The organism is Pseudomonas sp. NPDC078700 (assembly GCF_044542375.1).
Taxonomy (GTDB): domain Bacteria; phylum Pseudomonadota; class Gammaproteobacteria; order Pseudomonadales; family Pseudomonadaceae; genus Aquipseudomonas.
In genome coordinates this window covers 228,043-285,713 of the sequence record NZ_JBITUI010000005.1, presented here as the reverse complement: position 1 = coordinate 285,713, position 57,671 = coordinate 228,043, and the positions used below count along the sequence as shown (strand labels likewise).

Genomic DNA, 57,671 nt, shown 5'->3' with positions numbered 1-57,671 from the left:
AAACTGGTCGCGGAACAACTTACCTACGTTGATACCATTGATGATCATATTACGCATCATCCATGCATCGCCTTTATTGACCATGGTATAGGCCAAAGGATAAATAGTGCCCTTACCGTCCTTGATTTCCATGTTCACAGTGGCGCGCTCCGGATCCTGCTTTCCACTCTGCGGCAGTACACGGATGTCCTGATTGTCATACTCAAGCAAAGCATTGCCATAGAACTGCATCAGGCTTTGCTTGAAATTGGACTGAAATCGCTCCATTTGCGCCGGGGTCGCCTGGCGCGAATAACGCACGGTCATCACCCCGCGTGAAATCCCATCGACGTCTACCACTGGCCCAAGAATAGTATCCAGAGCGGTATAGAACGCATTTGGATCGCTGCGATACTGCTCTTTATTGGCTTTGAGGTCATCAAGCAGCGTGGTTGTCGTTTGCTGGACCACTTCATTAGCGGTCGGCGCGGCAATGGCGATCAGTGGCAGTGTCGCCAGTAAAACGACCAGGCTGTTTCGAAGTAATTTGATCATTATCCGCTCCCGTTTACTTGGAATCGTCTTTATTGACTGAGTTAAGTAAAAACTTACCTATCAAGTCTTCCAGTACCAGCGATGACTGAGTGTCATGGATAGTGCCGCCATCCTTTAACACCTCTTCTTCGCCACCCACACTGATACCGATATACTTTTCACCGAGCAGACCGGCCGTCAAAATTGAGGCCGTGGAGTCTTCCGGTAAATTATCGACCTTCTTGTCGACAGACATGGTGACACGCCCGGTATAGCTATCGCGGTCCAGATCAATTGCCACGACCTTGCCAATACTGACGCCAGCCATGGTCACCTTGGAACGTACGGTTAGACCCGCAATGTTGTCAAAGTGCGCATAAATCTTATAGGTATCGTCATTGCTACCCATTGTCAGACCGCTGACGCGCAGAGCCAGTAGCATCAATGCCAGCAATCCGGCCAGCAGGAACAGGCCGACACCAACTTCCAGTGTGCGGTTTTGCATCAGAAATCTCCAAACATCAAAGCAGTCAGAATAAAGTCCAAGCCCAATACAGCCAGAGAGGCATAGACCACTGTTCGGGTAGTAGCCTGACTGATGCCTTCCGAGGTCGGTTCACAGTCATAGCCCTGAAACACGGCAATCCAGGTCACAACAAAGCCAAAAACGATGCTTTTAATCACACCATTAAGCACGTCATCGGTGAAGGACACGCTGTTTTGCATGTTCGACCAGAACGAGCCTTCATAGACGCCGAGCCAGTCAATCGCGACCATCGCTCCACCCCAGATACCGACCACGCTGAAAATCATCGCCAGCAATGGCATCGAGATAAAGCCAGCCCACAATCGTGGTGCAACAATATGTTTGAGCGGGTCTACCCCGATCATCGCCAGGCTTGAAAGCTGTTCGGTGGATTTCATATTGCCAATTTCTGCCGTCAAGGCTGAACCAGCACGTCCTGCAAACAACAACGCAGCAACCACCGGCCCCAACTCGCGCAGCAGGGTCAGGGCAACCATTTGCCCAACGGCCTGCTCCGAGCCATAGCTGGACAGAATATTGAAACCTTGCAGCGACAAGACCATGCCAATAAACAGGCCAGATACCACAATAATTGCCAGAGACATGACCCCGACAGAATGCAGCTGCTTAACCAGTAAATGGAATGAATTGCCAGAGGTGCCACGCCCTAACAGCGCACGTAGCAGGAATATTAATGAGCGCCCCAAGGTTGCGACCACATCAATACCGGCGCGCCCTAACAACGCGACCCGTTCAATTGGCGTTCTTTTGCGCATCAGCGCGCCCCCAGTAAATCGTCGCGGTAACTTTCCGCCGGAAAGTGAAACGGCACCGGTCCATCTGCCGCGCCGCGCATAAACTGCTGTATGCGCGGGCTCTGCGACTTCATCAATTCATCAGGCGTACCCTGACCCAGCACACGGGTATCGCCCACCACATAAATGTAATCCGCAATACTCGCGGTTTCTGCCAAATCATGGGAAACCACAATACTGGTAATACCCAAGGCATCATTGAGCAGACGAATCAAACGCACCAAAACCCCCATCGCAATAGGGTCTTGGCCAACAAAAGGCTCGTCGTAAATCAAAATCTGAGGATCCAGAGCGATGGCTCGTGCCAAAGCTACACGGCGCTTCATCCCTCCAGACAGCTCATCGGGCATCAACTCGATTGCACCGCGCAGCCCCACGGCCTGCAACTTCATCAGCACAATATCGCGAATCATTTCTTCTGGAAGCTTGGTGTGCACACGCAATGGAAAAGCCACGTTCTCGAATACATCGAGATCCGTAAACAGGGCACCGCTTTGAAACAGCACACCCATTTGTTTACGCATGTCGAACAATTCACTGCGCGACAGTGTCGGCAGGTCAACCCCATTGACCCGCACTTCCCCAGCAGAAGGCCTTAGTTCAGCGGCAATCAGCCTTAACAGGGTCGTCTTGCCGCTTCCGGAAGGCCCCATGATGCCAATTACCTTGCCGCGCGGAATACACACGTCGATATTTTTGAAAATATCTCGATCACCGCGCTTAAAACTGACGTTTTTAAGCTCAACCGCATAATGACTTTCGGCGCCCATCTAAACTCCTTACCAACAGCCTCCCTTGATAGACGCTCGGTTTCAAAATGAAGACACCGCGCCAATCCTCAGGGCCGAATTAGCGCAGCATCATACCACCGACCCAGAAGCGCTCCCAATATTAGCGAAGACGAAAACCACACAGACGCATAACAACTTAGAAAAGGCGGCGCAATTCTAAGATGAGCTGGCCACGCTTTCGGGCTATAATCGCTGGCTTTTACAGAGCATGGCCTGACCGACCGACATGAACCAGTCAAACGATCTGATCAAATCTGCAGAGCGCACCATTCGCCTTGAATTGCAAGCGGTTGAAGAACTGCTGCCACGAATTGATGACAACTTTGTCCGCGCTTGCGAACTGATCCTTTCGAGCAAAGGCCGAGTAGTGGTTGTCGGCATGGGCAAATCCGGTCATGTCGGCAATAAAATTGCCGCGACCTTGGCCAGCACTGGCACCACAGCTTTTTTTGTACATCCGGCTGAAGCCAGCCATGGCGACATGGGCATGATCACCCGCGACGACGTTGTACTGGCGCTCTCCAATTCAGGCTCGACGGCTGAGATTGTCACCTTGCTGCCACTGATCAAACGCCTGGGCATCAAGCTGATCAGCATGACTGGCAACCCGGAGTCAGTTCTGGCCAAAGCGGCCGAAGTCAATCTCGATGCCAGCGTATCGAAAGAAGCCTGCCCGCTTAATCTGGCGCCCACGTCATCGACCACGGCATCATTGGTGCTCGGCGACGCACTGGCGATCGCATTACTCGAAGCACGCGGCTTTACCGCCGAAGACTTTGCCTTTTCACATCCCGGCGGCGCACTGGGCCGGCGTCTACTATTGAAAGTAGAAAACGTCATGCACACTGGTGATGGCCTACCCACAGTCATATCAGGCACCTCGCTTCGCGAAGCGTTACTGGTTATGACCCAAAAAGGCCTCGGCATGACCGTTGTAACAGATTGCAACGGTTTACTCGCCGGAATCTTCACAGATGGCGACCTGCGCAGAACTCTGGACCGGGAAATTGATCTACGCCTTGCAACCATTGACCAAGTCATGACCGCTCACGGCAAAACCGCACGCGCCGAAATGCTCGCGGCTGAAGCGCTGAAGATCATGGAAGACCATAAAATCAGCGCCCTGGTGGTAGTTGATGAAAACGACCGTCCAGTGGGCGCACTAAACATGCATGACCTGTTGCGCGCCGGAGTAATGTAATGACACCTGAATTCAAAGCGCGTGCCTGCGCAATCAAACTGGCAATTTTCGACGTTGACGGCGTACTCACTGACGGCAAGCTATATTTCCTAGTCGATGGCAGTGAATTTAAAACATTTAACACCCTCGATGGCCAGGGCATCAAAATGTTGATCAACTCAGGTGTGCGCACAGCTATTATTACCGGACGCAAGACGCCGGTGGTTGAACGCCGGGCACAAAACCTGGGGATCCAGCACCTATATCAGGGGCGCGAAGACAAACTGGCAGTGCTCGACGAACTGCTTGGTGAACTCGGCCTAAACTATGAACACGTTGCCTACCTGGGTGATGACTTGCCGGATCTGCCGGTTATTCGTCGAGTAGGCTTGGGCATGGCTGTTGCCAGTGCAGACCCTTTTGTCAGGGAACACGCGTTCGCAGTGACCCAGGCTAAAGGCGGTGAAGGCGCCGCTCGTGAGTTCTGCGAGCAGATCATGCTCGCCCAAGGCACCCTTGAAGCTGCTCAAGCAGCCTACCTGTAGACCTGCAAACTATGCGCAAACCATTAAACATTTTGCTCCTCCTGCTTGGCGTGCTGCTAGTCGCCGCAGCGGGCTACTGGAACATCAACCCGGACAGCTTTGCGGACAAACCCGCCAAGACCACTGCGCAAAACACAATCGACTTCTATGTGGTCAACTCTAAAACCGTGCAATATCAGCCTGACGGTACATTGCATTACGAGATGACTGCCGACAAAGTCGAGCATGCCAAAGCCTCGGATATCTCCTACCTCACCCAGCCAGACCTGCTGCTGTACCGTGAAGGAGAGTTGCCATGGCATGTCCAAAGCGAGAAAGGCGAAGTTTCACCTGGCGGTAAAGAGGTCGAGCTGATTGATAAAGTTCGCGTTGAGCGCACCGATGCAAAAGGTCGCCCAACCTTGCTTACGACCAGTCGTCTTACGGTAATTCCCGATAAGGAATATGCGCAGACCCAGCAAGCCGTTAGAATTGAAGCGGCCAACGGGGTGACCACGGCGCAAGGAATGAAAGCGTATTTAAATGACAGCCGGATGCTCCTGCTGTCCAACGTAAGAGGCCAGCATGAGGTTCGTTAAAACCCTCCCCCTTCTACTCAGCTTAGGTGCATCGCTAGGAAGCGTTAATGCCTGGGCTTTGCCAACTGATCGCGATCAACCGATCCGCGTACAGGCCGACAGTGCCGAGCTTGACGACAAGCAAGGCGTGGCAGTGTACCGCGGTGATGTCGTGATCACCCAAGGCACCATGAAAATCACCGGCGACACTGTCACCATTACGCAGAACGCCAAAGGCGAAGTCGATGTCTTTACCTCCGTCGGACGCCCTGCGTATTACGAACAGAAGCCTGCAGTCGACAAAGAGATCGTCAAAGCCTACGGCCTGACCATTCAGTACTTTTCCGCCAACGAGCGCATTGTGCTGATTGACCAAGCCAAAGTCATCCAAGAGGGTAATACCTTCGAGGGCGAAAAAATTGTCTACGATACGCAGCGCCAAATCGTCAATGCTGGCCGCGCAAATGGCACCAAGGTGACCACGCCGCGCCCGCGTATCGATATGGTGATTCAGCCGAAGAACAAACCCACCCAAGGGCAGTAATTAATGGCTACATTGAAAGCCCAACACCTGGCTAAAAGCTACAAAAGCCGCCAGGTTGTCCGTGACGTTAGCCTAAGCATAGACAGCGGCCAAATCGTCGGCCTGCTTGGCCCTAACGGTGCAGGTAAAACCACCTGCTTCTACATGATTGTGGGCTTAGTCCAGGCTGACCAGGGTCGGATCCTGATTGATGACCTCGATGTCAGCCACCAGCCAATGCATGGCCGTGCCCGTGCAGGCATTGGCTACCTGCCGCAAGAAGCTTCCATTTTTCGCAAGCTCAGCGTGGCCGATAACATCATGGCAATTCTTGAGACGCGTAAAGAGCTGGACCGTGCAGGCCGCGAGGCTGAATTGGAGAGCCTGCTTGAGGAATTCCATATTCACCACATTCGTGACAACCTGGGCATGAGCCTTTCTGGCGGCGAGCGGCGTCGCGTTGAAATCGCGCGCGCCTTGGCCACTGCACCAAAATTTATCTTACTTGATGAACCATTTGCCGGTGTCGACCCGATTTCGGTCGGCGACATTAAGCAAATCATTCACCACTTAAAAGCCAAAGGTATCGGCGTATTGATTACCGACCACAATGTGCGCGAAACACTGGATATTTGCGAAACAGCCTATATCGTCAGTGACGGCCAGCTCATTGCAGAAGGTGATTCAGAAGCCATTCTGGCTAACCAGACAGTTAAAGAAGTCTACTTGGGTCATGAATTCCGCCTTTAAATGGGGTTTTTCTCGCCCAATTAGCGTCAACAGCTAGGCAAAGCACTGCGATTCAGGCATATAATTTGCTTCCTTGAGGCGCCTTATCAGGTGCCCTGTAGTGGATTGCGCAGAGACGCCGGTAAATAAGGTCTGCAATGAAACCATCGCTAGTCCTGAAGATGGGCCAGCAGCTGACGATGACTCCTCAGCTGCAACAAGCCATTCGCTTACTCCAACTGTCGACCTTGGATCTTCAACAAGAAATCCAGGAGGCACTGGAGTCAAACCCAATGCTTGAACGCCAAGAAGATGGCGAAGACTTCGATAATTCGGACCCTATGGCCGACGGCGCAGAAACTGCGCCTGTCGAGCAGCCGGTTCAACAAGACACCTACGAAGAAAGCAGCAACCACCAAGATGCTCCACAAACTGTGGACAACCTGGACGACGGCGAGTGGAATGAACGCATTCCCAATGAGCTGCCTATCGATACTGCCTGGGAAGACGTCTACCAAACCAGTGCCAGCAGCTTGCCGAGCAGCAGCAATGACGACGACGAGTGGGATTTCACCACCCGCACCTCTACCGGTGAGAGCCTGCAGAGCCATATGCTCTGGCAGCTCAACCTGTCGCCAATGTCCGACAAAGATCGCTTGATTGCAGTCACCCTGATCGACTGCATCAACCCCCAAGGCTACCTCGAAGAAACCCTCGAAGAGATTCTCGAAGCCTTTGATCCAGAATTGGATATCGAGCTTGACGAGATTGAGGCCGTCCTGCACCGCATCCAGCAGTTTGAGCCGTCAGGCATTGCTGCCCGCGACTTGCGCGAATGCCTGACCTTACAGCTACGCCAACTGTCCGCCAAGACGCCTTGGCTGGCAGAAGCACAGCGCCTGGCTAATGATTACCTGGATCTGCTTGGCAATCGGGATTACAGCCAACTGATGCGCCGCATGAAGCTCAAGGAAGACGAGCTGCGTCAGGTTATCGAACTGATCCAGAGCCTTAACCCACGCCCAGGCTCGCAGATTGAATCAAGCGAGCCTGAATACGTGGTGCCCGACGTCATCGTGCGCAAGCACAACGAGCGCTGGCTGGTTGAGCTCAACCAAGAGGCTATGCCTCGGCTGCGGGTCAATGCCCAATATGCAGGTTTTGTGCGCCGTGCTGACTCCAGCGCTGACAACACCTTTATGCGCAATCAGTTGCAAGAAGCCCGCTGGTTTATCAAAAGCCTGCAGAGCCGTAACGAAACCTTGATGAAAGTCGCGACCCAGATTGTCGAGCATCAGCGCGGCTTTCTTGATTACGGTGACGAAGCGATGAAGCCGCTGGTACTACACGATATCGCCGAGGCAGTTGGCATGCACGAGTCGACCATCTCGCGCGTTACCACACAAAAATTCATGCATACCCCGCGCGGCATTTACGAGTTGAAATACTTCTTCTCAAGCCATGTCAGCACTTCCGAAGGCGGAGAATGCTCGTCTACAGCGATCCGCGCGATCATCAAAAAACTGGTTGCAGCGGAAAATGCAAAAAAGCCGTTGAGTGACAGCAAGATCGCTGGTTTACTGGAGGAACAAGGCATTCAGGTAGCTCGCCGCACAGTTGCTAAATACCGTGAATCCCTCGGTATCGCGCCTTCAAGTGAACGCAAGCGATTGATGTAACAGCTGATGAACAGGAAAATCGTCTCACCCAGTATCGAACTGGCCCACGCCTCGCTAAAAGCAGCCATACTGCTCTTATCCAGAGTGTGAAATTGCCAGACTCGCTGACTGAGAGCTTTTCGCGCCACAGTGTTCCGGCGGCAAGCAAAACAGCTTGTCTCTTACACACGGCAACAAGGAGAATGCGGTATGCAAGTCAACATCAGTGGACACCAGCTAGATGTGACCGACGCCCTGCGTGACTACATCGACGAAAAATTCAGTCGACTAGAACGCCACTTCGACAAGATTACGAATGTGCAAGTCATTATGGAGGTCGAGAAGCTCAAACAGAAAATCGAAGCCACCTTACACATTGCGGGCGGCGAAATAGTCGCCAATGCCGAACACGATGATATGTATGCAGCAATCGATTTACTGACTGACAAACTCGACAGACAACTTATCAAGCACAAGGAAAAGCAGCTCGACCGTCAACAGGGTGCAATGGCCCGTTGATATCGCCCAACTCCTATGATCCGACTTGAAAATATCCTGACCCCCGGCCGTTCCTTGGTGAACGTGCCGGGCGGCAGCAAAAAACGTGTTCTCGAACAGATTGCCAACTTGGTTGCGCGCGAACTGCCCGACCTCGATGGACAAGACATTTTCGAAAGCCTGATTGCCCGCGAGAAACTCGGGTCCACCGGTTTTGGTAATGGCATCGCCATTCCACACTGCCGCCTGCCCGCTTGCAATGCGCCAATCAGTGCATTGCTCAGGCTTGACTCCGCTGTAGATTTCGACGCGATCGATGGCGCACCGGTAGATTTGCTATTCGTCCTGCTGGTTCCTGAAGCCGCCACGGATGAACACCTGGAACTGCTTCGTCAAATCGCGAGCATGCTTGATCGCAGCGATGTACGTGAACGATTGCGCCAGGCCCAAAGCAATGACGCCCTGTATCAAGTTGTTGTCGATATCCAGAACAACAGCTAAATGGCAGAGAACTCCCATGCGCTTGATTATTGTCAGCGGTCGCTCAGGATCAGGTAAAAGTACGGCCCTTGCTGTTCTCGAGGACAACGGCTTTTACTGCATTGATAACCTGCCAGCCAGCTTGCTGCCGCAACTCGCTGAGCGAGCGCTTCAGCAGCAAGATTCAGTTCGCCCCAATGTCGCGGTGTCAATTGACGCTCGTAACCTGCCAAGCGATCTGAATATGTTCCCAGAGCTGCTTGAACAAGTGCGTGCACGCAATGTTCAGTGCGATCTACTGTACCTGGATGCAAACGAAGAAACCTTGCTCAAGCGTTTCTCGGAAACCCGCAGGCGTCATCCACTGACTAACGACAATCGTTCGTTAGCAGAAGCCATTACCGATGAAGCGCTGCTGCTTGAGCCAATCATCGATCTGGCCGACCTAAAGATCGACACCACCCACCTGAATCTCTACCAGCTGCGCGATACCCTCGCTCTGCGCCTGTTGAACAAGCCAGATCCGGGCACAGCATTTCTGGTTGAGTCCTTTGGCTTTAAGCGTGGCATGCCAGTTGATGCCGACGTGGTATTTGATGTGCGCTGCCTGCCGAACCCCTACTGGCGGCCTGAGTTGCGCGACTTTTCAGGCCTCGAAAAGCCGGTTTCAGACTACCTGGACAGTCAGCCGGATGTTCAAGAGATGTATCAGGACATCCATGACTATCTGAGTAAGTGGTTGCCACGTTTTGCGGCCAGCAATCGCGCCTATGTCACTATCGCAATTGGCTGCACAGGCGGGCATCATCGCTCGGTGTATATTGCCAATCGTTTGGGCAAAGCACTCAAAACGCAGCTCAAAAACGTCCAGACTCGCCACCGCGACCTCAGTTAAGGAATCGCCGCGATGCCCGCCTGCGAAGTAATCATCATTAACAAGCTCGGTTTGCATGCACGGGCTGCCGCTAAATTTGTCGGTGTAGCCAGCCAATACCCGTGCTCCATTAAAGTAGGCCGCACATCAGAAAGTCTGGTCGATGGCAAAAGCATCATGTCGGTCATGATGCTCGCCGCCGGCAAAGGCACCTCAATTCACCTGTTCACCGATGGCGATCAAGATGAGCAGGCGCTCGAAGCAATCCTGGAGTTGATCAACAACTTCTTCGACGAAGGCGAGTAAGACACCGAGGCGGGTGGACAACCTGAATTGTCCACCGACATCCCTCTTAACTGCCTGCAACAGTCATGCGTTCGATCAATACAGAACCGGTGCGGATGCTGCTACGCAGCTCAAGATCATTACCTACCGCAACAATTTGCTTGAACATGTCACGCATATTGCCAGCAATGGTCACCTCTTGGACCGGGAACTGGATTTCGCCATTTTCAACCCAATAGCCGCCCGCCCCCCGCGAGTAATCGCCAGTGACCATATTCAGGCCATGGCCCATCAACTCAGTGACCAGCAGGCCACGGCCCATGCGTTTGATCAATGCTTGCTGATCTTCATCACCATGGGTAACAAACAGGTTATGCACACCCCCTGCATTGGCGGTACTTGGCATGCCCAACTTGCGCCCTGAGTAGGTACCCAGCACATAGGACAGCAACTCGCCGTTCTCAACAAAGGATTTGGCATACGTGGCCAAACCATCGCCATCGAATGAAGCGCTGGCCATAGCCCGCGGAATATGCGGACGCTCATCCAAACTCAGCCACTCAGGGAACAGCTGTTGGCCGATAGTGCCCTCCAGAAATGAAGACTTACGGTAGATACTGCCGCCTGAAATAGCCCCGAGGAAGCTGCTGAACAACCCCGTTGCCAACTCAGCCGCAAACAATACCGGCACTTCACAGGTGGGCACCGGGCGCGCACCAAGTCGACTCACCGAGCGCATGGCTGCACGTACGCCAATGTCTTCTGGGCTGGCCAGCAGCTCACCCTGGCGGTTAACGTCATACCAATAATCACGCTGCATAAGCCCGCCTTCTTCGGCGATCATCACACAACTCAAACTGTGTCGGGTGCTGGCATAACCGCCGACGAAGCCATTGCTGTTGCCATAGACCCGGCAACCTTGATGCGTGCTCAGGGAGGTACCATCGGCATTTTTTATCCGCTTATCCGCCTCAAATGCCGCGTTCTCACAACGTAAAGCATGCTCAATTGATTGCTCTGGGGTTATCGACCAAGCGTGGTAGAGATCCAAATCAGGCAGATCACGCGCCATCAGTGCGGCGTCGGCAAGGCCAGCGCTTTCGTCTTCCGAAGCATGTTTGGCAATGGCCAAGGCAGCTGCCACTGTTTCGCGAATGGCTGCATCACCGGTCGCAGAGGTGCTTGCAGAGCCTTTACGCTGACCGAGGTACAAGGTGATGCCGAAACCTTGATCACGATTGAACTCGACCGTTTCAACCTCGCGTTGGCGCACTGTAGTCGATAAGCCTTGCTCAACAGAGACCGCAACCTCACAGGCACTGGCACCCTGTTTTTTGGCTTCAGCGATAATCTGCTCCACTTGCGCCTGTAACTGCGGCACCGCTTGTGGACCGACGGCTTCTACTGAACTCATATTCACTCCTGAAATTATTTTCGCTGTGAGCAGCACCCTGTCGGGCCTAACCGCTTACAACGAAGAACTAACTGCTATCATGACGGGGTTTTCCACTGGATCGCCCCCATGTCTGAATACTTTGACGACTCCTCCGCAGAGAAAAGCAAAACCCAGGTCAAACGCGAGCTGCATGCTTTGCAAGATCTCGGTCAACGTCTGGCTGCTCTAAAGCCGGACCTGCTAAACAAATTGCCACTCACCGAAGAGCTGCGTACTGCGCTGGCTGAAGCGCCCAAACACACCGCTAATTCGGCAAAAAAACGTCACACCCAATTCATCGGCCGGTTGATGCGTGATCAGGACACTGACGCGATTCTGACCCTGCTTGATCAACTTGACGCCTCAACCCGTCAATACAACGAACGCTTTCACGCCCTTGAGCGTTGGCGCGACCGTTTACTCAATGGCACCGATGAAACCCTTGAAAGCTTTGTCGGCGAATACCCTGAAGCTGACCGCCAACACCTGCGCCAGTTAATCCGCCAAGGCCAACACGAAACCGCGCAAAACAAAGCACCAGCGGCATCTCGTAAAATCTTCAAATACATCCGTGAGCTAGACGAAAGTAAACGCGGCCTGCGTTAACCTCGCGAAAGCCACTGCGCAGGACCTTCCTGCACATAGAAACTGCAAAGACAGCTCAGTTACTCATGAGCCGGGTCTTTGCAGTTTTTTGCATTAGCCGCCAGTCCCCCCCACGGTGATTGCATCGATTTTCAAGGTTGGCTGGCCTACGCCAACGGGAACCGACTGACCGTCTTTGCCGCAAGTACCCACGCCACTGTCCAGAGCCAAATCATTACCGACCATAGAGACCCTGCTCATGGCTTCAGGGCCGTTGCCGATCAGGGTTGCACCTTTGACTGGCGCAGTAATTTTGCCGTCTTCGATCAAATAGGCTTCGCTGGTAGAGAAAACAAACTTGCCACTGGTGATATCGACTTGCCCACCACCTAGGTTGGCGCAGTAAATACCCTTCTTCACCGAACGAATAATTTCTTCTGGATCACTCTCACCCGCTAGCATGTATGTGTTGGTCATGCGTGGCATGGGCAAATGCGCGTAGGACTCACGACGACCATTACCGGTAGGCCGAACACCCATCAAGCGCGCATTAAGCTTGTCTTGCATGTAGCCCTTGAGCACGCCATTTTCGATCAGGGTCGTGCACTGCGTCGGGGTACCTTCATCGTCCATGCTCAGCGAGCCACGTCGCTCGGCGATGGTGCCGTCATCGACAATGGTGCAAAGACTCGACGCCACTTTCTCGCCCATGCGGCCACTGTAGGCGGAGCTGCCTTTACGGTTGAAATCACCTTCCAGACCATGACCAACGGCTTCATGCAGCAACACGCCTGACCAGCCAGCCCCCATAACCACCGGCATACTGCCAGCCGGTGCCGGAATGGCCTCAAGGTTGACCAGCGCCTGGCGCAAGGCCTCACGGGCATAACCCATGGCGCGATCTTCATTGAGGAAGTAGCGATAATCCGTACGACCGCCACCGCCATGGCCACCACGTTCGCGGCGACCATTTTGCTCAACAATAACGCTCACATTAAAACGCACCAACGGGCGGATATCGGCGCCGAGCCCACCATCGGTTGCAGCGACCATCACCCGATCCCACACCCCGGCCAAGCTAACAGTAACCTGCTTGATCCTCGAATCGAGTGCACGCGTTGCCTGGTCAACCTGCTTGAGCAGCTCAACCTTTTCGGCACGATCAATCACATCGAGTGGGTTATTCGGTGCATACAACGCCGTAATAGCGGGGCTACTAAAGGCACGTACACAGCCATTTTGCCCGGCACGCGCGATCGAGCGAGCCGCCAGAGCGGCTTGACTCAAGGCCTCAGCGGTTATTGCATTGCTGTAGGCAAAGCCGGTTTTCTCACCGGACTGGGCGCGCACACCAACACCTTGATCAAGGTTGAAGCTGCCCTCTTTGACGATGCCATCTTCAAGCACCCAGGTCTCAGACACTTGGCTTTGGAAATACAGATCCGCTGCATCAATACCAGGCCCTGCTAATTCGCCTAGAATGCTAGGTAAACTATCGATAGTCAGGCCGCCTGGGCTCAACAGGTGATCGCTCACCGACATCAACATCTCGCTCATAACTACTCCAAACCTGGCAGCCGCAGTTCGGCCGCTGCAAAAAATCGTTTATGCCGCATCACCGGCATACGTTGGCGAATTGAGGCCTGCTCGGCCGCATCTCGGGCCGCAACCAGAGCGCCCTCGCCTTGTACCTGGCTTATGCAAATGCGCCCCCAGGGATCAACAATTGCTGAGTGGCCATGGGTCTCACGAGGACCGGGATGAACACCACCCTGGGCTGCCGCAAGAACGTAACACTGCGTCTCAATCGCACGCGCCCGAATCAGCACCTGCCAATGCGCGGCCCCGGTCACGGCGGTAAACGCAGACGGGGCGCTGATTAACTCTGCACCGGCATCGCGCAAGGCGCTATACAACTCAGGAAACCGCAGATCGTAGCAAACGGTCAAACCCAGTCGCCCAACAGGCGTATCTGCGACTACAACTTGAACGCCGAATTCATAGTCATCCGACTCACGGTAGCGGCCGCGGCTGTCGGCCACATCGACATCAAACAAATGCAATTTGTCATACCGCGCAACGCGCTCGCCATCGGCATCAATCAATAACGAGCAGGCATTTGGCTTAGCATTTGGCTGCCCCTCGGCCGGTAATGGAATTGTACCGGCGACTATCCATAACTTGAGGTCACGGGCAGCCTGTTTCAACCATGGCAGTATCGGTCCTTGCCCCATTGCCTCATCACGACCGATCTGGCGGTAGTCACGACGCCCCATCGCGGCAAAGTTTTCAGGCAGGACAGCAAGTCGGGCACCTTGCTCGGCGGCACGTTCAAGAAGCCTGCGTGCCTGTTGCAGGTTAGTCAGAACATCATCCTGACTAACCATTTGAATAACTGAGAGGCTCATGAACTCTCCACGGCGATAAACCTGTCTCTGGCTAGTCTACGCCTCTGACCGCAACCTGACAGGCTACTCACTTGGGTTTTTCAAAGGGCTTATCAAAGTCGATATCGGGAGACTGGATCGGCCCTTTGACGTCGTACTGAACACTGGCAAAGCGGGCGATATGGTCGCCAAGCAATTTATCCACCACAAAGAGCGCGCCGCCAATTGCTGGAGCACCCACAATCAGCGCTGCGATTGGCAGGTTGTTAGTCACTGGCAGGGTGACCAGTAATTTAGCATCGATCGTTTGATCGACCATATTCAGCGTGCCATTGAGCTCCAGATCACTTGAAGGGCCTTTAAGGGTAATGGGCCTTGCGGTGACATAAACACCATTGGTCGCACGCAGATTGCCTTTGACCCGGTCATAACTCAAACCTTCACCCAACAAATCGGAGAAGTCCAAGCGCAATCGCCGACCAATTGAGTTGAAATTGAGCAAACCGAATACCCGCAACGCCGATGCCGAGCCTTTTGCTTCAACGAATTGCCCCTTGCGCAATGAGGCGTCCATGTTGCCACTGAATCTCGCCAAACTGATGTTGAGTGGCGACCCTGGCCAGGTTCCATCAACGTCCAGGCGGAAATGTTCACTGGTTGCAGTCGGGGCGAAACCCCAAGCCTGCAAAACATCCTTCAGGTCCTTACCTTCAAAGCGACCTTTGTACCAACTATTGGAAAGACCTGCAGCGCCTTCCCAGCCAGCAGTACCGGTGACTTTTAAGCCTGCAAGATTGATATTCAAATCACTGAACTGAACCCCATTGCCAACCGGGCGAGCCTTCAAGGACGAAGCCCCCAATGACTGCTCCCCAAGCTTCACATCGGCCACTTTCAGGTCAATTGAAGGAATCTTATGCGGATCAACATCGGCTAAAGCATCAGTTTTTTCAGCAGGTGTTACTGCGGTTTGCTCAGGCTTGGGCAAGTGAATATAGGCGAGATCCGCGCTAATGGGCCGAGATGAATTATCTGGGAAAACGACGTTACCCTTGGTTAACGAGCTGTCCACCGACAATGCCCATGCCGGGCCAGAGCGCCTTACACCCAGAGTAACGTCATTAACGGTTTCACCAAAGCCTACAAAGCGCCCGATGTTGAGTTGCGCATCGTTGAAAGCCCGCAGCGCGGTGCCACTTTCGGATGAGCTTGTGTAGGGTTTCACAGCCTTTTGCCAAGCGGCCATGTCCAACTCGGCTACCGACCCGCGCAGCCGATAGCCCTTCTGTGCGGGCAACTGCGCCATCCCACCACCTAAACGCAGCTCACCTCGGCCTTGAAGAATATTTTCCGCCGGGGCAACGCCATTGAAGCTCAACAAATTGGCGTAGCGCACCTTGAAGCTATGTGAGTTGCCACCCAGTCCCATTTCAAACGTCGCGCTGCGTTGCTCATTGGTGGTCTTGCCAAATGGCGCGGGCAGATCAATCGCCAGGCCTTTGAGCTCAGAATCAATTTTAAGATTGGTTTGTGCACCATCAATTTTAAGCCGCATGCTGTAGGGCAAATTGCCCTTGGCAGGTATCGGTTGAGTCACCGCCAGCCATTGGGTCAGCTCCTGCAGCGGGATTTGCCCCTGAGCTTCAATCACACTGGTGGCTCGGCCATCCACCCTTTGTGCAATGGCCTTACCTTTCGCTTTATGGCCCAGCAACTGCGCCTCGATATTCGGCGCACTCAAGCCTTTAGCCGTGTCATAACGAAACGCCCCAGAGACATGGCTGAGGTCCAGCTTGGGATTGGCAATTTTAACCTCGGCGTTTTCCGCAGTGAAGTCGACAATCACCTGTGGAGGCGTGCCTTTGTGCAGTGGAATATCCAAATCCAGCGCGCCGGTTAAATCGCCTTTGCCCTGCCAACCGGCGAATATTTCCGCGGTGCCAATCGGTGCTTCCTTGAGCACTTTCAGGGCGTCGACAGCATTGCTTTCCAGATCAGCAGTCAGCAGCAGGTGTGGCTGTGTATCCGGCTGCTCAAGAGGAATGGTTACATTTACGTTCTTCGCCGTGCTGTTGAGTATCTGACCTTCGGGCACGCGGATACGCACTTGGTCGTCTTCAATCAGCACTTCACCACGGGCATTTTTCAGTTCTGGCCAGCCCGGTTGATAAGCAAGCTCAGCGTCATGCACCGCAAAGTACAAACTAATACTGTGCGAAGCCTTGCTAGAACCTTTGTTGAGCGAGCCTTGAAACTGGAAATAGCCTTGATCAACAGCACCTGCCTTGATCGAGGTTTTCAACCAGTCCGCCAATTCCGGACTGAACTCAGGCACCTTGGTCGGCAAATATTTTTCTGTGAAACGTGCATCGCCATGGGTGATACCAACGCGCAGGTCCATGTAGTCCTCGACCTCAGGATCACCCGTGAGGCGAATCAGGAAGTCTCCAGCCGCTTGTCCCTCATCACCTGTTGCCTGTACATAAGGTGCACGCAGCGTCAGCCCTTGTTCGTTGATTCGCCAATCAACCTGACCGCGAGCCGTGTGGTACAGCCAGGCCTTGGGAAACAGGGTGGCCAAGTCAAGCGAGAACTCTTTGGCATCAAGCAAAATGGTGCCTGAACCTAAGTCTCCGGTGACGCTACCGGTAATATTTTCAATCCCAGGCACATGATCGTAGGCAGAAAAACTGATGCCATCGGTATTGGTTGCAAACTGAACTCGCTTGTCACCCTCGGCCTGGGGGTGAAAGCGCAACGTTGCGTTTGTCAGGGCCCCACGCGGGTTAAGGGTCGTAATGGCTGCCATAACTTTGTCTGTCATAGGCCCCAGTGCCTGCACAAAAGGCAGCCACGGTGCGACCTCTAAACGATCAACACTTAAGGCCCAAAACTCATCTGAATTAGCCTGCTTAGCATGCTGACGAAGCGTCGCATTCATCGGCCCAATTTGCTGTTCACCGTGGCGCGCACTGAAGTTGGACAGCTGTGCGCGCAAGCCATCAGCATCGCGTTCAAAGTAACTGTTGAGGACCACATCTGTGAGACTCACCGGCTTACGCTCAGCGTAGTGGCCTTCAAGTTTAGGGATTTTGATTTGGCTCGCGGCGTGCTGCAGCGTCCTGTCAGCCCAAGACAACCAGAACTGTCCACCCAACTGAAGGTGATCCACAGACCACTCTTGCGTTAAACCTTGAGGCAACCAACTCGCCCAATCGGTTTCAGGCAGTTGCAGGTAAATCTGTGCCTGCAGGTCACGCCATTTCTTGACGTTCATCTGCGTACGCACCTGTAGCGCCAGGGGCTTACCATCTGGAAGCTGCAAGCGACCATCAAGGCGTTGATGCCCACCCCCAAAGCCCAAGGTCATGTTCACATAACGCAGGGTATGAGCGGGTTGATTGAAGGCTTCCAGCGTCACCTGACTGTTGAGCAGTGAAAGGTGACGCACCATTTTCAGCTGTTCAAGCAGCTTATCGATATCCAGTGCAGCGTTATCTTGGCGTTTAGGTAGCCCCTCAACCCGCCACTCACCGGTTTCACCTTCAGCCACACTGAGTTGCAAACCATCGATCGCCAACAACTTAGCACGTGGCTGCATGGCCATTGCGCTGGCGACCAAATCAGGAATCAGGCGGATTTGATCAAGGCGTACAGCATCTGCGCCATCGCCGAGGGTCACATCATGCGCGACCAGAATGGGTGCCAGGCCGTGCCAACTGCCCTCAAGCGAACCAATAGACACGGGCATGCCCAAGGCGGCCTGCGCTTGGTCTTCGGCCTGTATCCGGTACTCAGCCACCATTGGGGTGATCAGCCGACCCAGACTGACCAGCAACGCCATAATGATTAACACCAGCGCGCAGAGGCCTAAGCTCCAGCGCAGAACCCTTGCTAGCCAGCTGCCTGAATGTGCCAACTAACTCAAACCTGTGTGGCAGATAGGCAGGTCACAACAGCACCACATCGTATTGCTCCTGAGAGTACATGGTCTCTACTTGGAACTTGATGGTGCGGCCGATAAAGGCTTCCAGATCTGCTACGTTGCCCGACTCTTCGTCGAGCAGACGGTCTACCACTTTTTGATTGGCCAACACCCTGTATCCCTCTGGCTGATAGGCTCTTGCTTCACGCAATATTTCCCGAAAAATCTCATAACACGTGGTTTCCGGGGTTTTTAACTTGCCGCGTCCCTGACAACAAGCGCAAGGCTCACAGAGCACTTGCTCAAGGCTCTCGCGCGTACGTTTGCGGGTCATTTGCACCAGACCCAGCTCGGTAATACCAATGATATTGGTCTTTGCGTGATCGCGCTCTAATTGTTTTTCCAGCGTACGCAGCACTTGACGCTGATGCTCTTCATCTTCCATGTCGATAAAGTCGATGATGATAATGCCGCCAAGGTTACGCAAACGCAGCTGCCGGGCGATTGCCGTGGCTGCTTCAAGATTAGTCTTAAATATAGTTTCTTCGAGCGTGCGATGACCGACAAAAGCGCCAGTATTCACATCAATGGTGCTCATCGCCTCAGCCGGATCAACCACCAGATAACCACCTGATTTCAGGGGCACCTTACGATCAAGGGCTTTTTGGATCTCATCTTCCACACCGTAGAGATCAAAAATCGGCCGCTCACCTGGATAGTGCTCGAGGCGATCGGAGATTTCCGGCATCAACTCGCTAACGAAATGAGTGATCTTCTGGAAGGTTTCACGCGAATCTATGCGGATCTTTTCAGTACGCGGGCTGACCAGATCGCGCAATGTGCGCAAGGCCAGGCTGAGGTCCTCATAGATCACCGATGGCGATGACGCGGACTTCATCTGCCCAGCGATTTGCCCCCACAACCGGCGCACATAACGGATATCGACCAAAATCTCATCTGCGCCCGCACCCTCCGCAGCGGTGCGCAAGATGAAGCCACCCGCCTCTTCACTGCCTTCTGCGCCAACACAATCAGCAACCACTTGCTTAAGGCGCTCACGCTCGGCTTCGTCTTCGATCTTTAATGAGATACCGACATGGCTGGTCTTGGGCATGTAGACCAGATAGCGCGACGGCAACGACAGCTGAGTCGTCAGCCGAGCGCCCTTACTGGCGATGGGGTCTTTGGTGACCTGCACCACAAGACTCTGGCCTTCATGCACCAATGCACTGATGCTTTCGACCGCAGCCCCTTCGCGGCTGGAAATTTCTGAGGCATGAATAAAGGCCGCGCGCTCCAGGCCAATATCAACAAAGGCAGCCTGCATGCCTGGCAACACGCGAACCACTTTACCTTTGTAGATGTTGCCAACAATCCCGCGACGCTGGGTGCGCTCGACATGGACCTCTTGCAACACACCGTTTTCGACGACTGCCACGCGCGATTCCATCGGCGTGATATTGATCAGGATTTCTTCACTCATGCGTCCATCTCTTCTGAGATGAAGCTGCAAACTCGGGGAGCGCGCTCACCCGTGACCTACAACTTCCTTAAGTGTGGACTGGCAACGACTGCCAGCACGGAATTGCAAAATCTGCGAGTAACTCAGCTGTTTCGCACAGTGGCAAACCCACAACTGCCGAATAGCTGCCCTGCAATTGACTGACGAACACTGCCGCCAAGCCCTGAATACCGTAACTACCGGCTTTATCCTGAGGCTCACCGCTGGCCCAGTATGCCTGTGCTTCGGCATCTGAAATGGATCTAAAGGTTACCTGACTTGTCACCACCACGGCTCTGACTTTATCGCGAGCCACCAACGCAACTGCCGTCAAAACCTGATGTTCTCGTCCTGACAGCGCCTTCAAGGTTGCCAGCGCCTCATTCCGATCAGCAGGTTTACCGAGGATTGCGCCATCAAGCACTACAGCCGTATCCGAGCCCAGTACAACGGCGTCGGCCGATGATTCAAGCTGATCAAACACCGTCTGCGCCTTTGCCAAGGCCAGACGCTCTACATAATGCTCTGGCTGCTCATCCGGCAATGCAATTTCATCTATCGGGCTGATTTGCGTGATAAAGGGCACGCCGATCTGGGTGAGCAATTCACGCCGACGCGACGAACCTGAAGCCAGGTACAACGTGGCCATACAAATTCTCCCTGCCGGATAGTGGTCTCAGGACGAGCCTGCTTAATTGACGCCTAGGCGCTGTTGAATGCTACGCAGAATAACGCTGACCCACGGCCATAGCAGCACACTAACGACGGCGGGAAGGATAAACGTAAGGGTTGGCGGACGGCTGCCAGTTAAGGCGTTGAGCCAGAGCTGAACCAACTGAGCCAAACCAAATACAACCATCAGCACCAGGCACTGCTGCCACATTGGAAACATCCGCAAACGCTGATGCAGGCTCAGCACCAAAAAGGTGATCAGGCTAAGAATCAGCGCATTCTGGCCAAGCAAAGAGCCGTTCAGCACATCCGCCAACAGCCCGAATGCCCATGCGGTTGCCATGCCAACGCGGTGCGGCAGGGCCAATACCCAGTAAGTCAGAAACAGTGCGAGCCAGAGCGGCCGGCCAATCTCCATAAAAGCTGGCAGGCTCGAAACACTGAGCAGCAAGGCGAACATCAAGCTCAGCCAAACCACCCAGGTATTGCGTGCACGAACACCGCTCATTGTTGCGCCCCTTGCTCTGGTTGGGCTGGCGTAGGTGTTGCCGGAGTTGCCGGAGTTGCTGGGCTAGCAGCAGGCGCGTCGGCTTCTTGGTCAGCTTGCGTAGCGCGCGATCCTGGCTCCTTCGACTGACGGTCTTCGGCCTCCTGAGCCTCAGCAGATTCAGTTGCCCGCTGCTCCGGGGAACGTGGATCGGTAAACACCAGCAACATATAACGACTACGGTTGAGGTTCGCAGTCGGAATAGCCCTGACAATCGCAAACGGCTGTCCCGAGTCATGGATCACCTGCGACACCGTTGCCACCGGATAACCCGCCGGGAAACGCTGACCCAAACCAGAACTCACCAACAGGTCGCCTTCTTTGATGTCAGCTGTATCGGCGACATGACGCAACTCAAGGCGTTCCGGGTTGCCGGTGCCGCTGGCAATCGCCCGCAGACCATTGCGATTTACTTGAACCGGAATGCTGTGATTGGTATCGGTAAGCAGTAGCACACGCGCCGAGTACGGCATGACTTCAACCACTTGCCCCATCAGACCACGCGCATCCAGCACAGGCTGACCGATCACGACTCCATCTTTCGAGCCTTTATCGATCAGAATGCGGTGGGTGAATGGATTAGGGTCAATGCCGATCAGCTCGGTCGCCAGGACATCATCATCAACCAACGCCGCCGAGTTGAGCAGCTCGCGCAAGCGCACGTTCTGTTCAGTCAGGGCAGCCAGTTTTTGCAGGCGGCGCTGCATCAGCAGGCGTTCGGTCTTAAGCTTTTCGTTCTCGGCAACGAGCTCAGTGCGGGAGCTCAGCTCCTGGGTGGTGTTTTCCCACAGCGTCACAGGCAAGCTGCCCAGCCAATAAACAGGCTCAACGATTACACCTAACTGACTGCGAAAAGGCTTTAGAACCTCAAAACGCGCATCTACCACCATCAAGGCAGCCGAAAGCACAGCCAGCACCAACAGGCGCACACCGAGCGAAGGTCCTTTGGCAAATAGCGGTTTAATAGGCGGGTCCTCGTGGCGTCAGATATTAACAAAAAGCTGCAAGTGGACCTGAGGCCCGCCTTGCAGCTCTTGTCTAAAACGGAAGGCTTACTCCGTGGACAGCAAGTCCATGGTGTGACGATCCATCATATCTAACGCTTTACCGCCGCCACGCGCAACACAGGTGAGTGGATCTTCGGCAACAATCACCGGCAGGCCAGTTTCCTGAGCGAGTAATTTGTCGAGATCACGCAGCAGCGCGCCACCACCGGTCAGCACCAAGCCACGCTCAGCGATGTCCGATGCCAGTTCTGGCGGTGACTGCTCCAACGCACTCTTAACCGCCTGAACGATAGTCGCCAGCGACTCTTGCAGCGCCTCAAGCACTTCGTTGGAATTCAGGGTGAAGCTACGTGGCACACCTTCAGCCAGGTTGCGACCACGCACATCGACTTCGCGAACTTCGCCACCGGCATACGCGGTGCCGATTTCTTGCTTGATGCGCTCAGCGGTCGATTCACCGATCAGGCTACCGTAGTTGCGACGCACGTAAGTGATGATCGCTTCGTCGAAACGGTCGCCACCGACACGTACAGATTCAGCGTAAACCACACCGTTCAACGAGATCAGGGCGATTTCAGTGGTACCACCACCGATATCGACGACCATCGAACCGCGCGCCTCTTCAACAGGCAAGCCTGCACCGATCGCAGCCGCCATTGGCTCTTCAATCAGAAACACTTCACGGGCACCGGCACCAATGGCCGATTCGCGGATGGCACGACGCTCAACTTGAGTCGACTTGCACGGCACGCAGATCAATACCCGTGGGCTTGGCTGCAAAAAGCTGTTTTCGTGAACCTTGTTGATGAAGTACTGCAGCATCTTTTCACAGACACTGAAGTCGGCGATAACGCCGTCTTTCATCGGCCGAATGGCAGCAATGTTGCCCGGCGTACGACCGAGCATGCGCTTGGCCTCAGTACCGACAGCAACGACGCTCTTCTGGTTACCGTGGGTACGGATAGCGACAACGGACGGCTCATTGAGAACAATTCCGCGCTCGCGAACATAAATAAGGGTATTGGCAGTGCCCAGGTCAATTGAAAGATCGCTGGAAAACATGCCACGCAGTTTTTTGAACATGGGATATAGGACCCTAGGAAACGCGTGGGTAAAAAAAGTGCGGCAAACTCTAACAATGGAAGGGATTTTGAGCAAGGCACCAATGTGTTAGATTGCCTGTTTTTCCGGGCTTACAGCCTACCATCGCGGCCTTAGACCGTCGGCGGGCCAAATACGTTCCCTGCATATGCCATGCATGAAGACTCAATCACACTTTCAGGCTGCCTATTATAAGGCGGCTTAACACAGGGGAATCCAATGGCGCTCGAACGCACAGAAGTGGAAAAAATCGCCCATTTGGCCCGATTAGGCCTGAATGACAGCGAAATCCCACAAACAACCGAAACCCTCAACAATATCCTCGGTTTAATTGACCACATGCAGTCGGTCGATACCAATGGCATCGAACCTTTGGCTCACCCGCTTGAGGCCACCCAACGCCTGCGAGCCGACGAAGTGACAGAAACTAATCATCGCGACGACTACCAAGCAATCGCCCCGGCCGTTGAAAGTGGCCTTTACCTTGTCCCCAAAGTTATCGAGTAACCAGTATGCATCCACTGACTCTGGCCGAGATCGCCCGCGGACTCGCCGACAAAACATTCTCATCCGAAGAGCTGACGAGCACGCTATTGGCGCGCATCGCGCAACTCGACCCGCAAATCAATAGCTTTATCAGCGTCACCGAAGAGCTCGCCCTGCAGCAAGCTAAAGCCGCCGATGCACGCCGCGCTGCTGGCGAGACCGGCGCGTTGCTCGGTGCACCGATCGGCCATAAAGATTTGTTTTGCACCCTCGACATTCGCACCAGTTGCGGCTCAAAGATGCTCGACAACTTTAAAGCGCCCTATAACGCAACAGTGGTTGAAAAGCTGGCAACAGCTGGCACCGTGACCCTGGGCAAGCTGAACATGGACGAATTCGCAATGGGCTCGGCCAACGAGTCCAGCCATTACGGCGCAGTGAAAAACCCGTGGAACCTTGAACGCGTCCCCGGCGGCTCGTCTGGCGGCTCAGCGGCAGCGGTTGCTGCACGCCTGCTGCCAGCCGCAACCGGCACCGACACTGGTGGCTCGATCCGCCAACCGGCGGCGCTGACCAACCTCACCGGAATCAAGCCGACCTATGGTCGCGTCTCGCGCTGGGGCATGATTGCCTATGCCTCCAGCCTCGATCAGGGTGGCCCACTGGCCCGCACCGCTGAAGATTGCGCACTGATGCTGCAAGCCATGGCCGGCTTTGACCCGAAAGACTCGACCAGTGTCGATCAACCGGTAGATGATTACCTCGCAGCGCTGAGCAAGCCGCTGGCAGGTTTGCGCATTGGCTTACCCAAAGAGTATTTCAGTGCGGGCCTCGACAGCCGCATCGCCGATGCCGTAATGGCCGTGGTTGAGCAGCTCAAAGCCCTTGGCGCCACGGTAAAAGATATCAGCCTGCCGAACACGCAGAACGCCATTGCGGCTTACTACGTTATCGCCCCGGCCGAGGCATCATCCAACCTGTCACGCTTTGATGGCGTGCGCTTTGGCTACCGCTGCGAAAACCCGGTCAACCTTGAAGACCTCTACAAGCGCTCGCGCGGTGAAGGGTTTGGCGCAGAAGTTAAGCGTCGCATCATGGTCGGTGCCTATGCATTGTCAGCCGGTTATTACGACGCGTACTACATCAAGGCCCAGCAGATCCGCCGCCTGATCAAGAACGACTTCGTCACTGCCTTCAATGATGTTGATGTAATTCTCGGCCCAACCACGCCAAACCCGGCCTGGAAGCTTGGCGAGAAGAGCAACGACCCAGTCGCCGCTTACCTTGAAGACATCTACACCATCACCGCCAACCTTGCGGGCATTCCTGGCTTGTCGATGCCAGCGGGCTTCGTCGAGGGTTTGCCGGTCGGCGTGCAACTGTTGGCGCCGTACTTCCAGGAAGGTCGCCTGCTCAACGTGGCGCACCAATATCAACAAGTCACTGATTGGCACACTCGCGTGCCAGCCGGATTTTAAGGATCACTCAGATGCAATGGGAAACCGTGATCGGGCTGGAAATTCACGCACAGCTCGCAACTCAGTCGAAAATCTTCTCGGCCAGCGCCACCACATTTGGTGCCAAACCAAACACCCAAGCCAGCTTGGTTGATCTGGGCATGCCTGGCACTTTGCCGGTCCTCAATGCTGAGGCCGTGCGCATGGCCTGCATGTTTGGCCTGGCGATTGATGCGCATATCGCCCCGCGCAATATTTTCGCCCGTAAAAACTACTTCTATCCAGACCTGCCAAAGGGCTACCAGACCAGCCAGATGGACGACCCAATCGTCGGCATCGGCCACCTGGATATCACCCTGGAAGACGGCACCGTAAAGCGTATTGGCATCACCCGCGCACACCTTGAGGAAGACGCCGGCAAAAGCTTGCACGAAGACTTCCAAGGCATGAGCGGTATTGACCTGAACCGCGCCGGCACGCCGCTGCTGGAAATCGTCTCCGAGCCGGATATTCGTAGCGCCAAAGAAGCCGTCGCCTACGTCAAGGCGATTCATGCTCTGGTGCGCTACCTGGGCATTTGCGATGGCAACATGGCTGAAGGCTCGCTGCGCTGCGACTGCAACGTGTCGGTTCGCCCAAAAGGCCAAGCTGAATACGGCACCCGCGCCGAGATCAAGAACGTCAACTCGTTCCGCTTTATCGAAAAAGCCATCAACCATGAAGTCCAGCGCCAGATCGAACTAATCGAAGATGGCGGCAAAGTGGTTCAGGAAACCCGCCTCTACGACCCGAACAAAGATCAGACGCGCTCCATGCGCAGCAAAGAGGAAGCCAACGACTACCGTTACTTCCCCTGCCCTGATCTGCTGCCGGTGGTGATTGAACCGAGCTTCCTTGAACAACTGCGCGGTACGCTACCTGAATTGCCGGTGCAAAAACGCGAGCGTTTTGAAGCTCAGTTTGGCTTATCCACTTACGATGCCAGCGTGTTGGCAGCCAGCCGCGAAATGGCTGACTACTTTGAAGCGGTTGAGAAAACCTGTGGCGACGCCAAACTTGCCGCTAACTGGGTAATGGGCGAACTGTCCAGCCTGCTCAACAAGGACAACCTTGACATCGACCAATCGCCAGTGAGCGCCGAGCAATTGGGCGGCATGATTGTGCGCATCAAAGACAACACCATCTCCGGCAAAATTGCCAAGATGGTCTTTGAAGCCATGGCTGCTGGCGAAGGCTCTGCCGATCAGGTCATTGAAGCCAAAGGCCTCAAGCAAGTCACGGACAGCGGTGCCATCGAGTCGATGCTTGATGAGATGCTAGCGGCTAACGCTGAGCAGGTTGAACAATACCGCGCAGCGGAAGAAGCCAAACGCGGCAAGATGTTCGGCTTCTTCGTCGGCCAGGCCATGAAAGCCTCAAAAGGCAAGGCCAACCCGCAGCAAGTGAACGAACTGCTCAAGAAGAAGCTCGAAGGCTAATAAGCCATGGTATTTGCCACCCTACTGAGATGCTTTGGTAGGGTGGCAAATGCGCTTGAACCCAGACGTTGCCGCTAAGGATAGGCGCTCATTGATTCGATGCTGATGGACCGGCTGTATTTGTCATGCCCCCTCAAACAGTATCGGAGTCAGTATGTTGCAACGTTCGCTATTAATGCTCGGACTCATTGCCCTACTGGCTGGTTGCGCCAGCAACACCATAACCAGACCCATCACCAAAGCCCCCGCGCCTAAAACGGATACAGACGCGACTTATAGCGCGACGGGTGACGCGTCCTATTACGCAGCCCAACATCAAGGGCAGAAAACAGCCAGCGGCGAACGCTTCGATCAGAACAGCCTGACCGCCGCACATCGCAGCCTGCCATTTGGCAGTCGCGTACAGGTCACCAACTTAAGTAACAACAAAACCGTGGTGGTACGCATCAACGATCGCGGCCCCTTTACGGGTGGGCGAATCATTGACCTGTCGCGCAAAGCTGCCGAACAACTCGACATGCTCAATGACGGTGTTACCAAGGTGCGCATCAAGCTGCTCCCTTAGGAGCCGGTAAAGACTGGTAACCAATAGCCCCAAATTATTCCTAGCGCCGAATCTGCGTCTGGCTAAACTAGCCGCATCTTTCTGGAGCCCCGTATGACGTTACTGACATTTGTTTATCTGATCGCTGGCCTGGTTTTACTGGTTGCCGGTGCCGAAGTCTTGGTGCGTGGCGCCGCCAAACTGGCAGCGCAATTCGGCATTCCGCCGCTGGTAATCGGTCTCACTGTCGTTGCCTTCGGCACCAGCGCGCCAGAAACCGCAGTCAGCGTTCAATCAGCTATGAATGGCAGCGGTGACTTGGCCATTGGCAACGTGGTCGGCAGCAATATTGCCAACGTATTATTGGTGCTTGGCGCCACGGCCCTGGTTGCCCCACTGATCGTCTCACGCCAGCTAATCCGTATGGATGTGCCACTTATGATCGGTGCCAGTCTATTGGCTTTTGGCCTTGCCTATGACGGCAATCTAAGCCGCATTGACGGTGCAATTCTATTCAGCTGTATCGTTGTTTATACGATTTTTCTGGTGCGCAGCAGCCGCAAGCAAGGTGCTGATGAAGCAGGTGATGAATTCGCCGACGAGTTTGGCCTGGACAAGCCTGCCAAACCCAACGCCTGGATAATCAACCTGCTGCTGATCGTGATCGGCCTAGTGCTGCTGGTTGGCGGTTCACACTTTTTGGTCGAGGGTGCTGTGACACTGGCGCGCGCACTGGGCTTGTCGGAACTGGTCATCGGCCTGACAGTGATTGCTGTCGGCACGTCCCTGCCAGAGCTTGCGACCTCGCTACTGGCCGCGTTCAAAGGCGAGCGCGACATTGCCGTGGGCAACATCGTCGGCAGCAACTTATTTAACCTGCTCAGCGTGCTGGGCTTGGCCGCACTGGTCGCACCCAACCCTATTTCGGTTTCACCCAATGCATTGGCGTTCGACTTCCCGGTGATGATCGCAGTGGCCGTGGCTTGTCTGCCGATATTTTTCACCGGCTACAAGATCAGCCGTTGGGAAGGTTTGCTGTTCTTGGCCTACTACGGCGCCTACACCCTGTACCTGGTGCTATTTGCAACCGGACGTCCCATTGTCGAGACCTTTGGCCACGCCATGATCGGCTATGTTATTCCACTGACAGTGGTTACTTTGCTCGTCATTACTGTGCGCAGTTGGCAGAAACAACGTTTGACTTAAGAGGCAACTGAACATGAGCACAAAACCTTTGGACGGCGAACAAGTGCGTCGCGAAGTGATGGGCGATGCCTATGTCGACCGCGCACTGGGCAATGCAACGGCGTTCACCCAGCCCTTGCAAGACTACGTCAATGAACACGCTTGGGGCGGTGTATGGAACCGTGAGGGTCTGGAGCGCAAAACCCGTAGCCTGATTACCTTGGCTGCCCTCACCGCATTGAAATGCCCGCAGGAACTTAAAGGCCACGTACGCGGCGCGCTGAATAACGGCTGTACTGTCGAAGAAATCCGCGAAACGCTTCTGCACTGTGCGGCTTACGCCGGGGCTCCGGCCGCCATCGATGCTTTCCGTGCCGCGCAAGAGATCATTGATGAGCATCAGCAAAAAAGCTGAAGCCTGCGCAGCCCACAACACCAAACGATCCAACAGCCGGGCTGAGTGCCCGGCTCTAAATCACTGAATCGCGAAGTTCAAGCGGTTAAATCCAGCCAAGCATTTTCAGCACCAGCAAGCCGAGGTTGATTGATACCACTGCGCCTATGGTGGTGATCACAACAATAGCAGCGGCCAACTCATGGTTAGCATTTATGGCCCGGGCCATAACATAGCTGGATGCTGCCGTCGGACAACCAAAATAGAGAAACAGCACGGCCAGATCAGCATCGCGATAACCGCATAACCAGGCGCTCACTGTAGCCAATATAGGTAGCCAGACCAACTTCATCAGGCTTGAACCGATGGCAACATCACTGCTTTGACGCATGGAGGCTAAAGACAGTGTCCCGCCGATACAGATAAGCGCTAAAGGCAACGACATATGGGCAAAGTATTCAGCCGAAGACAACAACCATTGCGGTAGTTGGATTTGCCAATAAGCAAATGGCACTGCTGAGACAACACCAATAATCAGCGGATTAGTCAGAATATTTTTGCACAGTGTCCAGGGGTCAGTCTTGGCGCCAGGGCTATAGATGGCCAGCACCAGCACCGAAAGAATGTTGTAGCAAAAGATCACCACGCCGGCGAGCACACTGCCCACCGCCAAGCCATAATCACCATACATGCTGGTGGCCAAGGCCAAACCAACGATACCGTTATTGCCGCGAAATGCACCTTGGGTGTAGATACCGCGTTCGATCTCTGGACAACGAAAAATCGCCCAGCCCCAAGCCACAAAAAAGCTAATCACCGTGGCCAGCACAAAGAAAATAATCAGACCGGGTTTAAAGGCCTGAGACATATCCGCGTTAACGATACCGAGAAATAACAAGGTAGGCATGGTGCCGCGAAACACCAAGGCGGATGCGGTACCAATGAAATCATCGTCAATCCAGCGCAGTCGTTTAAGCACCACGCCAAGAAATAGCATGGCAAACACCGGCGCGGTGATGCTGATGGTTTGTAGAACGATTTCGAACACAGCAGCCTCTGATCAATTCAGGGATCTAGGGACGTATTGATCCATAAGTCCGTAGCCTACTAACAATCATAGCAAGCTTGGAATTGAAAAGGCTGAGCCATACTGTCGTGGGGGGCGATGCTTTTATCGGCCACCATTAGCTGCTACAAACATTCCAGCGTTTTCGACACCTTGGTGGACAAGCTTCGCTTTGCTCCCGCCAAAAAAGGCGGGATGCCGGTTAACGCCGCACGGGGCGCTTTTGCAATTTACGCTGCAAGGTTCGCCGGTGCATGCCTAGAGCGCGAGCAGTCGCGGATATATTCCCTTCATGCTCAGCCAGTACACGCTGAATATGCTCCCACTGCAGGCGATCTACCGACATTGGGTTTTCTGGAACCAAGGTCTCGAGGTCGGCGTGTTGTGTGAGCAACGCCGCCAACACGTCGTCGGCATCCGCAGGCTTGCACAGATAATTGCAAGCACCGCGCTTGATTGCCTCTACAGCGGTGGCAATGCTCGAATAACCGGTGAGAAGCACCACACGCATTTCCGGGTCGAGCTCCAGCAATTTAGGCAGCAAGACCAAGCCCGAGTCGCCGTCCATTTTCAAATCAACAACTGCGTACTCTGGCAAATCCTGCTCAGCAAGGAGCAAGCCTTCTTCAGCTGAACCCGCAGTGGAAACGCGCAGGCCACGTCGGCTCATTGCCCGCGCCATAACCCGGGTAAAGGTTGGATCATCATCAACCAGCAGCAAATGCGGTTGTTCGTCACCTTCAAATAACGCTTCTTCAGACATGTTTATCTCCTGGGGCCTGTCAGGTCGCGTTTACGCATGGCCATAAGCGCGCGGCAGTTTCAGTTCGGTGAGCGTGCCACCCTCTTCATGGTTATACAGTTTAACCGTACCACCCGCGCGCGTAACGCTGGCCTGACTTAAAAACAGCCCAAGACCAAAGCCTTTGCCTTTGGTGGTAAAGAACGGTCGGCCTAACTGCTCGGCAATCGCCAGCGGGACACCTGCACCGAAGTCGCGGATGGTTAGATACAGCCACTGGTGGTCCCAATCAAGGCGGATATCCAACTTGTCGGGGTAGGCATCAGCGGCGTTATTCAACAGGTTAAGCAGCGCTTGAGTGAGATCCGCCGGTGGCATCAAACGCGGCGGCGTACCCCGGCCTAGGCACTGATACCGATAGCTCGCTTCCGGACGCATCAGGTGCCATCGATTGAGGGTGACCTCAAGCCATTCAACACTCGATTGCTCGACAATCGCTTGCCGACGATCCGCCTCAGCGGCACGCACCAACTGTTGCAAGGTGTCCTTGCACAGTTTCACTTGCTCTTGCAGCACCGCCAGGTCTTCTTGCAGTAATGGCTCCGGATGCTCACGGCGCAACTCTTTGATCAACACACTCATGGTTGCCAAAGGCGTACCCAACTCATGTGCAGCCCCGGCAGCCTGAGTCGCAACGGCTAGCAGTTGTTGATCTCGCAAGTTCTCTTCACGGCGCTCTGCACGCTGTTGATCCTGACCGCGAAGCTCTTCGGCCATTTTTGCAACGAAGAAGGTAATCAAACCTGCTGCCATGGCGAAGCTCAGCCACATGCCATAAACCAGCAGGCTCTCGCGCTGTTCCAGCGGCACCGCAATTGAGTGGGACCAAACCAGCAGCACGCTGTAACCGGTTAATGCCAACCCCGATAATGTCACGGTGTACAGCCATGGCAAGGTAGCCGCCGCAATGGTCAAGGGCACTAAATAATAAGACACGAACGGGTTACTCGACCCGCCCGAGTAGAACAGCAGCACACTGTGGATGATCAAGTCGAAACTGAGTTGCAGAGCATACTCCTGCTCAGTCACAGGCCAAGGGCCACGCAGGCGTAGCGCAGTCAGTAAACACAGAACCAGCGACACGCCTAAAGTAACGCTGAGCTCAAACCACGGCAGCACCAGCAAGCCAGACTTATAGACAAGCCCTACCGCACCCGCTTGAGCAGCGAGCACTAAAAAACGGATCAGAATTAGACGCCTGAGGTTCTGTCGACTGGCCGACAATAACTGCACCGGGGCGAGCATAGGCTCTCCAAAAACACCTTTATAAGAGTCTGGCGAGTATAACCAAGCAGCCGCACACCTAAGTGCGTCAACACGCCGCAGCCGAATTATTTAGCAATTAATGCTGACTGAACACAGTCTGATCGAACCACTCAAAGCAACTTAACGCTCAACAGAAAAACCTAGCTGACTCACCTTCAGAGCGATGAAGCGGCGGCGCCTCTTCAGTGTAGATGAGCAGGTTTTTAACGCGGTAGGAACCACGACCATTTTTTTTAAAATTGTTTAACCCCAATTCGCAACAGACTCCGTCTACCCTTTTGAACCTAGTAACCCGACAATTAAGGAAGTCTCCATGCAATCAATGTCACGCCTCCCAAGCCTAGCTGCCGCCCTCCTCCTCAGCGCAGGCAGCCTACTCAGCATCTCGGCACATGCTGATGACGCCCGCTACAACCAAGTGGCCTTGCGCGCAGAGGTCAGCGAAGAAATTGCCCATGACTTGATGCACGTGACATTTTATACCGAGTCGCAAAATACCGACCCTGCGGAGCTGGCCGCCGAGGTCACCCAAACACTCAACGCGGCGCTCAAGCAAGCCCGTGCGGCAGATGGCGTCAGCGTGGCCACCGGCAGCCGTAACAGCTACCCGGTGTATGACGATAAAGGTAAGAAGATCATCGCCTGGCGTGAGCGCGCGGAGATACGCCTTGAAAGCGCAGATTTTGCGACACTCTCAAAGCTCACAGGTGAAATGCTTAAAACCATGCAAATGGGTTCTATGAGCTTCAGCATTGCCGACAACACGCGCAAGACCAAAGAAGACGCCATGCTCAAAGATGCTGTGGATGCATTTAAAGCGCGCGCGGAACTGGCGACCCAAGCCTTAGGCGGCAAGACTTACAAGCTGGTGAGCCTGAATATCAACAGCGGCGGCTTCCAAACCCCGATGCCTGTACGTATGGCTCGCGCCGGCAACATGAAAATGATGATGGATTCAGCGCCACCAGAAGTTGAGGCAGGCACCAGCCAGGTCACAGTCAATGCCGATGGTGTTATTGAAGTGTTAATGCCCTAAAAAGTAACACTTCAAAGCACCAATTTTGCCCAGCGCCGCTATGCTCCTATAGCGGCGTTTCGCCATATTGAGCCGCCAACGTTGTCTAAATGCGACAGCAACGTACACCACACCTACTGATAAGCCAGTTTATGACTTAGCGCACTTGTCTCCGGCATGTGCCCTGCATAGTTTCACCTAAGGTCTCCATAAGAGGCCCCTCAACATAACCACAACAAACATGAGGTTTCTATGCGTAAGAATGCCGTCATCCAGGCAATGCTGGTAGCTGGGCTGATCGCCAGTGCGCCATTTGCTCAGGCAGCAAGCAATCTAGTCTTTTGTTCAGAAGGCAGCCCTGCAGGCTTCGATCCTGCGCTATACACCACAGGCACCGACTTTGATGCGGCCGCAGAGACCGTATTCAACCGTCTGACTCAGTTTGAGCGGGGCGGCACTACAGTGATTCCGGGTCTTGCCGAGAAATGGGATATTTCCGACGATGGCCTGACGTATACCTTCCACCTGCGCCCCGGCGTGAAGTTTCATACCACTGACTACTTCAAACCAAGCCGTGATTTTGATGCAGATGATGTGCTCTTCACCTTTCATCGCATGCTTAACAAAGACGATCCATTTCGCAAAGCTTACCCAACAGAATTCCCTTATTTCACCGACATGGGCATGGATCAAAACATTGCCAAAATCGATAAAGTCGATGACATGACGGTGCGCTTTACCCTCAATACCGTAGACGCTGCATTTATCCAGAACCTGGCCATGAGCTTCGCCTCCATCCAGTCCGCTGAGTACGCAGCGCAACTGTTAAAAGAAGGCAAAGCCAGTGACATCAACCAGAAGCCAATCGGCACTGGCCCATTTGTGTTCAAGCGTTATCAGAAGGATGCGCAGATTCGCTTCACCGGCAACAAAGAGTACTGGAAGCCCGACGATGTGAAGATCGACAACCTGATCTTCGCCATCAACACCGACGCCTCGGTACGCATGCAAAAACTTAAAGCAGGCGAGTGTCAGGTTACCGCTTACCCGCGCCCTGCCGACCTCGACTCACTCAAAAGTGATACCAAGCTGCAGATGCCGGATCAAGCTGGCTTCAACCTCGGCTACATCGCCTACAACATAGAACACCCGCCATTCGATAAGCTCGAAGTGCGCCAGGCGCTGGACATGGCAGTCAACAAAAAAGCCATTATCAACGCGGTCTACCAAGGTGCCGGTCAGCTGGCAGTCAACAGCATCCCGCCAACACAATGGTCCTACGACGACAGCATCAAAGATGCCGCCTTCGACCCAGAGAAAGCCAAGCAGTTGTTGAAAGATGCCGGCGTAAAAGAAGGCACTGAGATCACGTTGTGGGCCATGCCAGTTCAGCGTCCCTACAACCCTAACGCCAAACTGATGGCTGAAATGCTTCAGGCTGACTGGGCCAAGATTGGTATCAAAGCCAAGATCGTCAGCTATGAATGGGGCGAGTACAACAAGCGCGCCAAAGCAGGCGAACACGATGCATTGCTGATCGGCTGGACCGGTGACAATGGTGACCCGGATAACTGGCTGGGCGTGCTCTATGGTTGCGATTCCATCGGCGGTAACAACTACAGCCGCTGGTGCAACAAAGACTATGACGGACTCGTCAAAAAAGCCAAAACCCTCAACGACAAAGACGCGCGCAGCAAGCTCTACATGCAGGCTCAACACATCCTCAAGGACAACGTGCCAATCACGCCGATTGCCCACTCAACGGTCTACCAGCCAATGAGCAAAACAGTTAAGGACTTCAGAATCAGTCCATTCGGGCTTAACTCGTTCTACGGCGTAAGCGTCGAGAAATAACCCTAGCAGCTGTTACCCAGCCGACTATGTGTCAGCTGGGTAACCGGGCGTCAGCAGCCTACCCGGCTGCTGCTCGCATTCCGATTACGCACCAGGGATCATTCAATGCCCAAGCCCAAATCACTGTTATATTTCAGCCTGCTTTTGTTCGGCATCAGTCTTAGTGCCAGCTTCGCAGAAGCCGCTAGCGAAGACAGCTTGATTGTCTGCACCGAGGCCAGCCCAGAAGGTTTTGATATTGCTCAATACACTGCGGCAGTCACCGCAGATGCCTCAGCCGAAACCCTGTTTGAGCGACTGGTTCGCTTCAAACCCGGCACCACCGACCTCGAACCGGCACTGGCTGAAACGTGGGATATTTCTGAAGATGGCCTGACCTACACCTTTCACCTGCGCAAGAACGTTAAATTCCAACACTCGAAAACATTTACCCCCACGCGCGACTTCAATGCCGACGATGTGCTGTGGAGCTTTAACCGCCAGCTTGATCCAAAACACCCGTGGCATGACCAAGCGCTACGCGGCTTTCCCTATGCGGAATCAATGGGCATGGCCAGCCTGATTCAACGCATCGACAAGCTCGACGACTACAGCGTGCGTTTCACCCTGAATCACCCCGAAGCCCCCTTTCTTGCCGATATGGCCATGGGATTTGCTTCTATTTATTCCGCCGAGTACGCCGACCAACTGCTCGCGCAAAATAAGACTAAACAACTCAACAGCCAGCCGATTGGCACCGGCCCCTTTGTGTTTGACCGCTACAGTAAAGACGCGCAAGTTCGATTCCACGCCAACCCTGACTATTGGGACGCGGTGCCGGCAATCAAAAAACTGTTGTTTGCCATCACCCCAGACCCAAATGTGCGGCTTCAACAACTCAAAGCCAATGCCTGTCAGGTTGCGCTGTACCCGCGGCCAACCGATATTGCGGCGCTCAAAACCAGCCCTGAAATAAAGATCCAGGCACTGGATTCACTCCTGACCGCTTACATCGCAATCAATACCCGACGCCCACCGCTGGATGATGTCCGCGTGCGCCGGGCGCTGAATATGGCCTTCGACAAGGCCGCCTATGTCCGTGCCCAATATGGCGAAGATGGTGCAACACCCGCTGTTGCACCTTACCCGCCAACTCTTTGGGGCCACGATGAGCAGTTGCTCGGCTGGCCCCATGACCTGAAGCGTGCACGGCAACTACTTGAAGAGTCAGGACATGGCGATGGTTTCAAGCTGTCGATCTGGACGCGCCCGGGCGGCGGCCCTACTAACCCCAACCCCGGTATTGGTGCACAAATGCTTCAGGCAGACCTCGCCGCAATCGGTATCACTGCGGATATTCGCGTGTATGAGTGGGGCGAGCTGATCAAGCGGGCGAAAAACGGTGAGCATGATTTGGTATTCATGGGCTGGGCAGGGGACAACGGTGATCCGGATAACTTCCTCTCGCCTAACCTGTCCTGCGCTGCCGCCAAGTCGGGCGAAAATATGTCTGGCTGGTGTAACAAAGACTTCAACGCCTTACTCAATGAAGCACGCCGCGTGAGTCAACGTTCGCAGCGCGCAGCCTTGTACCGTGAAGCCTTGTCAGTATTTCAGGATCAGGCGCCATGGATTGCCCTCGCCTACCCGAAACAATTCACCGCCCTGCGCAGCAATGTGCAGGGCTTTGTGCAGAGCCCAATGGGCTCAAATAACTTCGCCAAAGTGAGCCTTAAACCGTAGAGGCCGCAACAGGGCTAATTTGGCCATGTTGCCACTGGTTATAAAAACATCGCTGAGCCACGTAGCGCAGTGAACTGAAAAATTGCTGGAGTGTTAAAACCCTATGTTGTCTTTTATTGCCAGGCGTCTGGGACTACTGATCCCAACCTTCTTTGGCGTCACCCTCCTTACCTTTGCGTTAATTCGCATGATCCCCGGTGACCCCGTCGAAGTGATGATGGGTGAACGCCGAGTCGACCCAGCCATGCACGCAGAAGCGCTGCACCGTTTGGGCTTGGATAAACCGCTGTATGCCCAGTACTTTGATTATATTGGCAACCTCGCACAGGGTGATTTGGGCGAGTCGCTGCGCACCCGCGAAAGTGTCTGGCATGAGTTCATCACCCTATTCCCGGCGACCCTGGAACTGTCTTTGGCTGCCCTGCTGTTCGCGGGCACCTTAGGGTTGATTGCCGGGGTGATTGCCGCGCTCAAACGCGGTTCGTTGTTCGATCACGGAGTGATGGGCATATCGCTGGCCGGTTACTCCATGCCAATTTTTTGGTGGGGCCTGCTGCTGATCATGTTCTTCTCGGTCTGGCTCGGCTGGACGCCCGTATCCGGGCGCATCGATTTACTCTACGACATCGAACCGCGCACCGGCTTTATGCTGATCGACACCTTGCTCTCGGATGAAGAAGGCGCGTTCGTCGACGCCCTGCAACATCTGATTTTGCCAGCCATAGTATTGGGCACCATTCCATTGGCAGTCATCGCCCGGATGACCCGCTCGGCAATGCTCGAAGTACTGCGCGAAGACTACGTACGCACTGCGCGGGCCAAAGGCCTGTCGCCCGCACGCGTGGTGTTCGTTCATGGTCTGCGCAACGCGCTGATTCCCGTGCTGACAGTCATCGGCTTGCAGGTCGGGACACTGCTGGCAGGTGCGGTTCTGACTGAGACCATTTTCTCCTGGCCTGGCGTCGGTAAATGGCTGATCGAGTCGATTGGCGCCCGTGACTATCCTGTGGTGCAAAACGGCATCTTGCTGATTGCTTGCTTAGTCATCATGGTCAACTTCGTCGTCGATATCCTCTACGGCTTGGCTAACCCACGCATTCGCCATCAGCGCTAAGGAGGCCTGAAATGACAACGACTAACGCCCTCCCGGCGAATGATCAGAGCATGCTCTACCCTTCACCACTCAAAGAATTCTGGCAAGCCTTCGCCCACAACAAGGGTGCAGTGGCGGGCTTGATATTTATGATCCTGATTGTGTTCTGCGCGCTGTTTGCGCCTTGGATTGCGCCCTATAACCCGAGCGAGCAATTTCGGGACTTCCTGCTCACGCCGCCACCTTGGCTTGAGGGCGGCCAGTGGCAGTTCTTGCTGGGGACTGATGAGCTTGGCCGCGATCTGCTTTCTCGACTGATTCACGGGGCACGGTTGTCGCTGATGATCGGCTTGGCATCGGTGTTGATGTCACTGATCCCCGGGATCTTTCTCGGACTGGTCGCCGGCTTCTTCCCACGGTTACTGGGCCCGGGAATCATGCGTTTGATGGATGTGATGCTGGCTCTGCCGTCCTTGCTTCTGGCAGTAGCGATTGTAGCCATCCTCGGCCCAGGCTTGATCAACACCGTCATCGCAATCGCGATTGTCTCCCTGCCTTCTTATGTACGCCTGACCCGCGCCGCCGTGATGGTCGAGTTAAACCGTGATTACGTCACTGCAGCCCGCTTGGCCGGAGCCAGCTTGCCACGTTTGATGTTTGTCACCGTGCTGCCCAACTGCATGGCACCGCTGATTGTGCAGGCAACCTTAAGCTTTTCATCGGCGATTCTCGATGCTGCCGCGCTGGGCTTTCTTGGCCTTGGCGTCCAACCGCCGACCCCTGAGTGGGGCACCATGCTGGCCTCTGCCCGCGATTATATTGAACGCGCCTGGTGGGTTGTAACCTTGCCCGGCTTGGCCATCTTGCTCAGCGTGCTGGCAATCAACTTGATGGGCGACGGCTTGCGCGATGCGCTAGACCCGAAACTCAAAAACGCAGTTTGAGGAGCCGACGATGAGCTTGCTTAATATTAAAAACCTCAGCGTACGCTTTGGCGACGAAAATGCTGTACCCGTTGTTGACGGCCTCGACATCAGTGTTGATAAAGGTGAAGTGCTGGCAATTGTTGGCGAATCGGGTTCAGGTAAATCAGTGACCATGATGGCCCTGATGGGCTTGATCGAAGCACCGGGCAAAGTCAAAGCCGACAGTTTGCAGTTTGACGGCACCGACATGCTGCGCCTTAAAGGTAAGCAGCGCCGGCACATCATCGGTAAAGACTTATCGATGATTTTCCAAGACCCGATGACCGCCCTGAACCCAAGTTTCACCGTGGGCTTCCAAATCGAGGAAGTGCTGCGCCAACACATGGGCCTTAAAGGTAAGGCGGCGCGCCAGCGGGCCCTGGAGTTACTGGAAAAAGTTGAAATACCGGGCGCAGCGAGTCGTCTCGGTGCCTATCCGCATCAGTTGTCCGGCGGTATGAGCCAGCGAGTAGCAATTGCCATGGCGATTGCCGCCGAACCTAAGTTGCTGATTGCCGATGAGCCCACCACCGCTCTTGATGTGACCATTCAAGCGCAGATCATGGAACTCCTGCTCAACCTGCAACGCGAACAAGAGATGGCATTGGTGCTGATCACCCACGACCTTGCAGTGGTGGCTGAAACAGCGCAACGCGTATGCGTGATGTACGCCGGCCAAGCGGTCGAGGTCGGCACAGTACCTGAGCTGTTCAACACCCCGACTCACCCCTACACCGAGGCACTGCTCAAGGCGATCCCCGAGCACTCGCTGGGTGCCGAACGTTTGTCGACCTTGCCGGGTATTGTTCCGGGCCGCTATGACCGACCGCAAGGCTGCCTGCTATCGCCACGCTGCCCTTATGTCCAGGAGCAATGCCGCCAGCAACGTCCTCAACTCGAAGCGCATGCGCAAGGCGCTGTGCGCTGCTTCTTCCCGCTTAATTTGCATTCGGAGGTGGCTTGATGAGCGCACCTACAGTTAACAGCGTGCTGTCTGCACGCGACCTGACCCGTCACTATTCAGTTTCCACAGGCTTGTTCCAGCCCAGCGCCACAGTGCAGGCACTCAACGGCGTCTCATTTGAATTGGCAGCCGGTAAAACCTTGGCGGTTGTCGGTGAGTCCGGTTGTGGAAAATCAACCCTGGCACGCGCACTGACCTTGATTGAGGAACCCAGCTCAGGCTCACTGCAAATCGCCGGGCAAGAAGTGAACGGGGCCAGCAAAGCCCAGCGCAAACAGCTGCGCCGTGATGTACAGATGGTCTTCCAAAACCCCTATGCATCGCTCAATCCAAGGCAGAAAATCGGCGATCAACTGGCCGAGCCGTTGCTGATAAACACATCACTGTCAAAGCATGAGCGCAGGGAAAAAGTTCAGGCGATGATGCAACAAGTTGGCTTGCGCCCTGAGCATTACCAGCGTTACCCACATATGTTTTCCGGCGGTCAGCGTCAGCGCATTGCCTTGGCTCGTGCAATGATGCTGACGCCCAAGGTATTGGTAGCAGACGAACCGACTTCAGCATTGGATGTATCGATCCAGGCGCAGGTGCTAAACCTGTTTATGGACCTGCAAGAAGAGCTCAACACCGGCTATGTTTTTATCTCGCATAACCTATCGGTGGTGCGCCATGTGGCCGATGACGTGCTGGTGATGTACCTCGGCAGACCGGCTGAAATGGGCCCCAGCGAGCAGATTTATCAACGCCCGCTGCACCCTTATACCCAGGCGCTGCTATCGGCGACGCCTGCAATTCATCCAGACCCAAACAAACCCAAGATCAAAATCAGTGGCGAGCTGCCAAACCCGCTGAACCCGCCAAGCGGCTGCGCCTTCCACAAGCGCTGCCCATATGCGACCCCATTGTGTGAGAGTGAACGCCCTGAACTGCGCTTGCTTGACTCACGGCAAGTGGCTTGCCATCACGCAGAAACCATCAACACCTAACCGGGTGTCCCAAACCTGACGGCACGCAAGGGTGGATGACGCTCTTTTCATCCACCATTTACGCCCACGCATATCCGCCGGATTCTCCACAAAATGGTGGCCAAGCTTCGCGTTGACACACCCTACAACAGCCACCATCACCGCCCGAGCGCGCAACACCCGTAGGGTGGTCGACGCCTTTTTCGGCCACCATTTACGTCCACGCATACCCGCCGGATTCTCCACAAAATGGTGGCCAAGCTTCGCGTTGACACACCCTACAACAGCCACCATCACCGCCCGAGCGCGCAACACCCGTAGGGTGGTCGACGCCTTTTTCGGCCACCATTTACGTCCACGCATAACCGCCGAAATGAAGCTAATACACGTCACGCCGATAACGTCCGGATTCCTGCAAATGATTCACCGACTCGTCGCCAAGCACCTCACGCAAGACTTTATCAACCCCGGCAGCCATGCCTTGCAAGCTGCCGCATACATAAATCGCAGCGCCATGATCAAGCCATTCGCACAGCTGTTGAGCAGATGCCTTTAACTGATCCTGCACATACAACTTATCGGCCTGATCACGCGAAAACGCAAGATCAAGCTGCTGCACATACCCTTTGCTTTGCCACTCCAACAACTCTTTCTGACAAAGAAAATCATGGGCACGGTTACGCTCACCGAAGAGCAACCAGTTGCGATGTCGTCCTTGCTGAATGCGCGCTTTAATAATGCTGCGCAACCCCGCCAAACCACTTCCGTTACCAATCAAGATGACCGGCCGATCATCTTGCGGCGGGTGGAACGCGTTGTTTCGCCGCAGGCGCGCCTCTAGATCAAGCATCGGCTGAGCAGATTGGGTCAACCAGCCGGAACACAAGCCAAGCGAACCATCTGGATGGCGCTCTTGGCGCACCAGCAGCTCAAGCACACCGTCACTTGGCAGGGAGGCGATTGAGTATTCCCGTGGCTTTTGGCTGGGATCGTTAGCGGGGCGAACCTGTAAAATATCCCCAGCCTGCCACTGCGCATTGGCGGGAGGTTGTAAACCCAACAAGAACATTGGCAAACCTGCTGAGTCGGGATTCAAACACTCACGCGCATGCAAGCGCCAGTTTAGGAATGGCTCCTCAGGGGAGAGCACGGCATCGGCACCGGTGACGACGCTCAGTTGTTGTTGCCACTGATTGATCGCATGCACATCGCCTGCATCGACCTCTACCGGGGCAAACAAACTATTCGCGCCTTGACCATCAAGCCATTGCTGAACGCGCAGGGCAAAACCACAAAACTGCTGATACTGGCGATCACCCAAGGCCAGAACGGCATAGCGCATAGTGCCCAGCGCCATGCTGCTGGCCAACACCGAGGCCTCAAAACCACGCGCAGAGTCTGGCGCTTCACCATCACCAAAGGTGCTGATCACAAACAAAGCGTTGTGCGATTTGCTCAGCACCTGCTGATTAATTTTCGCCAAGGGCTGCACATCGGCCACAAGCCCTGCCGCTTGCAGTTGCCCAGCGGTTTGCCATGCCAGTTGCTCAGCAAAGCCGCTTTGGCTGGCAAACCCAACCAACCAACTTTCACCACTTGATACGCCCTTCACAACGCCTTGCTGAGCAATGCGTACCGCGCGTTTTTTCCGGCGTCTGTCGAGGTACAGCAGCCAACCGGTGATCGCGAACAAAGGCATCAACAAACTGACGACCATCACGATAATCCGCCCGACCAAACCGAAATACTCCCCGGTGTGCAGCGGATAAACACTGGCCAACAATTGCGCACTGGTGCTTTTGTCGCTGTAGCGGTCATCACGGGCGACCTTGCCCGTTTCAGGGTTTAACTCCATCAGGTTAAACGCGCGCGGATGCTCGGCATCACTGAGTATGTAAAACACCTGAGCGGGCTGACCGGCAACCGGCGGTAAACGCAAGCTCCAAGCCTGAAGCCGCTCACCACCCGTTTGCTGAATACTCGCCCACACTTTGTCGTAATCCACCACTGGCGCGGGGCCCTGTGATTCTGAGCCCGGACGGCCACGGCCTTTTTTGCGCTGCTGCCCGGCTTGCTCGTCACCGAGCATTTGGGTCAAGCCGTCACGCACCCAATCATATGACCAATACAGCCCAGTGATGGAGGCCAGTAAATACACCAGCAAACACCATGTGCCGGCGACTGCGTGCAAATCCCAATTAAAGCTGCGGCCCTTGCGCGCCCAGTCCAGGGTCAACCATGCACGCCAACTCGCCGCCTGGCGCGGCCAGCGCAAATACAAGCCAGACAAACAAAAGAACACCAATGCCAGGGTGCTGGCGGCGGTTATTTGCTTACCAACCTCACCCACCGCAAGAAACCGGTGCAACTGCAAGACAAACCCCAAAAAGCCCTCGCCACGCAAGGCTGCCATTTGCTCGCCGGTATAGGGGTCAACAATGCGCGACTCACCCCTGCGCTGGCCGGGTGGCGGGGTGAAAAAAATCCGGGTCGGCTCGCTGCCTTGTTCTTGATAGAACATGCCTGAAACCGTTTTACCGCTGTCATCCTGAGCTTTACGCACCAGTTCAGCCGGAGACAAGCGCTGCTCCCCAGTGTCATTGATCACTGCTGAAGGGTTCAACAGTTGAACAATTTCATGTTCAAAACTGTACATCGCACCGGTTACGCCCATAAGCGCCAGGACCAACCCTGCGCTGATGCCGAAAAACCAATGCAATTGAAAGACTATTTTCTTAAACACCCTGATTCCCCAACCCCATTACTGCAGACAATGCCTGAGCCACTCAGACAGACAGCGAAACGAGACACGATATTATTTGATAAAAACTCTCAACAAATACACTTTACCTAAGATTTACTCAGCCAAACCCGCTGGCGTATGACGCAAAAATGCCCCGGACGCTGCACGCTTCAATCAAGAGCTGCGCCTGGGGCAGTGCGACGACTTAAGAAGTCGATCAGAAGTGGAAGTTGGTGCTCAGCAACGCTGTGCGGCCAGCTGCTACGTGGGCGTAGTGGCTGCCATAAACCTGATCGTAGTAACGCTTATCCGTCAGGTTTTGCACATTGAGCTGCAGGTCCACCGATTCGCTGATGCGGTACTTGGCCATTGCGTCGTAACGCCAGTAACTCGGCACTTCAATGGTGTTTGCCGCATTACCAAATCGCGAGTCAACGAAGTTAGCACCACCCCCCAAGCTCAGATCTGGCGACAGGTTATAGGTGGTCCAGAAGCTAAAGCTGTTCTGCGCTGTGTTCGGAATATCGTTGCCGTCAGTCGCACCATCAATCCCCCCTACAACACCGCCTTTTTTAATCTCGCCATCAAGGTAGGTGTAGTTGGCAAAGACCTGCCAATCACGAGTGATTTGCCCTGTGGCTCCCATCTCGAAGCCAGCCACTGTTGTTTCACCGATATTGCGCGTGGTGCCATCGACATCGGCAACACGGGCATTGCTTTTCTCGGTGTAAAACACGGCAGCGTCTAAGCCAAGACGACCGTCATAGAAATCCCACTTGGTGCCCAGTTCCGTGCTGCGGTTACGCTCTGGGGTGAGGTCGGCGGTCGCGGTGGAGAGCCCATCCTGACCTTCACCCGCCGTTTCACCGGCTGGGTTGCTTGATGTCGACCACGCTAGATAAATGCTGCCATTTTCAGTCGGGTTGAACACCAGCCCAGTCTGATAGCTCCAGAAATAGCTTTTGTTCTCATTTTTGAAATCACCCGCAACCGAGCCGCGACCACCTGTGCTGTAACCGCTGGATGTAGTTTCAAAATCGTCATATCGCAAGCCCAGATTCAACGACCATTGCTCGTTGAACTTAAGCGTGTCGAAGACAAAACCGGCGAGGGTGTCAGTGTCGGTATCGGTGTACGCCTGACTGTCCGCAATGCTGCCATTCCAGCTGTCGTGCTGATTCGGGTTTTGCAGCGAGGTGCAATCACCATTGGCAATAAATGCCGGGGTACACACTCGGCCAGCGCCAGCCGCCGAAGTCACCACATAGGGCCGGTTGTGGACGTTTTGACGGCTGATTTCTACGCCGGTAATCAGGCTGTGCTCAATATCACCGGTGTTGAACAAGGTCTTGATATCGGTCTGGTTGACCCAGCTTTCGTTGGTCGAATTACGACTTTTCGGCGATCGCCAAACCAGGCCATCAGCGATGTTGCCTGCGCTGTCATCCGGGTTGCTGACAATGTAATCAAGGGTGGTACGTGCCGAGCGGAATTTGTTGCTCAGGGTCACGTTTTCATTGAAATCGTGGGCAAACAGAACCGTGCCAGCGTCGCTGGTGCTCTCGCGGTAATCACGAGACTTGAGGCCATAGAAGTTGTCTTCATTGACGTGCACAGGCTTACGCACCGGGTTGCTGGCAGTAGCCAGTGTCAGCGGTATGCCGTAATCCGGCATGTCATCTGTTTCAAGGTGGTAGTAGGACAACGTCAAGCGAGTAGGCGTGTCAAAACCGAAGGTAATGGTCGGCGCAACGCCCCAACGGTTGACACTGACGCCGTCACGCCCGGCGACGTTGGCATCGTGCTTCATCAGATTCAACCGCCCAGCGATGTTGTCAGCCAACTTGCCGTTGACATCAAGTGTCGCGCGACGGGTCTGATCGGAGCCCATGGTGTAGCCGATGTCGGCAAAGTTATCCAACTTGGCGGTTTTACTGATCAGGTTCAGGCTACCACCGGTAGAACCAGCCCCCGTGAAGGCCGAACCAGGGCCCTTACTGACTTCAATTTGCTCGACGTTGAAGATTTCACGGGTTTGCGAACCCACGTCACGCAGACCATCAATAAAGGTGTCGCTCTCGGCGTTGAAGCCACGAATGATAGGCCGGTCGCCAGCAGGGTTGCCGCCCTCGCCCGCGCCGAAGGTAATGCCGGACGTGGTTCTTAATGCGTCTGCCAGGCTCAGGGAACCGGTGTCCTTGATCACCTGATCAGAAATAATGGTGATGCTCTTTGGCGTTTCGCGCAGCGGCGCGGTGAACTTGTCATTGCCGGACTCGACCTTATAGGCATCTTGCTGCCCCACTACGGTGTCAGTGCCCAGCGAGATTGCGCCTTCGGCCTGAGTGGCCTCCTCGGCCTTAGCCCAACCGGCAGACATCACCGTCGCAGCACCTACGGCAGAAACCAAAGCACGCTTTTTAAACCTATTATTTTTCGAATTGCCACGCATTTGACCCACTCCCCAGTAATTTCTGGGCGGGATTTAAATCTAAATCATTAGTAATTACAATTAGAAATGATTCTTATTAGATAAATATTTAGCAAATGCAACAAAACGGGTCATAGATGGCAGTGAAAATCGTTATCATTAGCCGAATGATACTGCCAGCCTGGAGCTCACATGCTTTTGCATATACCTGCCGTGTTTAGCCGCGAAGAAGTCACACGCATCCGTGAGGCGCTTGAAGCTGCGGCATGGATTGATGGCAAAGTAACTGCTGGGCATCAGTCGGCAAAAGCCAAGAACAACCTGCAACTCGCAGAGGACAGTCCGCTGGCGAAGGAAATCAGCCAAGCCATGCTTGAGCGACTCTGGAACAACCCACTGTTCATGTCAGCGGCACTGCCCAACAAAGTCTTCCCGCCGCTGTTCAACTGCTACCGCTCTGGCGATGACTTTGGTTACCACATCGATAATGCTGTGCGGCAAGTTAAAAACTCAGTCGAGCGGGTGCGTACAGACCTATCCTCGACGTTGTTTTTCAGTGATCCCGAAGAGTACGACGGCGGCGAGCTGACCATTCAAGACACCTTTGGCGTGCAAAAGGTAAAGCTGCCAGCAGGCGATTTGGTGCTTTATCCGGCAAGCAGCCTGCACAAGGTGGCGGCGGTAACTCGCGGCGAACGCTATGCCTCATTTTTCTGGACTCAAAGCCTGGTTCGGGAAGACAGCCAGCGCAGCTTGCTGTTCGAGATGGATAATGCCATTCAACAGCTCAGCCGCGATCTACCCGAGCATCCATCGCTGACCCAACTCACAGGCACTTATCACAATCTATTGCGGCGCTGGGCGGATGTCTAAACAACCATGAGCTTTATCCTGCGTAAAACTGAAAGCCTGACCGCTGACAACGCCTCTGAAAATCCGCGGCGCATGGCGCAATGGCTGCTCAACTGCGCGGGCCAAGGTGAACTGGAAGCGCAGGCATTGCTCGGCCAGATTTTACTCGATGGCCAAGGTATCAAGCATGACCCGGTGCTGGCCCAGCGCTGGTTCTCGATTGCCGCCGAACGCGGCCACAGCATGGCGCGCAATATGCTCGGGCGCTGCCATGAGCATGGTTGGGGCGGCCCGATCGATCTGAAAACCGCGCTGAATTGCTACCAGATGGCAGCCGAGCAAGGCTTGGACTGGGCCATGTACAACCTAGCCAATCTGCTGGCAACCGGACGCGCAGGCACCCGTGAATTACCCAAGGCGTTTGAGTGGTATCAGCGTGCGGCACAATTGGGCCACGCCAAGTCGATGAACTTGTTGGGACGTTTTTATGAAGAAGGTACTGTCGTCGCAGCAGACCCAACAATTGCTCTAGCGTGGTTCCGCAAATCAGCCGAAGGGGGTGACTTCAGAGGGCAGTTCAGCTACGCCGGGCGTTTAGTTGAACAAGGAGAGATAAGGCAGGCGCGCTTTTGGCTGGAAAAGGCCTTGGCAATCGGCAACTTGAACTTCATTCGCAGCGCATGCCAATCACTCGCATCACTCAACCACACGGAGTTGCTGGATATCAACAGCGCTTACGCCCAACGCCAACTCGAACTCCAGGCTTAAGCTGTATGAAACCCAGCCACACAAGATGGGCTGGGTTTAATTGACAGAACCAATCAGAAGGCGAAATTCACCGAAGCTATTGCTGTTCGGCCTTCACCCGGCACCAACGCCGATGAGCGTGTCCCGGAACCGGTACTGGTGCGAATGCGGTCGTAATACTCTTCGTTGAACAGGTTGCGCACATTGAGCTGCACATCAAGCTCTTCGCTGAAACGGTAGGCGGCCATCGCACTGTGCACCACGTAGTCATCCACTTTGGCGCTGCTCGTGGTGCTGACATTACGCTCACTCATGTATTGCAGGCCGTAGCCCAATTGCATGGCATCTGTCACATTGTAGGTGTTCCACAGACTGAACGAATGGGGTGGTGTATTGGCCAGCGCCTGCCCTTCCTGGGCAAAATCATTCGGTGCTGCCTTGAGGACTTCACTGTTGAGGAAGGTGTAGTTGGCGAAGATATCCCAGTCTGCAGTCGGCTTGCCGGCAACTCCTAGCTCAATACCGTCAACCCGCTGCTTGCCATCCAGTACAACCGGATCGCTTAGAGGGTCATTGCTGGCAATGCGACCGTTGGTTTTGGTGACTCTGAACACCGCGGCATTGACGGCAAGACGATCACCAAACAGCTCCCATTTGGTGCCCAATTCCCAGGTCTGGTTTTCTTCAGGATCAAGATTTTGATCGTCCGCGGACAAATCTCGACCAATCCGCCCACGGCCAACAATGTTTTCCGCAGAGGGATTGAAAGAGTTACCCCACGCCAAATAGATGCTGCCGTTGGGCGCGGGCTTGTAGACCACACCTAAACGCGAACTGAGCTCTTCATCAGTGGTGTTAAAGCGATCATAGGCACCGCGTACACCATTAGTGATGGCGGCTGATTTAGCACTGCCATCTAGGTAGTCATAACGCAGGCTAGCGTTCAGTTGCCACTGCTGATTTAACTCAATGGTATCAATCAGATACAGGGCTTTTCCATCAAGTTCAGAGCTGACTTTTTCAGTGTCGCGCTTGTTCGTTGGGCCGCTGTAATAACCCGGCGGGTGATACAGATCAAATGCCTGTCCAGAGAAATCAAGGCCGTAGTTTTGATTGGTGCGATCATATTTTTCTTTAGAAATTTCCGCACCCGTCACCAGCGTATGCGCCAGTGAACCGGTATCGAACCGCCACGTTAAATTAGTCTGGTTTATCGCCAACTTTGTGTTGTAGTCGCGGCCCAAGCCTTGAGGCCCAGCCGGAATGTACTGGCCCGGAGCGAGGCCAGGAGCACTGGTATTGACGTGTGATGCTGAAACCACTGTAAGGCGGTCAACCTCAGAAAAACGCGTGAGGTTTTGTAGACTCAGCAGCTCATTGAAGCGGTGGTCCAACTTAAGGGTAAAGGACTCAGTATCCGTCTCTTCACGGTCAATATTGTGAAAGCCGTAATAATTGTCTCGGTCGACGCCCGGCAGCACTTTGCCGTCAACCGCTGGCAAACCGTAGTCAGGCAAGTCGCGGTCTGACTGACGGAAGTAACTCAGGTTGAGCTGGGTATCAGTGCCAACGCCAAAAGTTAGAGAGGGTGCAATGCCCCAGCGCCCCTGATCAATACTGTCGCGCTCGGCAACTGCGTTCTGATGCCCCATCAGATTGAGTCGAAATGCGGCGCCGGGAATGGCGTCCAATTGCTGATTCACATCTGCCGTCAGGCGTTGATATTGATCGGTACCGAGGCCAATGCTGGCCCGGTTAAAATTAGCCGCCTGCGGTGTTTTGCTGACCAGATTGATCGAGCCGCCCGTTGTACCTGAACCGCCGTAGGCTGAGTTGGGGCCCTTAATCACCTCAACCGCCTCAAGGTTGAAGGTGTCTGAACGATTGGTTTGCGCACTGTCGCGCAAGCCATCAATCAAAATATTACTGCTGGCGCTGAAGCCACGAATATTGATGCTGTCACCTAGACCACCACCGCCCTCACCTGCGGCAAAAGTAATCCCAGACACATTCGACAGCACCTGACGCAAGCTCAACGCTGCTTGATCCTCAATCAGCGCCTGCCCAATTACGGTGACGGTCTGAGGAGTATCGAGCAAGGGTGCAGTGTATTTCGGTGACTGCACATTATCGACTTTATAATCATCCTGTTGTCCCTGCACCGTGACGCTATTGAGCTCAAGCGTTGCATTTTCACCCGCCTGCTCGGCAAAGCTCGTGCCCGAACATGAAGCAATGGCCAACCCTATAGCGTAAACCTGCCGCGGCCGCTGAGAGGCATCCTTAATCTCTTGTGATTGCATTGTTTTTATCTCAAATATCAATTGAGATTCAATGCTATTTGATAATCAATATCAATATTGGTATTAGTAACAAAGTAGTAGTATTTTATGTTTCAAATCTTTGCACCAGAACCGTGCGGGCTAAACGCAAAAGCCCGCCAATTGGCGGGCTCTCAGGTCAAAGCAGCGCTTACAGGTAGAATGCTTTCAGCGGTGGGAAGCCGTTGAATTCAACAGCGCTGTAGCTGGTGGTGTAGGCACCGGTGGACAGCCAATAGAGGCGATCGCCACTGGCCAAATTAAGGGGCAGGCCGTACTTGTAGTTCTCGTACATGATGTCGGCGCTGTCACAGGTAGGACCTGCGATAACCACTTCTTCCATCTCGCCCTTTTTCTCGGTCCAGATCGGGAACTTGATGGCTTCATCCATGGTTTCGATCAAGCCTGAGAACTTACCCACGTCAGTGAACACCCAGCGTTCAACCGCTGTGCGCGACTTCCGTGAAACCAGCACCACTTCGCTGACCAAAATACCGGCATTGGAGATCAAAGAACGGCCCGGCTCAAGAATGATTTCAGGCAAATCATCGCCAAAGTCATCTTTAAGAAAGCGGATGATTTCTTCAGCGTAGGTTTCCAGGCTGTTGGTGCGCTGAATGTAGTTAGCCGGGAAGCCGCCCCCCATGTTGATCATGCGCAGGACGATGCCGTCTTCCTCTTTCAGACGCTCGAAAATCACTTTGACTTTGGCAATTGCCGCATCCCAAACGTCGATATCGCGCTGCTGAGAACCTACGTGGAATGACACGCCGTATGGGTCCAAGCCAAGCTGTTTAGCCAGGATGAGCAGATCCAACGCCATATCAGTCTGGCAACCGAACTTGCGCGACAGTGGCCAGTCGGCCGATGTCGAACCTTCGGTAAGGATACGCACATAGATTTTCGAACCCGGTGCTGCCTTGGCAATATTGCGCAGGTCCGCTTCCGAGTCAGTGGAGTACATGCGCACGCCCTTCTCATAGAAGTAGCGAATGTCTTTGGCTTTCTTGATGGTGTTGCCGTAGCTGATACGGTCGGCGCTAACGCCACAGGCCATCACTTTATCAAGTTCGTAGATAGAGGCGATGTCGAAGTTCGAGCCTTTATCCTTAAGCAGTTCGATAATTTCAACCGCTGGATTGGCTTTGACCGCGTAGTAAATCTTGGCGAACTCAAACCCTGCGCTCAGATCGTCGTAAGCCTTGCTGATGATCTGGGTATCAATCACCACGAACGGAGTTTCTTGCTTATCGGCAAACGCCTTCATCTTCTGAAAAGTGGCGGGTGCGTAGTAATCATCAACATTGATCGACATGCGTGGGCTCCATTGGGCTAAACCGGAATGCATAAATTTCGAGTAACTGAGCCCACGAGGGTTCAATTAATCGGCGGGGCTGGTTGTTCCAACTGAATAAATAGCGTCACTGACGTAGAAAATTCAGTTTAGACAACCCAAATTAGCCGTGAGCATCTTAGCTCACGTGCCAATTTCGAACGTCTGATCAGTCTCCCCACTTTGGTCGCCTACTTCCCAAGGCATTTCGCCGAGAATCGTTTTTTTGCAGCGGGGCAAAAAACTGACCTCTCGTCGTCTGTACTTGAGCCGGATGGATCGTTGCCAGCATGGACGTTCGGGGCGGAACTTTAGGGCCATGCGCCCCACAGATCAATCATAAATAAGCGCTTTTTGCGCCTATTTAATGCATTAGCCGTTGATCGTTTTAGATTCAAAACAAAACGTGTTTTATGCTGCACAAATTAGGTTTTGATCGCGCCCAAAATTGGCTTTTGACGCTCACGCCTGCAAAGTCTGCTGGGGCCCAGTGAGTTTCCCCAGCAAATTAAACTCTGCCCTCTGGCGCGTATGGTGCCGGATCAATGATGGGTGTTTCGCCCTGAATCAAATCAGCCAGCAGTTGGCAAGAGGCAGGTGCCAAGACTAAACCGTTGCGGTAATGCCCACAGTTCAACCAGAGCCCTTCAAAGCCGAGAACCGGGCCAATAAACGGAATACCCTCAGGCGAGCTTGGCCGCAAGCCAGCCCAATGCCCAACCACCTCGGCATCCGCCAAAGCAGGCAAAAGCTCTTCTGCTGAGGCTTTTAGGCTAGCCAAAGCGACGTCGGTAGGTGTTTTATCAAAACCTTCATGCTCCAACGTACTGCCAATCAGGATATGGCCATCGCGGCGCGGAATAGCATACCGCCCCTTTGCTAGCACCATACTCGGCAAAAAATCAGCCTCGCACTTATAAAGAATCATCTGACCTTTAACCGGCTCTACGGGCAACTCAATACCCAGCGGTTTAAGCAGCTCACCACTCCAGGCCCCCGCAGCAAGCACGACCTGATCACCCATGATCGCCCCTGTAGCCGTTTGCACGCCGACCACCCGCTTATCTTTTTGGATAAACCCGCTGACAGGGCTGTGCTCTTTCAACGTGACATTCGGCAATTGCAACAATGCGGCGCGCAACGCCTTTACCAACCGGGGGTTACGCACATTGGCCACATCCGGCATATGAATCGCCCGCCGATAGCCCATTCCTAAAGCCGGTACTGCTGCGTGAACGTCGGTGATATCAACAGCTTTGAGGTTTTTGTGGACTGAACGGGCCCAAGCTAAAGCCGCATCTTCATCATCAAGATCCAGCCAATACAGCCCCGTTGAATGCACCTCAGGATCGATGCCTGTTGCCGCAAACAACTGCTCGCCCAAGCCCGGATAAAAATCCTGTGACCACTGCGCCAGAGCCGTTACTGCATCGCTGTAGCGCCACGGATAAAGCGGCGAAACAATCCCGCCACCCGCCCAAGAAGCCTCAGTACCAACGGCTGCCGACTCAAGCAAAACAACATCGCAGTGCCTTGCCAAATTCAGCGCCGACAAAAGACCGATAACACCACCACCAACGACTAAACACTGCATCGAAGAATTATCCCGATTTAGACGAGCGACCACAAAACTCAATCACCCTAATCACACAGGGCTATGGATGGCCACATGAAAAAAATATGCTATCAAGGATTTAGTTTGATGGAATCACTAATAACCTTGGCAATTGTTGCAATAATTTTGAGCCTGGCCCTCCCTAGCTTAATGAGGATGATTGAACATAACCGCGCCCTCAACACAAGACAAAGCATTGCCTCAGGAATGTCCTTCACCCGTGCACATGCAATCACTCAACAGATCCCCACCGAAATGTGCGGATCAAGCGATGGGCTAAATTGCGATCATAAATGGCCACAAGGATGGCTAGTGCGGACGGTTAGCGAGCAAAAGATACTCAGGTCAGAGCAATTCAGCACAACCAATAACCGGCTTAGCTGGGGACGAACTAGCTCGACAATTCTTTATATGCCTAACGGTACGAGCCCAACAAGCAACTCCAGTTTTTTATACTGCACCCAGACAAGAGGCTCATGGCGAATCGTGTTAAACCGCCAAGGGCGGGCTCGAATCGAACTACAAGCTGACGATGAAGCCTGCCACTAAGCCACTCATCCATAGCCTTTCCCCACTCGTCACCAAGGCCATGACCCCTGCATACGCTCCATTAATAATAAGGCTGAAATTTTATTAGCTGGGGAATGTACATGGGCTGGCTTCACCACAAGGGATTTACTCTCGTTGAATTGATGGTAACAGTCGCCGTCTTGGCTATTTTTGCAGCCATTGCAGTACCAAGCATGAGTAGCTTGATCCAAAGCAACAGGGTACAAGGTGCCGCCGATGAGTTTCTCAGCCAATTGCAGTACGCAAGAAGCGAGGCAATTTTACGTAACCGCGTGGTAACGGTAGAAAACACCTCCGGCACGACTGGCGAGTGGTCAAAGGGAATACGTATTTATGCAAGTGCGAGTCGTACCCCGAATACAGCCTATAGCCAAACCACTGATGGCAACCCTCTACGGGAGCATTCCGGATTCAACCAAACCGGTCTTTCTATCCGCTCGAGTGCTGCCCAGTACATATCCTTCCGTCCCAATGGAACCTTAGCTACACCCGCAGAGCTACAACTTACAGCCTGCTTTGACAACAAAACAGCCAAGGCCAAGCAGGTCAGCATTCAGCCCAGTGGCCGAATAAAGTTGAACGCCCCGTCAACCGTTATCGCATCGTGCACACCCTGAGGGCGTTATGAGTAAAAAAATATCAGGATTCAGTTTAATTGAAGTACTTGTAACATTAGTGCTGATAACTATTGGTGTGCTTGGCATGGTTGCAATGCAAAGCAAGGCCATTCAGTACGCACAAGACTCAGCCCAGCGCGATACCGCGGCAATGCTAGTTGATGACCTGATTGAACAAATGCGTAGCAACAGAGAAGCGCTTCTCGACAGCCAAGGAATCATTGCCACCACGTCCAATTACTTCAAAGCAGCCAACTCTGCATTCCCAACTAACGCGGTTGCTACATGCAGAGCAGCTGCAGGCTGTACAAAAGAAGAGATGGCAACTGATCAACTCGTGCTTTGGAGCCGGCAAATATCAAATAGCCTTCCAATAGATGCGGCATTGCTAAGTTCAGGTTTCGTGATTTGTCGAGACAGCACCCCAGATACCGATGCGTGTGACAGCAGCGGTACGGCGATAAAAATTCAAGTGGCGTGGTACAGCCGTGAAGACTCAACTTGCCCAGCAGGAACGCCTTGCGAAGTAGGTTCAAACCGCCAAGAGTTCTACCGTATTAGCTTCGAGCCTTGAGGCCAGAGATGACTATTAAATTTCGCAATCACCAAAACGGCCTGTCGTTAATTGAATTAATGATTGCGCTGCTGCTGAGCAGCTTATTAATAATTGGGGTTACCCAAATATACATTGACAATAAGCAAAGCTATATCTTTCAGCAGAACCAAACGGGCAACCAAGAGGGCAGTAGATTTGCCGCTATGCTTATTGAAAAAGAGCTCTATCGCGCAGGACATCGTCGACTCGCCCAAGACAGCTTTGCTATCGCCTTCCCATATCAAGCCGCTGCAAATGGCTGCCCTGCCTTTAGCGTAGGCGAACTTGCAAAGCCGAGCACAAGCGGATCGGGCGTGTGCTTACGCTATCAACGCAGTTATGACAATGATGTTGACTGCCTAGGCAATGGCATCACTAGTGACACACCGGTGATCACTCGCATTGAGCGTAATGCTAACAATGAACTGATCTGCATGGCTCAAGGAACAAGCGGCACCTTGCTTGAAAACTTGAACAACTTAATATTTGAGTACGGCGTAAATACGGATGGCAGTCGTGTAGCCAATAAATATTTAACGGCTCCGACTGCTGGAGCGTCTATTGTGGCGGTTCGATACTCAACGTTAATGGCCAGCACATCTGATGGCCAAGCAATTGGCAAAGACAGTTATTACTTCCCACTTTATTCTGATACTGCCAACACCCCGACGGACAACAAGCTTTACAAGTCAGCACAAGGGACAACAACACTAAGGAATATTGCGCAATGAAGCAGTCGCCAAAAAACCAGCAGCGTGGTGCTGTCCTGCTCATTAGTTTAGTTATTCTCTTGATCATTACCCTGCTTGCAGTTTCTAGCATTCGAGAATCAACGCTGGAGGAGCGAATTGTAGGCAACATCCGTAATCAACAAGCTGCCTTCAACGGCGCCGAGTCAGCATTGCGCGAGGGTGAAAAAAGATTACGTCAAGCAGAGCCGCCAGCGACAACGGCAAACTGTACTGGCGCAACCACTATATGTGTGATGGCCGCACCGCCAGGTAGCTTGCACGTCAATGATTGGTCATGGTGGAACACAAACTCCAACGCCATCACCTACAAGGGTTCAAATACCGCAACGAGCTCTTTGAGCCGACTGATCAGTCGCCCACGCTGGAATACGGCATTTCATGCATTCGACCCGGTCGATTCGACGGGCCGGGTAGAAGTCACCGACCCTGAACTACGCAGTCGCGGTGTTGGCCCCTATTACTACGAAGTGAATGCCGCGTCACAGGGCCGCAACGACCAAATAATGATCAACTTACAGTCTGTTTCTGTGCAGCGCTATTAATGCTAGGTGAATCACATGAAAAACAATCACGCCTCAAAGACATTTACTGCTAGCACCTTAACAAGCCTGTTACTTCTTAGTGTTGCGCAATCTGCTGGCGCGGTAACGGTAAGTCAGCAACCTCTTTTCCTGACCGAAGGTGTTGCTCCAAATTTACTTGTTACACTCGATGACTCAGGAAGTATGGCTTTCGCCTATGCCCCTGACGGTATTAGTGGTGACGCCCAAAACAATTCAAACAGAGCATCTCAAGTCCGTTTTTTTTCTTCGACTTATAACCCGATGTACTACAACCCATCGGTTACATACCGCGCCCCCAAAAAAATCACCTACAACGCAACGACCAGTGCAATTGAGGTAAGCGAATACTCGACAACCTATAAAAAAGCCTGGATCCATGGCTACAGAACCTCCCTTGGCAGCATTGACTTATCCGACGAATATCGACCAACCGAAAGCTATACATCTGGTAGCACCGGGCAAACCTATGCCTCACACCCTTTTCTTGTCAGTGGAAATTACAGCAACAGAACCCGTGCATACTATTACGTGTACAACAGCGCTCTAAGCAATTGCAATAACACGATTTCGGATAATGATTGCTACCAGGGTTATTACGTCCCGACAGACCAAGAGCAAAACTTTGCAAACTGGTATTCCTTTTACCGTACCCGTGCACTGGCAACACAAAGCGCTGCTAACCTCGCGTTTTATACACTTCCAGATAATGTCCGCGTTACTTGGCAAATGCTCAATACCTGTACAGATATCGGTCAGGCCAGTAGCAGTAATGCCAACTGCAAAGATCAGTCAGGAAATAAATACAATAACGGGCTGAAAGTTTTCGCCCAACAACATCGGCAAAATTTCTTTGATTGGCTCGCGGATACCCCCGCAAGCGGAGGTACACCTCTGCGCTCCGCAATGCAAAGAGCGGGCGAATACTTGAAAAGGACTGATCTCGGCAAGCGCGGTGCGTTTACCCAAGACCCAAGCGTCCAAGTAGGCACGCAGTATGCGTGTCGTCCGTCATATCAAATTCTTATGACAGATGGCTTGTGGAATGGTGACAGCATCAACATAAAGAACTATGACAGCACAGGGCATAGCCTTCCTGACGGAGAGTCTTACGCCTCAAGAACGCCGTTTAAAGATACGGCTTCTGACACCTTGGCAGATTTGGCGTTTAAATATTGGGCAGAAGACCTGCAGCCCTCAATTGACAACAAATTATCTCCTTACGTGCCTTATACAGGAACTGACAGTTACTGGAATCCACGTAACGACCCGGCGACTTGGCAGCACATGACAACCTTTACTCTTGGACTGGGTTTGACACGCCAGCTAACCGACCCGGAGTGGGGCACCAATACTTTTGACGGCGACTATCCGAAACTACTGGCTGGTACTAAGTCATGGCCCTCTGCCTCAGACAACTCAAGTCAAAACGTTTATGACCTCTGGCACGCAGCAATCAACTCAAGAGGCGAGTTCTTCAGTGTTGACTCGCCCGACGCAATGGTCAGCGCCTTTGAAACCATCTTGAGCCGGATTGCTGACCGCGAGTCTTCGGCTGCAGCTGTATCGCTTGAGTCTGCGGTTAGCCGGTTAGGTAACGAAGCCTATTACGCAAGATTCAGCAGCAACCCTTGGTACGGTGAACTGGTTAAATTTGATGTCGACGCCAACGGGGGCCTTTCACAGGCTTGGAACGCCCGAAACTTATTAGCAGCAAAAGCTTGGACATCTCGCACAATAAAAATGAAAGGCACGGGAACCAGCGGTTTAGCTGACTTTACTTGGGCTAACTTATCGACCGCTCAAAAAGCCCTGCTGGACGTAAACAAAGCAGGCACAAAAGACAGTCTTGGCTCGGCAAGGGTTGATTATATAAAAGGTAGCCAAGCCAAAGCAGGCACAGACTTCTTTGATCGTCAGCAAGCCAATATCTTGGGCGATATTGTGCACTCCAGCCCCGTTGTAGTAGGCGCACCTGATCGGCTCCCTGCCTTCATGGACGCGCTTGGTGACACCACGGGTGCAACCAACTCATACGCACAGTTCAAAACCAGCAAAGTATCCCGCGCCAAACGCGTTTACGTAGGGGCAAACGATGGCATGTTGCATGCCTTCAATGATGATGGCCAGGAGGTCTTTGCCTAT

At 53.8% G+C, this 57,671-nt stretch carries 53 protein-coding genes (2 of these 53 only partly in view); 32 read left to right on the top strand and 21 right to left on the bottom strand.

Going from position 1 to position 57,671, the window contains the following annotated elements; genetic code table 11:
- The 4 genes in view from ACIGCM_RS18775 to ACIGCM_RS18760 are tightly spaced (at most 13 nt apart) and all read right to left on the bottom strand, a layout consistent with a single transcriptional unit that may run on beyond the window.
- Nucleotides 1-534, bottom strand: the 5' portion of a protein-coding gene (locus ACIGCM_RS18775) for a phospholipid-binding protein MlaC (protein WP_397503568.1). It extends 99 nt beyond the left edge of the window; 534 of the gene's 633 nt are visible here — the first part of the coding sequence; its start codon is at nucleotides 532-534; the stop codon falls past the left edge of the window.
- A 13-nt stretch (nucleotides 535-547) separates the two neighbouring features.
- Nucleotides 548-1,018 (bottom strand): outer membrane lipid asymmetry maintenance protein MlaD, encoded by a 471-nt coding sequence (mlaD, locus tag ACIGCM_RS18770; protein WP_397503567.1) that lies wholly within the window; start codon nucleotides 1,016-1,018, stop codon nucleotides 548-550.
- Nucleotides 1,018-1,815 (bottom strand): lipid asymmetry maintenance ABC transporter permease subunit MlaE, encoded by a 798-nt coding sequence (gene mlaE / locus ACIGCM_RS18765; RefSeq protein WP_397503566.1) that lies wholly within the window; start codon nucleotides 1,813-1,815, stop codon nucleotides 1,018-1,020. Before mlaE ends, mlaD begins: the two co-directional genes overlap by 1 nt.
- On the bottom strand, nucleotides 1,815-2,624 hold the full coding sequence (locus ACIGCM_RS18760; RefSeq protein ID WP_397503565.1) for an ATP-binding cassette domain-containing protein: 810 nt from the start codon (nucleotides 2,622-2,624) through the stop codon (nucleotides 1,815-1,817). Before ACIGCM_RS18760 ends, mlaE begins: the two co-directional genes overlap by 1 nt.
- A gap of 247 nt (nucleotides 2,625-2,871) precedes the next feature.
- Here ACIGCM_RS18760 and ACIGCM_RS18755 point away from each other — a divergent pair, with 247 nt between their 5' ends.
- The 10 genes from ACIGCM_RS18755 (at nucleotide 2,872) to ACIGCM_RS18710 (ending at nucleotide 9,995) form a co-directional block, all read left to right on the top strand.
- Nucleotides 2,872-3,846, top strand: a complete 975-nt coding sequence (locus ACIGCM_RS18755) for a KpsF/GutQ family sugar-phosphate isomerase (protein ID WP_397503564.1) — start codon at nucleotides 2,872-2,874, stop codon at nucleotides 3,844-3,846.
- Entirely contained in the window at nucleotides 3,846-4,370 is a 525-nt protein-coding gene (locus tag ACIGCM_RS18750) for a KdsC family phosphatase (RefSeq protein ID WP_397503563.1), read from the top strand. Before ACIGCM_RS18755 ends, ACIGCM_RS18750 begins: the two co-directional genes overlap by 1 nt.
- 11 nt (nucleotides 4,371-4,381) lie before the next feature.
- Complete coding sequence (gene lptC / locus ACIGCM_RS18745) at nucleotides 4,382-4,948, top strand: LPS export ABC transporter periplasmic protein LptC (RefSeq protein WP_397503562.1); 567 nt, start codon at nucleotides 4,382-4,384, stop codon at nucleotides 4,946-4,948.
- The gene (lptA, locus tag ACIGCM_RS18740; RefSeq protein WP_397503561.1) at nucleotides 4,935-5,471 is read left to right on the top strand and encodes a lipopolysaccharide transport periplasmic protein LptA; all 537 of its coding nucleotides are present in this window, start codon (nucleotides 4,935-4,937) and stop codon (nucleotides 5,469-5,471) included. The genes lptC and lptA overlap by 14 nt, the downstream gene beginning before the upstream one ends.
- Nucleotides 5,472-5,474: 3 nt before the next feature.
- A complete protein-coding gene (lptB, locus tag ACIGCM_RS18735) occupies nucleotides 5,475-6,200 on the top strand; it encodes an LPS export ABC transporter ATP-binding protein (protein WP_397503560.1) in 726 nt (241 codons plus the stop codon).
- A 137-nt stretch (nucleotides 6,201-6,337) separates the two neighbouring features.
- Complete coding sequence (locus ACIGCM_RS18730) at nucleotides 6,338-7,858, top strand: RNA polymerase factor sigma-54 (RefSeq protein ID WP_397503559.1); 1,521 nt, start codon at nucleotides 6,338-6,340, stop codon at nucleotides 7,856-7,858.
- Between the two features lie 189 nt (nucleotides 7,859-8,047).
- Entirely contained in the window at nucleotides 8,048-8,356 is a 309-nt protein-coding gene (gene hpf / locus ACIGCM_RS18725) for a ribosome hibernation-promoting factor, HPF/YfiA family (protein ID WP_339486518.1), read from the top strand.
- A gap of 15 nt (nucleotides 8,357-8,371) precedes the next feature.
- Nucleotides 8,372-8,836 carry a PTS IIA-like nitrogen regulatory protein PtsN gene (gene ptsN, locus ACIGCM_RS18720; protein WP_397503558.1) on the top strand — a complete coding sequence of 155 codons (465 nt, stop codon included), beginning with the start codon at nucleotides 8,372-8,374 and terminating at the stop codon, nucleotides 8,834-8,836.
- A gap of 16 nt (nucleotides 8,837-8,852) precedes the next feature.
- Entirely contained in the window at nucleotides 8,853-9,710 is an 858-nt protein-coding gene (gene rapZ, locus ACIGCM_RS18715; protein WP_397503557.1) for an RNase adapter RapZ, read from the top strand.
- A gap of 12 nt (nucleotides 9,711-9,722) precedes the next feature.
- On the top strand, nucleotides 9,723-9,995 hold the full coding sequence (locus ACIGCM_RS18710; protein WP_397503556.1) for an HPr family phosphocarrier protein: 273 nt from the start codon (nucleotides 9,723-9,725) through the stop codon (nucleotides 9,993-9,995).
- A 46-nt stretch (nucleotides 9,996-10,041) separates the two neighbouring features.
- Here ACIGCM_RS18710 and pmbA read toward each other — a convergent pair whose 3' ends face one another.
- On the bottom strand, nucleotides 10,042-11,388 hold the full coding sequence (gene pmbA, locus ACIGCM_RS18705) for a metalloprotease PmbA (RefSeq protein WP_397503555.1): 1,347 nt from the start codon (nucleotides 11,386-11,388) through the stop codon (nucleotides 10,042-10,044).
- 108 nt (nucleotides 11,389-11,496) lie between these two features.
- Between pmbA and yjgA the strand changes: the two genes are divergently transcribed.
- A complete protein-coding gene (gene yjgA / locus ACIGCM_RS18700) occupies nucleotides 11,497-12,015 on the top strand; it encodes a ribosome biogenesis factor YjgA (RefSeq protein ID WP_397503554.1) in 519 nt (172 codons plus the stop codon).
- Nucleotides 12,016-12,108: 93 nt separating this feature from the next.
- Here yjgA and tldD read toward each other — a convergent pair whose 3' ends face one another.
- The 8 genes from tldD to mreB all read right to left on the bottom strand — a co-directional run bounded on the left by tldD (nucleotide 12,109) and on the right by mreB (nucleotide 23,116).
- On the bottom strand, nucleotides 12,109-13,551 hold the full coding sequence (gene tldD / locus ACIGCM_RS18695) for a metalloprotease TldD (protein ID WP_397503553.1): 1,443 nt from the start codon (nucleotides 13,549-13,551) through the stop codon (nucleotides 12,109-12,111).
- Nucleotides 13,552-13,553: 2 nt separating this feature from the next.
- A complete protein-coding gene (locus tag ACIGCM_RS18690; RefSeq protein ID WP_397503552.1) occupies nucleotides 13,554-14,402 on the bottom strand; it encodes a carbon-nitrogen hydrolase family protein in 849 nt (282 codons plus the stop codon).
- Nucleotides 14,403-14,469: 67 nt separating this feature from the next.
- The gene (locus tag ACIGCM_RS18685) at nucleotides 14,470-18,300 is read right to left on the bottom strand and encodes a YhdP family protein (protein WP_397503551.1); all 3,831 of its coding nucleotides are present in this window, start codon (nucleotides 18,298-18,300) and stop codon (nucleotides 14,470-14,472) included.
- Between the two features lie 31 nt (nucleotides 18,301-18,331).
- Complete coding sequence (gene rng, locus ACIGCM_RS18680; RefSeq protein ID WP_397503550.1) at nucleotides 18,332-19,789, bottom strand: ribonuclease G; 1,458 nt, start codon at nucleotides 19,787-19,789, stop codon at nucleotides 18,332-18,334.
- 67 nt (nucleotides 19,790-19,856) lie between these two features.
- Nucleotides 19,857-20,456, bottom strand: a complete 600-nt coding sequence (locus ACIGCM_RS18675) for a Maf family protein (RefSeq protein ID WP_397503549.1) — start codon at nucleotides 20,454-20,456, stop codon at nucleotides 19,857-19,859.
- A 42-nt stretch (nucleotides 20,457-20,498) separates the two neighbouring features.
- On the bottom strand, nucleotides 20,499-20,987 hold the full coding sequence (gene mreD / locus ACIGCM_RS18670) for a rod shape-determining protein MreD (RefSeq protein ID WP_397503548.1): 489 nt from the start codon (nucleotides 20,985-20,987) through the stop codon (nucleotides 20,499-20,501).
- On the bottom strand, nucleotides 20,984-21,991 hold the full coding sequence (gene mreC / locus ACIGCM_RS18665; protein ID WP_397503584.1) for a rod shape-determining protein MreC: 1,008 nt from the start codon (nucleotides 21,989-21,991) through the stop codon (nucleotides 20,984-20,986). The genes mreD and mreC overlap by 4 nt, the downstream gene beginning before the upstream one ends.
- An 87-nt stretch (nucleotides 21,992-22,078) precedes the next feature.
- Nucleotides 22,079-23,116, bottom strand: coding sequence for a rod shape-determining protein MreB (gene mreB, locus ACIGCM_RS18660; RefSeq protein ID WP_010489781.1), 1,038 nt, complete (start codon nucleotides 23,114-23,116; stop codon nucleotides 22,079-22,081).
- A 237-nt stretch (nucleotides 23,117-23,353) separates the two neighbouring features.
- Here mreB and gatC point away from each other — a divergent pair, with 237 nt between their 5' ends.
- The 6 genes from gatC to ACIGCM_RS18630 all read left to right on the top strand — a co-directional run bounded on the left by gatC (nucleotide 23,354) and on the right by ACIGCM_RS18630 (nucleotide 28,699).
- Complete coding sequence (gene gatC, locus ACIGCM_RS18655; protein ID WP_397503547.1) at nucleotides 23,354-23,641, top strand: Asp-tRNA(Asn)/Glu-tRNA(Gln) amidotransferase subunit GatC; 288 nt, start codon at nucleotides 23,354-23,356, stop codon at nucleotides 23,639-23,641.
- A gap of 5 nt (nucleotides 23,642-23,646) precedes the next feature.
- Complete coding sequence (gene gatA, locus ACIGCM_RS18650) at nucleotides 23,647-25,098, top strand: Asp-tRNA(Asn)/Glu-tRNA(Gln) amidotransferase subunit GatA (protein ID WP_397503546.1); 1,452 nt, start codon at nucleotides 23,647-23,649, stop codon at nucleotides 25,096-25,098.
- An 11-nt stretch (nucleotides 25,099-25,109) separates the two neighbouring features.
- Nucleotides 25,110-26,555 carry an Asp-tRNA(Asn)/Glu-tRNA(Gln) amidotransferase subunit GatB gene (gene gatB, locus ACIGCM_RS18645; protein WP_397503545.1) on the top strand — a complete coding sequence of 482 codons (1,446 nt, stop codon included), beginning with the start codon at nucleotides 25,110-25,112 and terminating at the stop codon, nucleotides 26,553-26,555.
- 157 nt (nucleotides 26,556-26,712) lie between these two features.
- Nucleotides 26,713-27,120 carry a septal ring lytic transglycosylase RlpA family protein gene (locus ACIGCM_RS18640; RefSeq protein ID WP_397503583.1) on the top strand — a complete coding sequence of 136 codons (408 nt, stop codon included), beginning with the start codon at nucleotides 26,713-26,715 and terminating at the stop codon, nucleotides 27,118-27,120.
- Between the two features lie 93 nt (nucleotides 27,121-27,213).
- Nucleotides 27,214-28,305: a calcium/sodium antiporter gene (locus tag ACIGCM_RS18635; protein ID WP_397503544.1), complete on the top strand. Its 1,092-nt coding sequence runs from the start codon at nucleotides 27,214-27,216 to the stop codon at nucleotides 28,303-28,305.
- 13 nt (nucleotides 28,306-28,318) lie between these two features.
- Nucleotides 28,319-28,699: a carboxymuconolactone decarboxylase family protein gene (locus tag ACIGCM_RS18630; protein ID WP_397503543.1), complete on the top strand. Its 381-nt coding sequence runs from the start codon at nucleotides 28,319-28,321 to the stop codon at nucleotides 28,697-28,699.
- A gap of 85 nt (nucleotides 28,700-28,784) precedes the next feature.
- Here the strand turns inward: ACIGCM_RS18630 and ACIGCM_RS18625 are convergent, their stop codons facing one another.
- The 3 genes from ACIGCM_RS18625 to ACIGCM_RS18615 form a co-directional block, all read right to left on the bottom strand.
- Nucleotides 28,785-29,726, bottom strand: a complete 942-nt coding sequence (locus ACIGCM_RS18625; protein WP_397503542.1) for an AEC family transporter — start codon at nucleotides 29,724-29,726, stop codon at nucleotides 28,785-28,787.
- A 220-nt stretch (nucleotides 29,727-29,946) separates the two neighbouring features.
- Nucleotides 29,947-30,507, bottom strand: a complete 561-nt coding sequence (locus tag ACIGCM_RS18620) for a response regulator transcription factor (RefSeq protein ID WP_339490225.1) — start codon at nucleotides 30,505-30,507, stop codon at nucleotides 29,947-29,949.
- Nucleotides 30,508-30,537: 30 nt separating this feature from the next.
- Entirely contained in the window at nucleotides 30,538-31,791 is a 1,254-nt protein-coding gene (locus ACIGCM_RS18615) for an ATP-binding protein (RefSeq protein ID WP_397503541.1), read from the bottom strand.
- A 343-nt stretch (nucleotides 31,792-32,134) separates the two neighbouring features.
- Here ACIGCM_RS18615 and ACIGCM_RS18610 point away from each other — a divergent pair, with 343 nt between their 5' ends.
- The 7 genes from ACIGCM_RS18610 (at nucleotide 32,135) to ACIGCM_RS18580 (ending at nucleotide 40,411) form a co-directional block, all read left to right on the top strand.
- Nucleotides 32,135-32,848: an SIMPL domain-containing protein gene (locus tag ACIGCM_RS18610; RefSeq protein ID WP_397503582.1), complete on the top strand. Its 714-nt coding sequence runs from the start codon at nucleotides 32,135-32,137 to the stop codon at nucleotides 32,846-32,848.
- Between the two features lie 231 nt (nucleotides 32,849-33,079).
- Complete coding sequence (locus ACIGCM_RS18605; protein WP_397503540.1) at nucleotides 33,080-34,681, top strand: ABC transporter substrate-binding protein; 1,602 nt, start codon at nucleotides 33,080-33,082, stop codon at nucleotides 34,679-34,681.
- 105 nt (nucleotides 34,682-34,786) lie between these two features.
- A complete protein-coding gene (locus ACIGCM_RS18600; protein WP_397503539.1) occupies nucleotides 34,787-36,403 on the top strand; it encodes an ABC transporter substrate-binding protein in 1,617 nt (538 codons plus the stop codon).
- A gap of 103 nt (nucleotides 36,404-36,506) precedes the next feature.
- Nucleotides 36,507-37,517, top strand: coding sequence for an ABC transporter permease subunit (locus ACIGCM_RS18595; RefSeq protein WP_397503538.1), 1,011 nt, complete (start codon nucleotides 36,507-36,509; stop codon nucleotides 37,515-37,517).
- Nucleotides 37,518-37,528: 11 nt separating this feature from the next.
- On the top strand, nucleotides 37,529-38,440 hold the full coding sequence (locus tag ACIGCM_RS18590; protein WP_397503537.1) for an ABC transporter permease subunit: 912 nt from the start codon (nucleotides 37,529-37,531) through the stop codon (nucleotides 38,438-38,440).
- Between the two features lie 10 nt (nucleotides 38,441-38,450).
- Nucleotides 38,451-39,425 carry an ABC transporter ATP-binding protein gene (locus ACIGCM_RS18585; protein WP_397503536.1) on the top strand — a complete coding sequence of 325 codons (975 nt, stop codon included), beginning with the start codon at nucleotides 38,451-38,453 and terminating at the stop codon, nucleotides 39,423-39,425.
- Nucleotides 39,425-40,411: a peptide ABC transporter ATP-binding protein gene (locus ACIGCM_RS18580; protein ID WP_397503535.1), complete on the top strand. Its 987-nt coding sequence runs from the start codon at nucleotides 39,425-39,427 to the stop codon at nucleotides 40,409-40,411. The genes ACIGCM_RS18585 and ACIGCM_RS18580 overlap by 1 nt, the downstream gene beginning before the upstream one ends.
- A gap of 358 nt (nucleotides 40,412-40,769) precedes the next feature.
- Here the strand turns inward: ACIGCM_RS18580 and ACIGCM_RS18575 are convergent, their stop codons facing one another.
- Nucleotides 40,770-43,133 carry a PepSY domain-containing protein gene (locus ACIGCM_RS18575; RefSeq protein ID WP_397503534.1) on the bottom strand — a complete coding sequence of 788 codons (2,364 nt, stop codon included), beginning with the start codon at nucleotides 43,131-43,133 and terminating at the stop codon, nucleotides 40,770-40,772.
- 217 nt (nucleotides 43,134-43,350) lie between these two features.
- Nucleotides 43,351-45,585: a TonB-dependent receptor gene (locus ACIGCM_RS18570; RefSeq protein WP_397503533.1), complete on the bottom strand. Its 2,235-nt coding sequence runs from the start codon at nucleotides 45,583-45,585 to the stop codon at nucleotides 43,351-43,353.
- A 171-nt stretch (nucleotides 45,586-45,756) separates the two neighbouring features.
- Between ACIGCM_RS18570 and ACIGCM_RS18565 the strand changes: the two genes are divergently transcribed.
- Nucleotides 45,757-46,437, top strand: a complete 681-nt coding sequence (locus ACIGCM_RS18565; protein WP_397503532.1) for a Fe2+-dependent dioxygenase — start codon at nucleotides 45,757-45,759, stop codon at nucleotides 46,435-46,437.
- A gap of 6 nt (nucleotides 46,438-46,443) precedes the next feature.
- Nucleotides 46,444-47,184 carry a tetratricopeptide repeat protein gene (locus ACIGCM_RS18560; RefSeq protein WP_397503531.1) on the top strand — a complete coding sequence of 247 codons (741 nt, stop codon included), beginning with the start codon at nucleotides 46,444-46,446 and terminating at the stop codon, nucleotides 47,182-47,184.
- 53 nt (nucleotides 47,185-47,237) lie between these two features.
- Here the strand turns inward: ACIGCM_RS18560 and ACIGCM_RS18555 are convergent, their stop codons facing one another.
- The 3 genes from ACIGCM_RS18555 to thiO all read right to left on the bottom strand — a co-directional run bounded on the left by ACIGCM_RS18555 (nucleotide 47,238) and on the right by thiO (nucleotide 52,411).
- Nucleotides 47,238-49,466, bottom strand: a complete 2,229-nt coding sequence (locus tag ACIGCM_RS18555; RefSeq protein WP_397503530.1) for a TonB-dependent receptor — start codon at nucleotides 49,464-49,466, stop codon at nucleotides 47,238-47,240.
- Nucleotides 49,467-49,635: 169 nt separating this feature from the next.
- The gene (locus ACIGCM_RS18550) at nucleotides 49,636-50,799 is read right to left on the bottom strand and encodes a type III PLP-dependent enzyme (RefSeq protein ID WP_397503529.1); all 1,164 of its coding nucleotides are present in this window, start codon (nucleotides 50,797-50,799) and stop codon (nucleotides 49,636-49,638) included.
- Nucleotides 50,800-51,325: 526 nt separating this feature from the next.
- Nucleotides 51,326-52,411 carry a glycine oxidase ThiO gene (gene thiO / locus ACIGCM_RS18545; protein ID WP_397503528.1) on the bottom strand — a complete coding sequence of 362 codons (1,086 nt, stop codon included), beginning with the start codon at nucleotides 52,409-52,411 and terminating at the stop codon, nucleotides 51,326-51,328.
- Nucleotides 52,412-52,474: 63 nt separating this feature from the next.
- Here thiO and ACIGCM_RS18540 point away from each other — a divergent pair, with 63 nt between their 5' ends.
- The 6 genes from ACIGCM_RS18540 to ACIGCM_RS18515 all read left to right on the top strand — a co-directional run.
- Nucleotides 52,475-52,981, top strand: coding sequence for a GspH/FimT family pseudopilin (locus ACIGCM_RS18540; protein ID WP_397503527.1), 507 nt, complete (start codon nucleotides 52,475-52,477; stop codon nucleotides 52,979-52,981).
- 101 nt (nucleotides 52,982-53,082) lie between these two features.
- A complete protein-coding gene (locus ACIGCM_RS18535; protein WP_397503526.1) occupies nucleotides 53,083-53,619 on the top strand; it encodes a GspH/FimT family pseudopilin in 537 nt (178 codons plus the stop codon).
- Nucleotides 53,620-53,626: 7 nt separating this feature from the next.
- Nucleotides 53,627-54,193 (top strand): type IV pilus modification protein PilV, encoded by a 567-nt coding sequence (gene pilV / locus ACIGCM_RS18530; protein ID WP_397503525.1) that lies wholly within the window; start codon nucleotides 53,627-53,629, stop codon nucleotides 54,191-54,193.
- Nucleotides 54,194-54,201: 8 nt separating this feature from the next.
- Nucleotides 54,202-54,945 carry a PilW family protein gene (locus ACIGCM_RS18525; protein WP_397503524.1) on the top strand — a complete coding sequence of 248 codons (744 nt, stop codon included), beginning with the start codon at nucleotides 54,202-54,204 and terminating at the stop codon, nucleotides 54,943-54,945.
- Nucleotides 54,942-55,508, top strand: coding sequence for a PilX N-terminal domain-containing pilus assembly protein (locus tag ACIGCM_RS18520; RefSeq protein ID WP_397503523.1), 567 nt, complete (start codon nucleotides 54,942-54,944; stop codon nucleotides 55,506-55,508). The genes ACIGCM_RS18525 and ACIGCM_RS18520 overlap by 4 nt, the downstream gene beginning before the upstream one ends.
- A 15-nt stretch (nucleotides 55,509-55,523) precedes the next feature.
- On the top strand, nucleotides 55,524-57,671 hold the 5' portion of the coding sequence (locus tag ACIGCM_RS18515; RefSeq protein ID WP_397503522.1) for a pilus assembly protein. 1,395 nt of this gene lie beyond the right edge of the window; 2,148 of the gene's 3,543 nt are visible here — the first part of the coding sequence; its start codon is at nucleotides 55,524-55,526; its stop codon lies off the right edge, out of view.

Excerpts from the sequence above, each read along its gene's own strand:
- mlaD (WP_397503567.1), bottom strand. The coding sequence starts at position 1,018 with ATGCAAAACCGCACACTGGAAGTTGGTGTCGGCCTGTTCCTGCTGGCC.
- mlaE (WP_397503566.1), bottom strand. The coding sequence starts at position 1,815 with ATGCGCAAAAGAACGCCAATTGAACGGGTCGCGTTGTTAGGGCGCGCC.
- ACIGCM_RS18760 (WP_397503565.1), bottom strand. The coding sequence starts at position 2,624 with ATGGGCGCCGAAAGTCATTATGCGGTTGAGCTTAAAAACGTCAGTTTT.
- ACIGCM_RS18755 (WP_397503564.1), top strand. The coding sequence starts at position 2,872 with ATGAACCAGTCAAACGATCTGATCAAATCTGCAGAGCGCACCATTCGC.
- ACIGCM_RS18750 (WP_397503563.1), top strand. The coding sequence starts at position 3,846 with ATGACACCTGAATTCAAAGCGCGTGCCTGCGCAATCAAACTGGCAATT.
- lptC (WP_397503562.1), top strand. The coding sequence starts at position 4,382 with ATGCGCAAACCATTAAACATTTTGCTCCTCCTGCTTGGCGTGCTGCTA.
- lptA (WP_397503561.1), top strand. The coding sequence starts at position 4,935 with ATGAGGTTCGTTAAAACCCTCCCCCTTCTACTCAGCTTAGGTGCATCG.
- lptB (WP_397503560.1), top strand. The coding sequence starts at position 5,475 with ATGGCTACATTGAAAGCCCAACACCTGGCTAAAAGCTACAAAAGCCGC.
- ACIGCM_RS18730 (WP_397503559.1), top strand. The coding sequence starts at position 6,338 with ATGAAACCATCGCTAGTCCTGAAGATGGGCCAGCAGCTGACGATGACT.
- hpf (WP_339486518.1), top strand. The coding sequence starts at position 8,048 with ATGCAAGTCAACATCAGTGGACACCAGCTAGATGTGACCGACGCCCTG.
- ptsN (WP_397503558.1), top strand. The coding sequence starts at position 8,372 with ATGATCCGACTTGAAAATATCCTGACCCCCGGCCGTTCCTTGGTGAAC.
- rapZ (WP_397503557.1), top strand. The coding sequence starts at position 8,853 with ATGCGCTTGATTATTGTCAGCGGTCGCTCAGGATCAGGTAAAAGTACG.
- ACIGCM_RS18710 (WP_397503556.1), top strand. The coding sequence starts at position 9,723 with ATGCCCGCCTGCGAAGTAATCATCATTAACAAGCTCGGTTTGCATGCA.
- pmbA (WP_397503555.1), bottom strand. The coding sequence starts at position 11,388 with ATGAGTTCAGTAGAAGCCGTCGGTCCACAAGCGGTGCCGCAGTTACAG.
- yjgA (WP_397503554.1), top strand. The coding sequence starts at position 11,497 with ATGTCTGAATACTTTGACGACTCCTCCGCAGAGAAAAGCAAAACCCAG.
- tldD (WP_397503553.1), bottom strand. The coding sequence starts at position 13,551 with ATGAGCGAGATGTTGATGTCGGTGAGCGATCACCTGTTGAGCCCAGGC.
- ACIGCM_RS18690 (WP_397503552.1), bottom strand. The coding sequence starts at position 14,402 with ATGAGCCTCTCAGTTATTCAAATGGTTAGTCAGGATGATGTTCTGACT.
- rng (WP_397503550.1), bottom strand. The coding sequence starts at position 19,789 with ATGAGTGAAGAAATCCTGATCAATATCACGCCGATGGAATCGCGCGTG.
- ACIGCM_RS18675 (WP_397503549.1), bottom strand. The coding sequence starts at position 20,456 with ATGGCCACGTTGTACCTGGCTTCAGGTTCGTCGCGTCGGCGTGAATTG.
- mreD (WP_397503548.1), bottom strand. The coding sequence starts at position 20,987 with ATGAGCGGTGTTCGTGCACGCAATACCTGGGTGGTTTGGCTGAGCTTG.
- mreB (WP_010489781.1), bottom strand. The coding sequence starts at position 23,116 with ATGTTCAAAAAACTGCGTGGCATGTTTTCCAGCGATCTTTCAATTGAC.
- gatC (WP_397503547.1), top strand. The coding sequence starts at position 23,354 with ATGGCGCTCGAACGCACAGAAGTGGAAAAAATCGCCCATTTGGCCCGA.
- gatA (WP_397503546.1), top strand. The coding sequence starts at position 23,647 with ATGCATCCACTGACTCTGGCCGAGATCGCCCGCGGACTCGCCGACAAA.
- gatB (WP_397503545.1), top strand. The coding sequence starts at position 25,110 with ATGCAATGGGAAACCGTGATCGGGCTGGAAATTCACGCACAGCTCGCA.
- ACIGCM_RS18635 (WP_397503544.1), top strand. The coding sequence starts at position 27,214 with ATGACGTTACTGACATTTGTTTATCTGATCGCTGGCCTGGTTTTACTG.
- ACIGCM_RS18630 (WP_397503543.1), top strand. The coding sequence starts at position 28,319 with ATGAGCACAAAACCTTTGGACGGCGAACAAGTGCGTCGCGAAGTGATG.
- ACIGCM_RS18620 (WP_339490225.1), bottom strand. The coding sequence starts at position 30,507 with ATGTCTGAAGAAGCGTTATTTGAAGGTGACGAACAACCGCATTTGCTG.
- ACIGCM_RS18615 (WP_397503541.1), bottom strand. The coding sequence starts at position 31,791 with ATGCTCGCCCCGGTGCAGTTATTGTCGGCCAGTCGACAGAACCTCAGG.
- ACIGCM_RS18610 (WP_397503582.1), top strand. The coding sequence starts at position 32,135 with ATGTCACGCCTCCCAAGCCTAGCTGCCGCCCTCCTCCTCAGCGCAGGC.
- ACIGCM_RS18605 (WP_397503540.1), top strand. The coding sequence starts at position 33,080 with ATGCGTAAGAATGCCGTCATCCAGGCAATGCTGGTAGCTGGGCTGATC.
- ACIGCM_RS18600 (WP_397503539.1), top strand. The coding sequence starts at position 34,787 with ATGCCCAAGCCCAAATCACTGTTATATTTCAGCCTGCTTTTGTTCGGC.
- ACIGCM_RS18595 (WP_397503538.1), top strand. The coding sequence starts at position 36,507 with ATGTTGTCTTTTATTGCCAGGCGTCTGGGACTACTGATCCCAACCTTC.
- ACIGCM_RS18590 (WP_397503537.1), top strand. The coding sequence starts at position 37,529 with ATGACAACGACTAACGCCCTCCCGGCGAATGATCAGAGCATGCTCTAC.
- ACIGCM_RS18585 (WP_397503536.1), top strand. The coding sequence starts at position 38,451 with ATGAGCTTGCTTAATATTAAAAACCTCAGCGTACGCTTTGGCGACGAA.
- ACIGCM_RS18580 (WP_397503535.1), top strand. The coding sequence starts at position 39,425 with ATGAGCGCACCTACAGTTAACAGCGTGCTGTCTGCACGCGACCTGACC.
- ACIGCM_RS18570 (WP_397503533.1), bottom strand. The coding sequence starts at position 45,585 with ATGCGTGGCAATTCGAAAAATAATAGGTTTAAAAAGCGTGCTTTGGTT.
- ACIGCM_RS18565 (WP_397503532.1), top strand. The coding sequence starts at position 45,757 with ATGCTTTTGCATATACCTGCCGTGTTTAGCCGCGAAGAAGTCACACGC.
- ACIGCM_RS18560 (WP_397503531.1), top strand. The coding sequence starts at position 46,444 with ATGAGCTTTATCCTGCGTAAAACTGAAAGCCTGACCGCTGACAACGCC.
- ACIGCM_RS18555 (WP_397503530.1), bottom strand. The coding sequence starts at position 49,466 with ATGCAATCACAAGAGATTAAGGATGCCTCTCAGCGGCCGCGGCAGGTT.
- ACIGCM_RS18550 (WP_397503529.1), bottom strand. The coding sequence starts at position 50,799 with ATGTCGATCAATGTTGATGATTACTACGCACCCGCCACTTTTCAGAAG.
- thiO (WP_397503528.1), bottom strand. The coding sequence starts at position 52,411 with ATGCAGTGTTTAGTCGTTGGTGGTGGTGTTATCGGTCTTTTGTCGGCG.
- ACIGCM_RS18540 (WP_397503527.1), top strand. The coding sequence starts at position 52,475 with ATGGATGGCCACATGAAAAAAATATGCTATCAAGGATTTAGTTTGATG.
- ACIGCM_RS18535 (WP_397503526.1), top strand. The coding sequence starts at position 53,083 with ATGGGCTGGCTTCACCACAAGGGATTTACTCTCGTTGAATTGATGGTA.
- pilV (WP_397503525.1), top strand. The coding sequence starts at position 53,627 with ATGAGTAAAAAAATATCAGGATTCAGTTTAATTGAAGTACTTGTAACA.
- ACIGCM_RS18525 (WP_397503524.1), top strand. The coding sequence starts at position 54,202 with ATGACTATTAAATTTCGCAATCACCAAAACGGCCTGTCGTTAATTGAA.
- ACIGCM_RS18520 (WP_397503523.1), top strand. The coding sequence starts at position 54,942 with ATGAAGCAGTCGCCAAAAAACCAGCAGCGTGGTGCTGTCCTGCTCATT.